This is a genomic window from Gottfriedia acidiceleris, from assembly GCF_036421055.1.
GTDB classification, from domain to species: Bacteria; Bacillota; Bacilli; order Bacillales; family Bacillaceae_G; genus Gottfriedia; species Gottfriedia acidiceleris_C.
The window spans coordinates 1-42,936 of sequence record NZ_JAZGQS010000021.1; the positions used below are offsets into that span (position 1 = coordinate 1).

Genomic DNA, 42,936 nt, shown 5'->3' on the forward strand with positions numbered 1-42,936 from the left:
TGATCTTATTCCGCAGTAGCTCAGTGGTAGAGCACTCGGCTGTTAACCGAGTGGTCGTAGGTTCGAACCCTACCTGCGGAGCCATTTTTAACTTAATGCTTCCATAGCTCAGCAGGCAGAGTACTTCCATGGTAAGGAAGAGGTCACCGGTTCGAGCCCGGTTGGAAGCTTAGGAAAAGTTGTACTGGCCCGTTGGTCAAGCGGTTAAGACACCGCCCTTTCACGGCGGTAACACGGGTTCGAGTCCCGTACGGGTCACCATTTATATTACGGAGGATTAGCTCAGCTGGGAGAGCACCTGCCTTACAAGCAGGGGGTCGGCGGTTCGAGCCCGTCATCCTCCACCATCTAATTTAATAAATACCGGAGGGGTAGCGAAGTGGCTAAACGCGGCGGACTGTAAATCCGCTCCCTGTGGGTTCGGCGGTTCGAATCCGTCCCCCTCCACCATTTATTGTTGGGCTATAGCCAAGCGGTAAGGCAACGGATTTTGATTCCGTCATGCCCTGGTTCGAATCCAGGTAGCCCAGCCATTTTTTTATTTTATCGTAATTTATTACGAGCCATTAGCTCAGTAGGTAGAGCATCTGACTTTTAATCAGAGGGTCGAAGGTTCGAATCCTTCATGGCTCACTCTTTTTTTTTATGTGCGGAAGTAGTTCAGTGGTAGAATACAACCTTGCCAAGGTTGGGGTCGCGGGTTCGAGCCCCGTCTTCCGCTCCATTCGCATATATTTAAATAGTGGGGCCTTAGCTCAGCTGGGAGAGCGCCTGCCTTGCACGCAGGAGGTCAGCGGTTCGATCCCGCTAGGCTCCACCAATATACATAAAGTTAAACCTTAGTCATACGACTAAGGTTTTTTGTTATATATAATCATATGATACAGTAATTCAAAAGCTAAAAATGCATATGTATACAAAAAAATGTCGAGTTGACCCATTTGTTTCTAAAGATTTAAACTATTAATATAATTAATAACTTTAACAGTCAAAAAATTATATTTTTTCAAAATCAAGTAAGCGTTTTCTTTAATGAATTCAGTAGATGGGGGAAGTAAAAATGTTAAAAGATATTTCAATTATTGGAGTACCATTAGATTTAGGACAAACTAGACGTGGAGTAGATATGGGGCCAAGTGCAATTAGATATGCACAATTAAACGAACGTATTGAAAGAATGTCTTATCAAGTAGAAGACTTAGGCGATATTTTAGTAGAACGTACACCAGTTAAAGAAGATAATTCAGAACATAATTTAAAGAACTTAAAATCTGTAAAAGAAACGTGTGAAAAGCTTGCTGCTGAAGTAGATGAAGTTATTAAAAGAAACAGAATGCCACTAGTACTTGGCGGTGATCATAGTATTGCAATCGGTACATTAGCAGGTGTAGCAAAACATTATAATAATCTAGGATTGATTTGGTTTGATGCACATGGAGATTTAAATACTGCTGAAACATCTCCTTCAGGTAATATTCATGGTATGTCATTAGCTGTTTCTTTAGGCCATGGCCACGAATTATTAACAAAAATAGGTGGTTACTTCCCTAAAGTAAAACCAGAGAACGTGATCATTATTGGCGCACGTGATCTTGATGAAGGCGAAAGAGCAATCATTAAAGAATTAGGAATTAAAGTTTATACAATGCATGAAATTGATAAATTAGGAATGACAAAAGTAATGGAAGAAAGCATTGACCACTTAAAAGGATGTGACGGTGTACACTTATCATTAGACCTTGATGGTCTAGATCCAATTCACGTTCCTGGAGTTGGTACACCTGTTCCTGGTGGAATCACATATAGAGAAGGTCACTTAGCAATGGAAATGTTATCTGATGCTGATATCATTACTTCAATTGAATTCGTAGAAGTTAATCCAATCTTAGATGAAAGAAATAGAACAGCAATCGTAGCAGTTGCATTAATAGGCTCATTATTAGGTGAGAAGTTACTATAATTATTTCAACAACACAAAGCTAGCATTCGCTAGCTTTTTTGTTTTTATCAAAAACCTCCATGAAACTGACCTTTAAAAACTTTCAAAAATATTATTTAATTGTTGGTCATTCTCCCAATATAAAGGGCCAGCATATATAATTCTGTAATTTTGTTTAATATTACTAAAATAGTCGTTAAAGTATTGTTAATATAATTAATAACTCACAAATTTTGTGTATTGCAAAAATATGGTATAATACACAAGATACAGTTTTATTCTATAGAATTTGGAGGGTAAAAGATGCCTTCTTTACATATAAATTTTTTACAGTATTTACAGAATGGATTAGATATCCTAATCGTTTGGTTTGTTATTTATAGATTAATTATCATTATTCAAGGGACAAAGGCTGTCCAACTCTTAAAGGGTGTTACGATCATTATTGTTGTAAAAGTATTAAGCAGCCTATTTGGTTTGCATACTTTACAATTTTTGATGGATCAAGCATTAACGTGGGGATTTTTGGCTGTTATTATTATCTTTCAACCAGAATTAAGGAGAGCACTAGAACAGCTTGGACGTGGCCGTTTCTTCTCTAGAACGACAGGTAGTGGGATTAATGACCGAAATGATATAGTTGAGAATATTGCAAAAGCCACTGAATACATGGCTAAACGAAGAATAGGTGCACTTATTTCATTTGAGAGACAAACAGGTATGGGTGACTATATTGAGTCCGGTATTCGAATGAATGCTAATTTATCATCAGAATTATTGATTAATATCTTTATACCAAATACACCACTACATGACGGAGCGGTAATTATACAAGGTGAAAAGATTACAGCTGCAGCCTGTTATTTACCTTTGTCTGAGAGTGCATTTATTTCAAAGGAATTAGGAACGAGACATCGAGCTGCAGTTGGTATCAGTGAAGTTACAGACAGTATTACGATTGTAGTTTCCGAGGAAACAGGTGCAGTTTCAGTAGCAAGGAATGGAAATCTTTACAGAGAATTATCAAAAGACGAGCTTATAAATTTATTAAATACTGAACTAAAATCACCAGAAGAGTCCACTACATCTAAATGGAATTGGAAGGTGAAACGGAATGGATAATTTTATGGATAATCGTTGGATATTAAGAGGAATCGCTTTACTAGTAACATTGTTACTTTTCATGTCTGTCAATCTAGTTCCACAATCAAGTACATCCGGATTAGGAGACATACCGTTTGTTAACAATAAAGAATTAGTGCGAGATGTACCAGTAACACCTATTTACGATCAGCGCAATCTAATTGTAACTGGAATTCCTAAGAATGTTTCAGTGCAATTAGATGGACCTAATAGTATTGTAAAAACTGCTGAAATGAAGAAGGATTTTGAAGTGTATTTGGATCTAACTTCTTATGCTCTAGGTACATATGACGTTCCTTTAAAAATTAGAAATATTTCAGATAAAATAAAAGCAACTATTAAACCAAGGACAGTTAGAGTAACAATTAATGAAAAAATCGAAAAAGCAGTTTCAGTTAAAGTTGTTTACCTAAATGAAAAAAAGATTAAACATGGCTATAAGGCAGAAAATGCAATTGTTAAACCAAGTTTAGTGACAATAGTAGGGTCAAGAGATGAAGTGTCACAAGTAGCATTTGCAAGTGTTGGTGTGGATGTTACTGATGCGAGTCAGACATTTAGTCAGGTGTTACCTGTTAGATTATACAATAAAAAAGGTGTTCAACTTCCGTTCACTACAAGTCCTAGAAAAGTTGAAGTAACTGTCCCTATTGTTTCTGAAAGTGCTAGCTTTCCGATTAAGTTAGTGCAAACAGGAACACTTAAGGATGGTTTAAAACTAAGTAGTCTTGCTAGTGAAGTTAATGCAGTAAGAATTTATGCGTCTAAAGATTGGTTGGACAAGTTTAACGGACCTATAGAAGTGCCAGTTGACGTATCTTCATTTGATCAAAGTGGTACATATGAGGTTAATGTACCTACTCCAAATGGAGCATTTAGAGTTGACTCAAGCACGATTAATGTAGACGTTAATTTTGATGAAGAAACGGAAAAGAAATTTAGTAATATCCCTATTAATTTAGTGGGTGAAAATAATCAATTTGAATATAAGTTTACTAAGCCACCTTTAGGAAAAGTAGTAGTTACTGCCAAGGGATTTAAGGAAGACTTGGATGCGATTAATCCAAGCGATTTAAATATTACAGCTAAAGTTAGTGGACTAGATCCAGGAACTAGAGATGTAGCGCTTACTATTACCGGTCCAAAAGGAGTTATATATAGTTTAGAGTTTGATAAAATAACGATTGAAATTACTGATAAAAAATCTGCTCAAACTGATGAAAATGAGAATTCAGGCGATGTAGGACAGTCATCGAATTAGAAGGAGAGTTAAAATGGGTAAATATTTTGGTACTGATGGTGTACGAGGAGTTGCAAATAAAGAGTTAACTCCTGAATTAGCATATAAGATTGGACGCTGTGGTGGTTATGTATTAACTAAAAACAATGTCAAACCTAAAATTATTGTTGGGCGTGACACACGTGTTTCAGGACATATGCTTGAAGGAGCACTAGTTGCAGGATTATTATCAATTGGTGCTGAAGTTATGAGATTGGGTGTTATTTCTACTCCAGGTGTTGCCTATTTAACTAAAGCGCTTGGCGCACAAGCTGGTGTAATGATTTCAGCTTCTCATAATCCTGTTGCAGATAATGGGATTAAGTTTTTTGGTCCAGACGGTTTTAAATTGTTGGATGAGCAAGAAGATGAAATTGAAGAACTAATGGATGCAGAAGTTGATCGTCTACCAAGACCAACTGGAAATGATTTATGTCAAGTTAGTGATTACTTTGAAGGTGGTCAAAAATACCTACAATTCCTTAAAAATACAATTGATGAAGATTTCTCAGGCCTATTAGTTGCTCTAGATTGTGCACACGGTGCCACTTCTTCATTAGCACCATATTTATTCGCAGACTTAGAAGCAGATATTGTTACAATGGGAACGAATCCTAATGGATTTAATATAAATGATGGTGTAGGTTCTACACATCCTGAAGCTTTAGCAGCTCTTGTAAAGGAAAAAGGTGCTGACATTGGCTTATCATTCGATGGAGATGGAGATCGACTAATTGCTATCGATGAAAATGGTGAAATCGTTGATGGTGACCAAATAATGTATATTTGTGCAAAATATCTAAATGAAAAAGGTCGTCTAAAACAAAACACAATTGTATCAACTGTTATGAGTAACCTAGGCTTTTACAAAGCAGTAGAAACAAATGGGATGAAGAGTGCAGTTACAGGTGTTGGAGACCGTTATGTAATGGAAGAGATGAGAAAGAACGGTTTCAATCTTGGCGGTGAGCAATCTGGTCACATCATCTTTTTAGACCATATTACGACTGGTGATGGTATGTTAAGTGCGATTCAGCTCGTAAGTATTGTTAAAGAAACAGGGAAAACTTTATCACAATTAGCAGGAGAAATGAAAAAGTATCCACAATTACTAATTAATGTTCGTGTTACAGATAAAAATGAAGCACTTAATAACGACCGCATTAAAGCAATTATTTCAGAAGTAGAAGAAGAAATGAACGGCAATGGTCGTATTTTAGTTCGTCCTTCTGGTACTGAGCCACTTATTCGTGTAATGGCTGAGGCTCCTTCTGAGGCAGAATGTAAACAATATGTTGAACGTATTGTTGCAGTTGTAAAAGAAGAAGTTGGAGAATAATATAAATTAAAAAAATATGCATTGATGAGCACTTTTGTGTAAGTCTATGCATATTTTTGTTATATACAGCTATTCTATAACTTTTTTCAACATTTTTTTGTTGACCATTTTTAATTCAGTATAGTATAGTTGTTTTATTGTTTTCCTAACAGGGAAGGAGTATAGAAATAATAAAGTATTAAAAAAGCGCCAGAACTACACTAGACGTGAATGTGTAGTTGACGAGGTGGAGTTTTATCGAAGTTTCGGCGGATGACTCCCGGTTGCTGTATCACAACCGAAATTATTTATGTAAAACACATGGGTGACTGTGTGCACAAACGTAAATAATCTGATACACCGTTTAAAACAAAAAAAATGAACTCGCTAATGAGCGGAATATGAAAGGTAGGTGGATATTGCTTGTAAGTCCTCTACCATTATTAAACATGACGAGGGAATAGAAAATTAAATAGTTAAACGGTTAGGAAAACAGCGTTCCATTCCTATACATTTTGTATGTCTTGTTTTAGGACTTACTAAGCAATAGTTAATTATGTGTGGAATCGTTGGATATATTGGAAATGATAATGCAAAAGAGATTTTATTAAAAGGTTTAGAGAAATTAGAGTATCGTGGATATGATTCTGCTGGGATTTCTCTTTTAACTGACAATGGTGTAGAAGTTTATAAAGAAAAAGGTAGAATTGCAGTATTACGTAAATCAATCCCTACAAAAGCGGACGGAAACGTTGGAATTGGTCATACAAGATGGGCAACACATGGTGCTCCAAGTAAACGTAATGCGCATCCTCACCAAAGCTCTACTGAACGTTTTACACTAGTTCATAACGGCGTTATCGAGAACGATGTACAATTAAAAAACGATTATTTAAATGATATTGATTTTACAAGTGATACAGATACTGAAGTAATTGTTCAGTTAGTAGAACTTCATATTAAAAAAGGTTTATCTGTGCTTGATGCTTTTAGAGAAACACTTAAGCTACTTAAAGGTTCTTATGCAATTGCATTATTAGATAAACAAAACGATGACGTGATTTATGTAGCAAAAAACAAAAGTCCATTACTAGTTGGTGTTGGTGACGAGTTTAATGTAATTGCATCTGATGCGATGGCAATGCTACAAATTACAGATCAATTTATTGAATTAATGGATAAAGAGGTTATTTTAGTTACGAAAGATCGTGTTCAATTAATGGATCTTAACGGAAATATGAAAGAACGTTCTCCATATACTGCAGAAATTGATGCTAGCGATATCGAAAAAGGAACTTATCCTCATTTCATGTTAAAAGAAACAGATGAGCAACCTTTAGTAATCCGTAATATTATCCAAAAGTACCAAGATGAAAATGGCGAGCTTGTAATCGACTCAGAAATCAAAGCGGCTTTAGCAGAAGCTGACAGATTATATATTGTTGCTTGTGGAACTAGTTATCATGCTGGTCTTGTTGGAAAACAATTTATTGAAAAAATGGCGGGAGTACCTGTAGAAGTACATGTTGCAAGTGAATTCTCTTACAATATGCCACTTCTTTCAGAAAAACCACTATTCATTTATATCTCACAAAGCGGTGAAACTGCTGATAGTAGAGCGTGTCTAGTACAAACAAATAAATTAGGTCATAAAGCAATTACACTTACAAACGTACCAGGATCAACATTATCACGTGAAGCTGATTTCACTCTTTCTTTACACGCAGGTCCTGAAATCGCTGTTGCATCAACAAAAGCTTACACTGCACAATTAGCGGTACTTGCAATTGTTGCAAATGCTCTTGCAAAAGAAAAAGGAAAAACAGTTAACTTTAACCTAGTTAAAGAACTTGGAATTGTAGCAAATGCTATGGAATCAATTACAAACCAAAAAGAAGAGTTTGAAAAAATTGCTACAGAATATTTAGCTACAACTCGTAATGCATTCTTCATCGGTCGTAACGTAGATTACTTCGTTTGCTTAGAAGGCGCATTAAAACTAAAAGAAATTTCTTACATCCAAGCAGAAGGATTTGCTGGTGGAGAGTTAAAACACGGTACAATTGCTTTAATCGAAGAAGGGACTCCAATCTTTGCATTAGCAACACAAGAATCAGTAAACTTAAACATTCGTGGAAATGTAAAAGAAGTTGTTGCTCGTGGAGCTAACCCTTGTATCATTTCTATGGAAGGGTTAAATATGGAAGGCGATCGCTTCGTATTACCAAAAGTACAAGAAGAATTATCTCCAATCCTTTCGGTCGTACCATTACAATTAATTTCTTACTATGCTGCTTTACATCGTGGTTGTGATGTTGATAAACCACGTAATCTTGCAAAATCAGTTACTGTTGAATAATCAAATTAGTAATCTAAGAGTTTATTAAAAAACAAGATTTGAAAATAAAAACTGAGCAGGGAGTGTATAATGATGACCAAATTTAGCAATGAAAATAACATTCCTACAAAAGACGATTTTCACGTTAGTGAAGTTGATGAGCGTGTTGTAATAAGAAAACCAATTAAATAACTTTAAATTTAAAATATAGGGGACTAGTGGTGAAAACCATTAGTCTTTTTTTTGTTTGAACATAATAACACAACAAGCTAAACTTCTGAAGTTTTATAAAAAGCAAAAATTTAACAAAACTAAGAATAAAACTAGACCAATTAATCCATCTTAGGGAATAAGGGAAAATACGCAATAAAAAAATTGAGCAGGAGTGAAAAATGATGATAAAAATTTACGATGAAAACTTCATTCCAACAAAAGATGACTTTCATGTAAGTGAAGTTGATGAGCGTGTTGTAATAAGAAAACCAAATCAGTTTGAAATTTATAGAAGAGAGGCTAGTTGAAATCTACATTTTCAGCAGCCTCTTTTTTGTTGCTTCCGAAATCGAAAGATCCTATATGGAAAGACAATGCCTGAATATTTGACCGTTTTTTATCACCTAATAAAACAAGGTCTAGACAAATTGATAGCTTTGTTGGGGTGGTGATTGAAAAATAGATCGTGGAAATTCATAATGGAACTATTCATGTTAATAGTAAATTTGGAAAAGGAAGTATGTTTACTATTCTCCAACTTCTAATATGAATAGTAAAATGTCATAAGCCACAAACAAGAGTAGAATAACCGATCCAAAGAAGTAAAAAATATAAAAGATTAAAATTTAAATGGAGTCGTTCCCTAGTGTTAAAAAGGAACAATTGCCGAAATTAGAAATCCATTTTTCCTAAAAGAGAGGAATGTTGACGTTGAAAATCGCTTTTATTGCACACGATCAAAAGAAAAAAGAATTAGTAAACTTTGCAATGGCATATGAATCTATTTTATCGAAACATGAATTATATTCAACAGGAACAACTGGAACAAAAATAATGGAAAATACAAATTTAAAAATACATCGATTTAATTCTGGACCACTTGGCGGAGATCAGGAAATCGGTGCCTTGATAGCGAAGAATTTAATGGATATTGTTATCTTCTTTCGCGATCCACTTACAGCGCAACCGCATGAACCTGATATTTTGGCGCTAATTCGTTTATGTGATGTTTACTCAATTCCTTTAGCAACAAACATGGGTACTGCAGAAATTTTAATTCATGGTCTAGAGCGAGGGGACTTAAAGTGGAGAAACATTGTACATGATAAACAAATTCGAGAAAGATAAGCAAAAAATCCTAAAAAAATGTAGTCATCATCGAATAATTAACTTTAATGAAGGAAATAGTAATGCTAGTTCAGGTGAAAAGGAGGATTATGATGGATAATAAAGAATTCGGACATACACATGATACAGGTGAAACAGTTATGATTTCGGGCTACTATACTGACGCAGACGGGGAGCATGTTGAATTAGAAGCAGGACAACAGTTCCCTAATTGCCCTAAATCAGGAAAACCAACTAAATGGAGACATGGTCGTTAAAAGTAGGAATTTAGATAATAAAGAAAAAAAGATTGTACATCATGTAATTAATACATAGTACAATCTTTTTTTACTCAAACTGATACGCTGTACATAAGCCCAAGATACATTGTAATCACAAAACAAAGACTAAATGCTATTGGTAGCTTGATTTTTGTCTTTTTCATAAAGCTGATGACTAATAAGACTAGGAAGAACAGTGACATACTCATTAACATCATTCCTTCTACCGTAAAAGTAAAGCCGATTCTAATAGGTAAAGTAATATCAATCCCCATAATCCATTCAATCCATTTAGACGGACCTTCATTTTGCAAAGTTAAATTAATATTATGCGGTGGAGATTTAGTACCCATTATAGCTGTAAAAAAGAACACAATTATGATGGTAATATACTCTGCTTTTAACCAACTACGAATATTACTGGAAGGGCCTCCAGCAGACTTTCTCATTAATACACCATTGAAAAAAGCAAAAAACAAGACTGGAATGATACTAATGTGCTTTAACACTAACATCTGTCCATAAGGAAGTAACCAAGCATTCGTATAATCTTTTAATTTAACGACTTCTAGCATTAGGACTACACCACTAATAAAAATAATGACAACACATATGATGGCTAAAGGCGTAAACCATTTTAAGAATCTACTATAGTTATTAGTGTCCTTAGCTAGCCATGTGACATTAAATAGAATCCCACTCCAAATCGAAACCATTAGAAAATGACTACTTTGAAAGATAAAACCCGTCCAAAAATTCATAGAGGTAATATGACCTGCATAGCCGATACTTAAAATCATCATGAATAACCAAAAGAAATTAAAAAACTTTTTGCCATCACTATAAATATTAATGACAAGCATAATGGCAAACATACTAGAGTAAATCCATGCATTACCTACAGCGGTTTTTATGAAAACAGAGTAAATGGCTGTTTTAAGATGAACATCATCTAAGAAAAAAGTAATAATTCGTAGAGCAGGAAAAAGTGAAAAGAATAATATGCCGACAATAACCAAACAAACAGTACCTTTCGATAGACTGATTGTTGGTTTTTTATCTGCCGGTACAAAATCTAATACAAACTTTCCTGCTACTATCGAATAAAGGATATATGTTATGAACTCAGTGATTGGAACGATATAACTCATTTTCTATTCCAAAGAACAACTCCACCAACCATTAACGCGATTCCAAATAGTCCGATTGCAATTAATGGAATAAGATATTTGGATCTCTCTTTTTTAGGAGTAGCCTCTTTATGTTTTTCTTTAGCTGGCGTTTGATCCTTAACTGCTTTGTCAGTTGTTTTAGTTTCAGTTGTCGTTTTAGTTTCGGCTTGCTTTAATTGCACTTTGAAAGGAATTTGACCTATTATTGGATGACCATCTTCACTTACTACTTTCCACTCAATCTTATAATTACCATTTTCTAAACCATTTGGTAAATCAGCAATTAATTTGTTACCTTTAACTTGCACATCTGTAACAGCTGTAGCAGTGCCAGCTTTATATAATTTAATCGTACCTAATTGCTCAAGAGCCTCTTCAAATTCTAGCGTAATTTGTTTAGTTGGCTCAGTGATTATTTGCCCATTTGATGGATTAGAAGAAACAAGCTTAGTATGCGCACTCGCCATAGTTGGGAATAAAAATAGCAGTAAAATAATAATTGATAAACCTTTTTTCATATAAATCTCCTTCTTATGTAAAAGTTTGTGCTTCATTTAATATAATGTAAAAACTTGCAATTATGAAATATTATTATCTTAATTAAAATAAGCACTCTATTCAATTAGACATTTTAGTTCAAAAATGTGATGTATTTGTGAAGAAGACGTAACTAGTCAGTTTATATTTATGATCCTAAGAAAATTAATTTATTAAAAACAATTCTTAATATTCTATTTACAGAACCTCCAATGTAAATTAATAAATTTTCATTAAAATGAAGAAGTGAAATCTAATGAAATTTTAATTTTTAGGGGGTTTTTTTATGTTCAGAAACAAATTAAAGAAAAAGTTAATTCCAGTGGCAGTGCTTTCAACAATGGCATTTGGTTCATTTATTGGCTCTTTTGCAAATCATACGGTACAAGCTAAGGAAACAGACAAGAATGAAATTAGAAATGTAATCTTTTTAATAGGTGATGGAATGGGTGTATCTTACACGACTGCTTATCGTTATTTAAAAGATAATCCAAATACAAATGTAGTAGAACAAACAGAATTTGACCATTATTTAGTAGGACAACAAATGACATATCCTGAGGATCCAATGCAAAATATTACTGACTCTGCTGCAGCAGCAACAGCTATGTCTGCTGGAGTTAAAACATATAATGCGGCAATTGGTGTAGATAATAATGGGTCACGAGTAAAAACAGTACTAGAGGCTGCAAAGGAAAAGGGAAAAGCAACAGGACTTGTAGCCACTTCAGAAATTACACATGCAACACCAGCGTCTTATGGAGCCCATGATGTAAGTCGTAAAAATATGAATGCAATTGCAGATGATTATTATGATGAACTAATTAAAGGCGGCCATAAAATAGATGTCATGCTTGGTGGCGGATTAAGTAACTTTGTACGAGAAGATCGTGATTTAACAAAGCAATTTAAAAAGGATGGATACTCTTATGTAACGAATAAAAACCAAATGTTAAAGGATAAAAACAATAAAGTATTAGGTTTATTTGCTCCTGGTGGAATGCCAAAGATGATTGATCGTGATGATTCAATACCATCATTAAGTGATATGACAAATACTGCAATTGATAAATTAAGTAGAGATAAAGATGGATTCTTTTTAATGGTAGAAGGTAGTCAAATTGATTGGGCTGGACATGATAATGATATCGTTTCAGCAATGAGTGAAATGGAAGATTTTGAAAAAGCTTTTAAAGCTGCAATTGCATTTGCTAAAAAGGACAAGCATACATTAGTCGTTGCAACAGCAGACCACTCAACAGGTGGATATTCTATTGGGGCAAAAGGTGATTACAATTGGTACGGCGCACCAATTGCTGCAGCTAAACGTACTCCTGATTACATGGCTGAACAAATTAGTAAAGGTGCCGATGTAGAAAAAACATTAAAATCGAATATTAACTTAGAATTGAAGCCTGAAGAAATCCAATCTGTTAAAAAAGCAGCAGAATCAAAAAAGGTGGTAGAGATTGATAATGCAATCGAAGTAATTTTTGATAACCGTTCAGTAACTGGTTGGACTACTGGTGGTCATACAGGTGAAGACGTAAATGTTTATGCATATGGACCTGGCAGTCAATTATTTGCAGGGAAAATTGATAACACTGACCAAGCAAAAAACATCTTTAGAATTTTAAAGAATGGTAAATAAGTAATAAATCAGATCCCGTTAAATGAATTTATTTAACGGGATTTAAGGATGAAAGGGGATTTATATGAAAAAATTGATTCCATTTATTTTACTTTCTTTAATGCTTACAGGATGTAGCTTAGTTCAGGAGGAGAAAACAACTGCTTCAACTGAGAATATTAAAAAGGTCTCTACACTCTCCAAAAGTCGAGCAAAGTCTTTAGACGACTTGTATGTGCCAAATCCACAGGTTTCAGATGATACAAGTTTACTGCTTAAAGGTGAAACACTTAAGGATGAAAAAGGTGAAGTTACTTTAGAAGGCATTGCATCATTAAATAAGTCTTACACAATTGGGCCAATCGAAATGAAAATCAAACAGATTAAGCTGATCAAAAATTTACCGACCTATTCTTTAATGGATTATTTTCATTATTATACAGAAAGCTATGAAAGTTTTCGATTCATTAAAGTAGAAGTAGAAATCATTAATCACTCAAATAAACAATTACATTTTGGTCCAGTTGCCCATTTGATAACAAGTAATAATGAAGTAAAGGAATTTAAAGATGACTTCTATATTGAATATTTAGGTGGGGAAATGAATCCTAATGGTTCAAAGCAAGGTGCAATGGGATTTATAGTTGATCATGCTAATCCTAACTTGAAATGGATTGAACTAACAACTAGTGATGTATTAGATGATCAACATAAAGTAATTGCGAAAGCACAAAAAATTAAAGTGGATTTTAACTAAATCGCTCAAAACCTCAATCCAATTACCAAATTTCCGTAAAGGAGTAGAGCGATGTTGATTTCCATTACAGGATGCTCGCTTTCCATGGGGCGAGATGCTTTCGCTTCCTCGGCCTGTGGGGTCTTTAGCTTTCCCGCATATCCATAGGAGTCGAACAACATCCATTCCAATCAACTTATTCATCAAAAAGCGATAAACCCTAATTTAATAGCCTTTACTTAGCATAATCTAACAGTTGTTTATTAATTAGTTGGTAGGTCTATTAATCTTGAACACTAATTAAACTAATCGGCTATTTTATATTTCTACAATTTGAAAAAACTCCTTTCTGATAAAGGAGTTTTTATTTATAGAGTCACTTCATCCTCAACTGGTGGAAGAAGTACGTCATTTTTATCAGGATACATTGTTTCTATATGGTTTTCTCCCCAAGAGCACAGGAGATCTAATACTTCTTTTAAAGACCATCCGTATTCAGTTAAGGAATATTCCACTTTTGGAGGAACCTGATTATATACTTTTCGGTGAACGATATTGTCTTCCTGTAATTCTTTCAGTTGCTGAGTTAGCATTTTTTGAGTGATGTTTGGCATTAATTTTTTTAATTGAGAAGTTCTTTTTGTGCCTTTTGTCAAATGACAAAGAATCACAACCTTCCATTTTCCACCGATTACATCTAACGAAGCTTCAACTGGAATATTGTATTTTTTCATTTTCTCCTCTCCTTCATTCATTTTTATCATATCCTACGAAACATATTATTAATGATTCAAATATCATAACATTCTCTTCGCAAACTGTGTAGTTTCAAGTTTGGTAAAAAGTTTTTTGTCATTTTTATTCTGTTTTAAGCCTTTATTCGCTCAAATGTTACTAAAAAGTAACTATATCACTTTAAAGTACATACTTCTCTAACTTATTCTTATCGCTCATAATGACAAATAGTTAATTGATTAGCAACCCTTTAATAAAAAATTGACGTTAATCTCTTTACTATTTCATTTCATTTAGGTTTTGAATGACAATGGGACTTTATTCAGGCGCCATGTCCCTTTGTATTCAAACTAATTATAAAAAATAACAATAACAAGGAGGGTTCCTTTATGAGCTCAACTGCTGCTTCGATTAAAATGCAAGAGAAAAAAAGTGGCACTCCTGCGTTAATGGCTCTTGCTATTAGTGCATTTGGGATTGGAACAACCGAATTTGTTCCCGTTGGTTTATTATCAACTCTAGCTGGTGATTTGAAAATTTCAATAACATTAGCAGGATTATTAATTTCTGGATATGCGATGGGTGTTGCATTTGGCGCACCAATTTTAACTGCATTAACAAACAAAATTCGTCGAAAATCGTTACTTATGCTATTAATGGTTATTTTTATCATTGGAAATAGTGTTGCTGCTTTTTCGACTAGTTTTGGATTATTATTAGTTGCTCGAATCATTACTTCTTTTTCACATGGTGTATTCTTTTCAATCGGTTCAACGATTGCGGCCGATGTAGTACCTGAAAATAAACGTGCTAGTGCGATTGCATTTATGTTTACTGGCTTGACTGTTGCGACTGTAACAGGTGTTCCATTAGGCACATTTATTGGTCAGCATTTTGGGTGGAGATCAACTTTTGGAGCTGTAGCATTATTAGGTGTTATTGCAATCATTGCAATCGCAATACTAGTTCCAAAAACAATTAAACAGCCACCGGCATCAAAATTTAGTGATAACCTGAAAGTTTTAAAAAATGGTCCATTACTTTTAGCTTTTGCTATTACAGCATTAGGATATGGAGGTACTTTTGTAGCATTCACATACTTGTCACCGATCCTTGAAAATATTACCGGCTTTGCTCCAAACTCTGTAAGTGTTATCTTACTTGTTTATGGAATTGCAGTAGCACTTGGAAATACAATCGGTGGTAAAGCGGCTAATAAAAAACCTTTAAAAGCTTTAACGTGGATGTTTGCCATTCAAGCGATTGTACTAGTCATTCTATCGTTTACAGCACCTTTTAAACTAGTTGGAATTGTAACGATTTTCTTTTTAGGCTTGCTTGCCTTTATGAATGTACCTGGTCTACAAATATATGTTGTCAAATTAGCAGAGAAGTATGTTCCATCTGCTGTAGATATTGCATCAGCCCTAAATATAGCAGCATTCAACGTAGGGATTGCAATTGGAGCTTTTATCGGAGGTTTAGTTGTAGATACAATCGGCTTGATTCATACACCGTGGATTGGTGGAATCATGGTCTTTGGAGCAGTTCTGTTAAGCATTTGGAGTGCTTCTTTAGAAAAGAAAAAGTAAATTTTGAAAAAATATTAAATAAGGGGAGAAATAAAAAAATGAATAATTTGGTTAAATTAAATAATGGTTTGGAAATGCCAGTAATAGGGTTAGGAGTTTTCCAAGTAGAAGATGGACAAGTCGTAATTGATTCTGTTAAAGCTGCAATACGAAATGGCTACCGAAGTATCGATACTGCAGCGATTTATCATAACGAAGAAGGTGTAGGGCAAGGAATTAGAGAAGCTCTTTTAGAAAATGGTCTTAAACGTGAAGACTTATTTATTACATCAAAGGTATGGAATGCAGATCTAGGCTACCAATCAACGATCGATGCTTTCGAATTAAGCATGAAAAAACTAGGTCTTGAATATTTAGATCTCTATTTAATCCACTGGCCTGTAGCAGGTAAATATGTTGAATCATGGAAAGCACTTGAAACATTATACAAAGACGGTAAAGTAAAAGCAATTGGAATGAGTAACTTCCAAATTCACCACTTGAAAGAAGTCATGGCAAATGCTGAAATAATGCCTATGATCAATCAAGTTGAATTACATCCAATGTTAAGTCAAGTTGAACTAAGAGAATTTTTAAAAGCAAATTCAATTCAAGTAGAAGCATGGGCCCCATTAATGCAAGGACAGCTGTTTGAAAATGAAACATTATTACAAATAGCAAACAAACATAATAAATCAGTTGCTCAAGTAGTGTTACGTTGGCATTTGCAAAACGATGTAGTGATCATACCAAAATCAATCAAAGAACACCGTATACAAGAAAACGCAAATATTTTCGATTTTGAACTAACAGAAGAAGATATGAACCAAATCAACTCGCTAAACCAAAACCACCGTGTAGGTCCAGACCCTGACAATTTTGATTTTTAATTTTAAAAAAAGTAAACGACTGTCAAATTTTTGACAGTCGTTTTTATTTAGAATCGAAGTGGAGTATATGTACATCAAATCTTTTAAAAAAATTAATTAACTCGATCTAAATAATAGAGGCATTCTGCATTAAGAGTCGAATATTCGAATATAACAATTTTATTTATAAAAACTTCCTCACCGTAAGACTTAAGACTTAGTAAGTTTAATCCTTAAGTTCGTTTCAAATTATTTACCTTTTCGTTACGCTAAACATAGTAGCGAAAAACATTGAGAACGGTCAAGTTGTAGTAGAGGAGTTGATTACTTTGAAGAAAGAAAATAAACAATTTAATACCATGAAAGAACTTTCGTTTCACATAGTATTGGCTACACTATCTATCTTAATATTAGTCACTAGTTTACCTACTGTCGTAACAATCTATAAGATATCATTTATTTTTGCAATCATGGGCATTCTGCTACTAGATTTCTTTCTAGTTGTATCGAATCATAAAAAGTTTTTAAAGGTTACAAAAATAGCGCTAATTAGTTTACTACTTTGTATAGCAGTAGTTGGTATTCTTTTTTATGCTAGTCAATTTTTAGTATTCGTAGATACGTACGGAGTTGAGCAAATATTAACCAATCATATTACAACTGCAAAATTATTATTTTTCTTAATCTGTTTATTTCAACCGATATTTCTACCTTTACCAGAAGCACTTACTATTCCTGCGGGTAGTGCTGTAATCGGATCATTTTCAGGAGCGTTAATTGGATTTTTAGGTTCAACTTTAGGTATTGTCATTATGTATTTTTTAGCAAGAATAGGTGGACTTAAATTAGTTTCAAAGTTTGTTAAAGAAAGACAGTTAAAAAAATATCAGGAATATGTTAAAAAAAATGAAACAATTATTTTAACTTTAATGTTTATCATTCCGATTTTACCAGATGAAATTATTTGTGTCGGGGCAGGAATTAGTAAAGTATCTTTCAAAAAGTTTCTATTAATTGCTTCGATTACAAAATTAATTACAGCATCTCTACTATCATACTCAGTCTATTTGGCTAAATTTTTCTCTTTAACAACATCACAAATAGCTTTAACTAGCTCCATTTTAATTGTCAGTATCTTATCTTTATCCTATATGATTAAGAGATCAATTAACCGAAATCATTCAAAAGAAGCTTATATAACTCAAAGTGAATAAAAAAAGGCAATGTAATGGTTTAACATTACATTGCCTTTTTATTTATTAAGAAAGTTTAAAATTGTGTTTGTCGAAATTGAAAATTTCCTGAGAAATAATGTAGAAAACATGACGAATTTACATCAAAACTTTAATACCTTGAACAATATTCCATATAAAGACGATTAAATTAACTATAAGTGCTAATATAAATCCACCAATAAGAGCAAAACCTGCACCGTCACCTATAGTATTAAAAGTGAAAAGGGAAATAATCGCTAAAATAATAATTGTTAAAAATGGGAGTATGTGTGAAAAGAATGCTCGTTTAGAATGCGATTTTAGTTGTTGATCCTTTGCAATGAAATAAACAATTATTGGGAATAAAAAAGGTGCGAAGAATACACTAAAATAACATAATGAGGACAAAATCTTATTTGTTTCCATCTTTTTACCTCGATTTCTTAAAAAATTTTAATTAATCTTAGTATAGTTTAAATTATATATAAAAATCGATTCATTTATTAACAATTTTTTAAAATACATATTTTGAAAAAAGTTTAAGCTGAGAAATGTGTATCCTTTTTTTGTCTTTTTTTAAAAGAAATGTAAATGAAACATCCGACTAAGATTGTAGCTGTAATACAGATTGTAATCCACGGCGAGCCAAGCAAGAAATTTCCGTATAAGGTATAGAGAACTGCAATTGGAATATTACCAGCAAATACAATTGCAATATAGGACAAGTATTTCATATTAGTAGAAGCTGCGATAAAGCATGCGCCATCTGTCGGAGCTAGTGGAGTTGCAACTGTTAAGAATAGGTACCTCTTTCGATTCGAAATAATTTCTTCAAATAGAGATGGATATTTATTCTCCATGAACTGCTGGATTGAATCACTTAAAATACTTCTACTTAATAAGTAAATAATTGTTTCTGTGATGGCCATTGAGATTAATGATAAGAGAATGGTTTCAAACGGGTGAAAAAACAAGCTACCTACTACAATTAATACAGAGCTAGGAATGAATAGAAAGATTCTTGCACAGAAAATAGCGACAAATAATAGCATTGGATTGATGGAAGAATTAGCAATAAAATGTTTTATGTCTTGCAATGATAAATGAAATAATTGATATCGGATAGCGAGTAGTAGCATTAAAATCCAAAAGCCGATTACAGTTAGTGGAACGACTTTTTTCATGATGTATGCTCTCCTTTTAAGTTAGAAAATCTTCTGTTATAGTATTCTATTCCTCAAATACAAGAAAACTGATTCATTTTTTAAAAATTAATAATAAAGGTCATAAACATGTCAAAAAATGAATAAAAATAATTATGCACTAAATATCTCAAATTAAAGAGAATTGAGGTGGAGATATGCTTGATGAAGGCCTATTAGTTATTAGACTTGTTTTAGGTATTATTTTATTAGGTCATGGGGTGCAGAAAGTATTTGGTTGGTTTGGTGGTTACGGTATTAAAGGAACCGGACAATGGTTAGAGTCGATTGGGATCAAACCTGGTGCTTTTTTTGCTTTTATAACAGGAGCGGCAGAAATCGTAGGTGGATTGTTTGTAGCGGCTGGTGTATATACAGAAATAGGCGTATGGTTGATAATAGTAGTGATGGCAGTAGCAGTAATAAAGGTTCATATAAAGAACGGATTCTGGAATAGTTCGAATGGATTTGAGTTTAATCTATTAATTATTGCAGCTGCAGTTGGATTATTGCTCACTGGTCCAGGATCAATGGTTTTATTTTAAGGAATTGATAGTTAATTAGACTGGAGGGAGTCTCATTATTGAGGCTCTTTTTTGTTTCGTAATTATCGATATAACAATTTTTTTCATGAAAAATATCCCTCATTCGTGATACGATAATAGTAGTAATGACATTATGTGGAGGGATCAAGATGGCAGATGCTATTTTTGAACAACTTAGGTTTACAAGGGTTTATACATTGAAGGTTCTTGGTTCTGTTTCAAAAGAATCTGTAAATATAATACCTGCTGGATTCAATAATAATATTCTTTGGAATGCAGGTCATGTGCTAGGGGCATATGAGCAACTACTTTATGCCAACACTGGTGATGCGGGTAAACTTTCAAAGGAATTTATTGATTTTTTCAAGGGTGGAACCAAACCAGTTGACTGGCAAGCGGAGCCACCATCATATGAGGAAATTGTTACTTTATTAGAACAGCAAGTTGAACAAGTTATTTCTACATATGAAGGACGTTTAGATGAAATCATTTCAAAAGAGATGAAACTAGGTAGTTTTGAAATAAAAACAGTCCGCGACATGATTAACTTTAACATTTTCCATGAAGGACTTCATGCCGGACTAATAAATGGATTAAAAAGATCACTTGGCCAGTAGAGATTTTTTGGCTTTTTTTCACACATTAAATCTAGGAGTTTATGCTCCTAGATTTTTTTGTTATAATCATGTTTAACAATTTGTTATTATATAGTTTGAAAATTGTGGTAATTTAAAATAAAATATGGCTCTTTCTAATTGATTTTTGTTTTTTAGTAACATTAATAATCAGATAAAATCGCAATTATTATGATGAAACAGCCAAAAAACGAGGTTATATAAATGAAGAAAGAAAGTAATTTAATTATTTACGATCTAATTTTGTATCTAGTATTTCCACTTGTTTTATATAAAGTTTTACAACACTATTTTAGTGACTATTGGGCAATGCTTTTACCGACAGTTCCAGGGATTTTATATACTTTATTTCGTTTTTGGTATACTAAACAGTTTAATGTAACTGGTATTTTTATTATCTCAACATTAACTGTTAGTACTGCTGTTGATTTAATGGCATTAGGTTCTGCGAAAAACTTAATTTTGTACAATGTGTATTATCATTTTGGAGTTGTAGTTGTATTTTTAATTCTAATGGCTTTGAAAAAGCCATTACCATATTATTTTATGATCGATATTGCCGCAATACAGGGGCAAGACCGTGAAGAAAGTAAGAAATTATATAAACATCCTTCACTATTTAAAGTGTTTCAGTATTTGTTTGTCGCATGGATTATTAAAGATATCCTATTTGCTGTTGCACAATGGTGGATGGTTGACACGTATGGATTAAAAGCATATTACTCACGTACAATTATCTTTACAGTTGGTGGATATGTTTTTGGCATAATTATGGCGATCGGCTATGCAATGGTTACGATGAGAGCTCAAAAATTAAAAGGAGACGACTCAGAGCAACCTTCCGATGAAATTATAATATAGTAAAAGGCATTAATAGAATGAACCCCACAAGTTATAAAATTCTTGTGGGGTTTTTTAATTACTGCTGTCCATTTATCCCTTTAATGAATTTCCTACTCCTTGCAATTCCTGCTCATCTCTTGAACTTCCATTTAAAAGATCAAGTTTTTGTATTCTTTCATTTTCTGGTTCGACATGAATTAATATTTTAGGATCAATTAAAACCTTTTTTATTTCTTCTTCTATTTTGTCACATAGTAAATGGGCTTCTTCAATGCTCATATGTGATGGTAATACTAGATGGAAATCTATATGCTCCTCAGCACCCGAACGTCTCGTGCGTAAATCATGGTATTCGATATATTGGGATTTAAAAGAATATAATACATTTTCGATTTGTTTTAATTCATCAGTAGAAAGCCCAGTATCAAGTAGGGGGGTAAATGACTTACGTCCAAGTTCAATTGATTCCTTCATTATATAAATTGCGATTCCAATTCCGATTAATGCATCGAGAAATTCCCAACCAGTAAGACTTACTAAAATTAAACTTACTGCAACCCCGAGTGATGAATAAACGTCTGTTAATAAATGCAAAGCGTTTGATTGCATTGCAACAGAATGAGTATCATTTCCTACTTTTTGAACGATTTTTCCTACTCTCCAATTGATTAACGCTCCAATTAACATGACAACTACACCGATCATTGGCATTTTAATTGGGGTTGGATGAAGTAGCTTTTCAACAGATTCAATAATAATCCAAATACCAGCTACAAATATTAAGATTGTTTCGACTGTACCTGAAATATTTTCAAACTTACCATGACCATAAGGATGTTCCTTATCAGGCGGCCTGTTTGAAATCCTTACAGAGAAAAAAGCAATGACTGAAGCAACTAAATCCAATAAAGAATGAATTGCTTCAGAGATAATTGCAACGGAACCAGTAAGAATCCCGACAATTAATTTTAATAAAACGATGAATGTGTTACTACATATTGAAAGTACTGCTATTTTGCTTGAACGCAATCTATTCACCCCTGTCCAATTTTTTCTACTTCAGTTAAGAGTTTTGTAATAAGGCAACAAAATAGAAAAACCACTAACAATTTGTTAGTGGTTTGTTTTTTTTAGATGTAATTTATATTTATTGAAATGATTTTTCATTTTTGAATCACCTTTTCTCTCGCATAAAACATATTCTATATTATAAATACTATTTTTGGAAAGCAAAAGCTGTGTGTACAAGTGAATATATATCGACAAATATTTAAAAAATGGTTTGACATCTATTTTTAGACTGTGTTATACATAGACTAATATAAAAAATAACAGTCTATTCGTAGAGGTTGCATTGTATATGAGTATCATTTTAGAGAACTGTGGGTTCTATGACGAAATGAGAAAGGATCCTATGCCGAAGAAATAAATTGCCACACATTTTATTTCTGGGACTACATTTAATAAATGTAGTACTGTCACATGTATTTGTGAAGAGCTATTGAAGAGATGTGATTGGCTTAGTCCTTTTTTAAAAAGCGATAGGCACATGAACATATCCTTCATGTGTCTTTTTTAATACACTAATATATTGATGGAAGCTTCTTAGAATGATCTTACATTTGATTTGAAGGGAGAATACGAATGTATTTACATGGTAATAGTCGAATTAATAATGAAGGACATTTAGAAATCGGAGGTTGTGATACTGTAGATTTAGTAAAAAAATACGGTACGCCTCTATACATTTATGACGAAGCATTAATTGAATCAAAATGTAGGGAATTCCATGAAGCTTTAAGAGAAACGGGAATGAAATATCAGGTTGCTTACGCGAGTAAAGCGTTTCTATGTGTTGAACAAGCCCGTTTAATTGAAAGAGAAGGTCTATGTCTAGATGTTGTTTCTGGTGGAGAGTTATATACAGCTTTGCAAGCAGGATATCCAGCTGAGAAAATTCACTTTCACGGAAACAACAAAACAATTGAAGAAATTGAAGAAGCTTTAAATGCAAAAATCGGTTGTTTTGTAGTCGATAATTTCTTTGAGCTAGAAGTATTACAAGCTTTAGCTGAACAACGTAATGAAGAAGTATCAATCTTATTACGTGTTACGCCAGGGGTTGAAGCACATACACACGAGTATGTAATGACGGGCCAAGAAGACTCTAAATTTGGATTCGATATTATGTCTGGTCAAGCTAATGAAGCAGTGGAAGTTTCTTTAAATTCAACTAACCTAAAATTATTAGGAGTACATTCACATATAGGATCTCAAATTTTCGAACCAGATGGATTTGTTCATGCAATCAATGTATTAATGAGCTTTTTAAATGGACTTAAAAATGATTTAGGTTTTACAGCTGAAATATTAAATGTAGGTGGAGGATTCGGTATTCGCTATACTTCAGAAGATGAGCCTTTAGCTGTTGCTAAACATATAGAAAAAATTACTACTATTATTAAACAACAATGTGAAGAGCTAGACTATAAATTACCAGAATTATGGTTAGAGCCTGGACGCAGTATTGTGGGTGAAGCTGGAACAACACTTTATACGATTGGTTCAACAAAAACTCTTCCTTCAATTCGTAAATATGTATCTGTTGACGGGGGAATGACTGATAATATTCGTCCTGCACTATACGGGTCAAAATATGAAGCGATGCTTGCAAATCGAGCAAACGATGAGAATAAAGAAGTTGTATCAATTGCTGGTAAATGCTGTGAAAGTGGCGATATGCTAATTTGGGATTGTAACTTACCTGTTGTACAAAAAAATGATGTATTAGCTGTATCTTGCACTGGTGCATATGGCTATTCAATGGCTAATAATTATAACCGTATCCGTCGTCCGGCAGTAGTATTTGTTAAAGATGGTGTTTCAAGAGAGGTAGTTCGTCGAGAAACATATGAAGACTTAGTTCGAAATGATCGAATTTACATCGAAAACTCTACAAGATAAATAACGTTTTTGTGTTATTTGTCTCAGTTACTGACACTTCTATATTATATAGAAGTGTTTTATTTCATTTTCTTTAATAAAAGATGATAATTTATCGACATATAAAGACATATTTATCATTTATATTACAATATTGTAACAATTGCGACGCTCTTCGGGAATCTATGGTATAAATATTTACGTAGATTAGCGAGAGGAGAAACGCTGAAATGTTAAGAAAAAAACTAGTAGTGCTGGCGATGGCAAGTACAATAGTATTATCATTAGCGCCAAATGCTTCAGTATTAGCTGATAGCAAAGTTGAAAAAAAGCAAGCTGAAGTAGATAAGTTCCAATCACAATTCAAAAAATTAAGCAACGAGATAGAGAAAATAGATCAACAAATTAAAACGACAAAGCAAAACATAGAAGCAAAAAAAGCAGAAATTTCTGAAACAGAAGAAATTATTAAAGATAAAAAAGCAAGAATTACATACTTACAAGACAGAATTCAAAAACGTAACGATTTATTAGAGGATCGTTTAGTTGCAATGCAAAAGCAACCAAAAGTTAATCTAGTAACAGACGTTCTATTTAATTCAGACTCAATCGTAGATTTCTTTAATCGTGTAAACTCAATTTCAACACTTTTTGAAGCTGACGAAAATATCATTAAAGATCAAAAGTCTGAACAAGCAGAAGTAGTAAAAGAAAAACAACTTGTTGATGAGAAGAAAGATTCATTAGTAAAAGCAAAAGAAGATTTAGTTGCTCAACAAAGTGAACTTTCAAAATCACAAGCTGATAAACAAAAATCATTAAATACTGCTGAAGCTAACTTAAAGTTAGCAGTTAAAGAACTAGAAAATGCAAAAGAAGATGAGAGAGTTCAACGTCTTGAGCAACAATCTCTTGAACTAGCTGCATTATCTAGTGATGATGAAGAAGATGATAGCGTTAGCACTCCAGCTACAAAATCTAGTTCAAATTCTGATTCGAAATCTAGTTCAAATTCAAGTTCTAGTTCAGATACTAAACCTAAATCAGATTCAAATGATGATGGTCCAGCAGCAACTGGAAACTCACTTGTAGATTATGCTTTACAATTCCAAGGTGTACCTTATGTATTTGGTGGAACATCTCCAAGCGGTTTTGATTGCAGTGGTTTCATCTGGTATGTATATTCACATAATGGATATGGCATCTCTCGTGGAAATGTAAAAACATATTGGAGTAATGCTACAAAAATTAGCTCTCCACAACCTGGTGACCTAGTATTCTTACAAAATACTTATATCAATGGTCCTTCACATATGGGTATTTACATTGGTGGAAATAAAATGGTTCATGCTGGAAGTAAAGGTATCAGCGTAATCAGCTTAAGTAATAGCTGGGTTCGTTCTCACTTCTTAGGCTATGGAAAATTCTAATAGTTTATTAACCTCGTATTATAATTAGTATAGTACGAGGTTTTTTATATTGATTTTAGTATGTAGACAACAAAGGACTAAAATGTAATCTTCAGACTAATTGCAAGCGCTTGTCTTTTTAGGTGCGGAGTTACCTTAAACAGTAATGAGAGCACCGCACAGGCAGGCGAAGTAACAAGAAAGAAAGCGTTTGGCGGGCAAATAAAAAGGTATAAGCTATTAGCTTATACCTTTTTGATTTGAAACCTGTTCTTTTAGTAAATCACGTATTTCAATAAGTAGAGCTTCTTCTTTAGTAGGAATAACAGGTTTTGCTTCTTCTACTTCTTTCTTTCTAAATGAAAGTCTATTAATTAATCGAACAAAGAAAAATACTGAGATCGAGATGATAAGGAAGTCGACTACTGTTTGGATAAATGAGCCATATTTAATCCCATAAAATTGCCAACCTGTAAAGTTCTTTCTTATGATAAGTCCAATTATAGGCATCATGATATCAGCAACTAAAGAAGAAACGATCTTACCAAAAGCACCACCAATAATTACCCCGACTGCTAAATCAAGTACATTTCCTTTTAAAGCAAATTTCTTAAATTCTTCTAACATCTTATTTTCCTCCTGTGTAATTATCGTATAAGTTTACATACAAATCTCAATTCTTTCAAGGTAGCTTTTGGTCTTTTTAAGCAAAATTATTTATATCGTCTGTTAGATATGGTAAATATAATTAATGACAATTTTTAGGAGGAGTAATGGTATGGGCACAGAATTGGCTACATTTGCTGGTGGATGTTTTTGGTGTATGGTAAAACCGTTTGATCAACAGGACGGAATTTTAAAAGTTGTTTCAGGCTATACAGGTGGGGAAAAAGAAAACCCAACATATGAAGAAGTATGCACTCATTTAACAGGTCATTATGAAGCTGTTCAAATTACATTTGATCCGGAAGTCTATCCGTATGAAAAATTATTGGACTTATTTTGGCAACAAATTGACCCGACAGATGTAGGTGGGCAATTTAATGATCGAGGTAGTTCATATAAAACTGCAATCTTTTATCATAATGAAAATCAAAAAGAGCTAGCCCTCGCTTCGAAAGATAAATTAGAGAAAAGTGGCATTTTCAAGAAACCAATTGTGACTGAAATTTTATCTGCTAAACCATTTTATGAGGCAGAAGAATATCATCAGCATTATTATAAAAAACACCCAGTTCGTTACCAGCTTTATTTCAAAGGATCTGGTCGTCAAAAATTTTTAAAGGAACACTGGAAAACAGGTCAAGAGGAGCTAAAGAAAAGGCTAACGCCAATTCAGTATGCTGTTACTCAGGAAGATGCAACTGAACCACCATTTAGAAATGAGTACTGGGATCATAAAGAAAAAGGAATTTATGTTGATATCGTATCAGGGCTTCCTTTATTTAGTTCATTAGACAAATTTGATTCAGGTTGTGGATGGCCAAGTTTTACCAAACCAATTCTAAAAGGTGAAATTGAAGAAAAGAAGGATTATAGCCATGGGATGTTGCGTATTGAAGTCAGAAGTTCTGAAGCTGACTCGCATCTAGGGCATGTATTTGATGATGGACCTGGACCTGAGGGCCTTCGCTACTGCATTAATTCTGCGGCATTAAGATTTGTTCCATATGATAAAATGGATGAAGAGGGATATGGTAATTATAAGAGTATCTTTCTTAAATAGACTCTAAGGATATATAACTAAGAACCGAGATGTCTTTTCATCTCGGTTTTGTTTATTTAGAATGGGATATTGATCCAACCTATTCGTTAGTTTCGGAAATTTGTCCTAAATATTTTCTAAAAATTTTCTGAAAATATTTACAATTATGAAATAAGTATGTTAATATAAAAGTGTCACAAATTTGTCACAAATTAGGTATTGCAATTCACAAAAAAGATGAAAACAGGAGGTTAATCATTATGAAGCGAACTGATTATGAAATCGTTGAAACATATACTCAATATTCTGGTATTGCCTTTTTTATTGGTCTTATTCTTTTTTTACTATATTTTACTGGAAGCGGTTTCTTACATACGAGCGTAAGCTTAACGGTGAGCATAGTATTGATGGGCTCTTGTTCAACCTTATTTCTATTAGGTACTTTTTTAGGATTGATGTTCTCAGTTTCTTCAAAAGAACAAGTTTAAAAGTTAAAAAAGAATGGGTGTTCAAATGGCGATAAGTCAATTTGAACGCCCTTTTGTTTTGTATAACATATTTTATCGGATGCGTGTATAAAGTAATTTGAAATTTATAATTCTTCCGATACGATTAAATATGGAAGTTATGATGCACTAGGAGGTGCCGTTTAAGGATGAATTTTTTTAAAAAGTTAAAAGGTATGGATCGTAATGTGTGGATTCGGGTCATTGGAGAAACGATTACGAGTAGTGCAATGATGATGCTTATGCCATTTTTTGCTCTATACCTAGAAGGAAAAGTTGATTCAATGCTAAAGGTAGGATTTATTATGTCAATTTCACCTATAGCATCATTATTTGGTTCGATGGCTGGTGGTAGACTCGCGGATTTATATGGTCGAAAACGTATGATGGTTTTTTCGACGCTTGGCACATCTCTTATCTTACTATCCTTTGCTTTAGCAAAAGGCTATACAGCATTTTTAATTTTATCAATTTTACTAGGTATTAGTAACTCGTTCTTTAGTCCAGCAGCTTCTGCTATGGTAGCTGATGTTACTGAACAAGAAAAAAGAACTGAAGCATATGGATTATTAAGGGTTGGAAGTAATGTAGGTACGGTGATCGGTCCATTATTAGGAAGTTCAGTTGTTTACTTTTCCAAAGACAGTTTATTTTATATTGCAGCTATCACTTTAGGACTTTATAGTATTGCACAATTAATTCTATTAAAAGAAACACTTCCTGCAGAAAAGAATGTTAAAGAAAAAAATGAAGTAACGAAAATACCTTTTAAAAAGGTCATGAAAATCATTAGATCTGATAAATTATTAATTTTTTACGTAGCAACAGGTGTAATTATTTCAATGGGTTTCTCACAAATTGAGGGAATGCTACCACTTTATTTTAAACAAACCTTTCAATCTCGATTTGGTATGTGGAATCCTTACCCATTTTTAATGTCTCTTAATGGATTGTTAGTTGTTCTTTTGCAATTTCCGATTTCAAGTTATTTATCGCATCGTTCAATTGGTAAAACGATGTTTTATGGCACGATCTTATTTGGCTTAGGAATATTATCAATCGGCCTTGCACCTCCATTATTACTTACAGTTGGATTAGGTAAGTGGATGCTTCTATTTTTCTTGGCAATAATCTTCATATACTACACCTTTGGAGAAATGGTCATGTCGCCAGTTCAAATGACATTTGTGGCGAATATTGCACCTGAAGAATTAAGAGCGACCTATATGGCGGTTGGTAGTATGAAATGGACGATTGGTGGATTTCTTGGACCTCTACTTGGGGGCTTTTTATTTGACTTAAAATTAGGAATATGGCTTTTTATTATTCTTGGATCTGGGGTTGTATTATCAGGGATAATGTATCGCTCACTTGATGAAAAAGTAGCGATTAGAGATAATCAACAGGGTATAGCGCAATAGTTCTCAGTACGCTTGTTTCTATGTTACTTCGTTAATTTGGCAGTTCTTATTACTTGTGTCAAGCTACCTAAAAACGTGCTTGCAATTAGTCTGAAATTCAAGTGTTTGTACCCTTATTTACAAACTGAGTATAGCTTAAGTAGAGCTATGCTTTTTTTAGTTGTCAAGAAATCACAAAACAGATATCATTGCATATGTTGTAAAGAAAAATAGGTTTCTACCCATAAAAGCTTATACACATTTGTATAAAGTGGTACAATAGGGAGAGCAAAAAATAGTAGGGGGAACATCATGAAGATTAAGTTAGGATTATTATATGGCGGTAAATCTGCTGAACACAAAGTATCATTACAAACAGCTTTTGCCGTTATTTCTGCTTTAGATCACACAAAATTTGATGTGTATCCAATTTATATAACAGAACAAGGCGAATGGTTACAAGGGAAACAAATTGAGGGGAAAGTAGAAAGTGTTGCCGCTTTAAAATTCTCAAATGAAGATCAACATGTAAATGAAATCGCTCCTGTCGCGTTAACTTCATCAATTATTCCTGCAGCTTCAAATCAAGATTCAACTGGCCCAGTTGACGTTATTTTCCCATTATTACATGGACCAAATGGTGAAGACGGAACAGTTCAAGGTTTACTTGAGTTATTAAATATTCCTTATGTAGGAAATGGTGTATTAGCTTCAGCGGCTGGTATGGATAAAGTGATTATGAAAAACTTATTTGCTCAGGCTGGAATTCCTCAAGCTAAGTATGTACATTTCTTAAAAACAGAGTGGAAAACTAATGCAGAGTCTTGCTATGAAGTAGTCGAGAAAGAATTAGGCTATCCTGTATTTGTTAAACCTGCAAACTTAGGTTCAAGTGTTGGTATTACAAAAGCTAAAAATCGTGAAGCATTAATGGCTTCATTTGAAGAAGCATTCCAATTTGACCGTAAAATAATTATTGAAGAAAATATTGTTGGACGTGAAATTGAAATTGCTGTATTAGGTAACGATCAAGTTGAATGTTCTGTTGTTGGCGAAATCAAACCATCAGTAGAATTTTATGATTATACTGCAAAATATGAGAGTGGCGATACTGGTCTAATTATCCCAGCTCCTGTCGAAATTGAAACATATGAAAAAATTAAGCATTATGCAGAAGTGGCGTTCAAAGCAATCGATGGTTCAGGCTTAACTCGTGCTGATTTCTTTGTAACTGAAGATGGTGGCGTATTAATGAATGAAGTTAATACAATGCCTGGATTTACTCCGTTCAGTATGTATCCACAATTATGGCAGGCTACTGGATTAACCTATCCAAAATTAATTGAAAAATTAATAGACCTAGCAATTGAACGTTACGAACAAAAACAACAAATTAAATATAATATTTAACAATTGAAAACACTATTCATGGTTGAATAGTGTTTTCATGTGAATAGAAGAAAAATGCTATAGAAGAGGAGTCGGTGACAATGTCAATCGTACGTACTTTATCTCAAATCGTTAACATGATCCCTGGTAGCGAATTAAAGGGTGAAGATTTAACAATCAACGGAGTTTCAACAGACTCTCGTGTAGATTTAAATGGAAAATTATTTATACCGCTGATTGGTGATAAATTTGATGCACACCAATTTTTACCTCAAGCAATTGAAAATGGTGCTAGAGCGGTGCTTTGTTCTAGAAAGTTTTCAAATGTACCAACAAACGCATCTGTAATCTTAGTTGATGATACATTAGAAGCATTACAAAAACTGTCTAAATCATATTTAAGTGAGTGGAATGGTAAAATAGTTGGTATTACAGGAAGTAATGGAAAAACATCAACAAAAGATATTTTAACTAGCATTCTTTCAGCAAAATATAAAGTACATAAAACACAAGGGAACTTTAATAATCATATCGGACTTCCGTTAACAGTTTTAGCGATGGCAGAAGATACAGAGGTTGCTGTCTTAGAAATGGGTATGAGCAATTTTGGAGAAATTGAATTTTTGTCTAAATTAGCTGAACCTGACGCGGCAATCATTACAAATATCGGTGAGTCTCATATGCAGGAATTAGGCTCAAGAGCTGGGATCGCAAAGGCGAAGCTTGAGATTGCAAGCGGACTATCGAAAAATGGATTACTTGTCATTAATGGTGATGAACCATTATTAATCGAAGGTACAAAAGACAAAAACCTAATCTATACAATCGAAACTTTTGGTTTAAGCGAAAGTAATGATGTTTATCCAACATTTATTGAAATGAATGAATCTGGTAGTGAATTTGAAATAAATAAAGCTAAGGATGTCCGTTTCAAATTGGGCGTACTAGGCAAACATAATATTAGTAATACATTGGCAGCTATTGCAGTTGCAAGAAAGTTTTCATTAACATGGGATGAAATTAGTTCTGGAATGCAGAATTTAGAAATGACAAAAATGCGCATGGAACTATTAAAGAATGAAAATGGAATAACAGTTATTAATGATGCCTATAATGCAAGTGTTACATCTATGAAAGCGGCTCTTTTATTTGCTTCGGAGATAAAGGGATATAATCGAAAGTTTGTAGTATTTGGCGACATGTTAGAATTAGGTGATCAAGAAATTGCTTTCCATGAAGAAATTGGAGAAGAAGTTGTAAATTTACATTTCGATTTTCTTTATACTTTTGGACCATTAAGTAAATTTGCGGCAACATCTGCTTTTGAACAAATGGACTCTTCAAGAGTAAAAAGCTTCGAAGATAAAAATAAATTAATTGAAGATTTATTACAACAAGTTCAACCAAATGACCTAGTATTAGTTAAAGCTTCTAGGGGTATGAAATTAGAAGAAGTTGTAAATGCGTTAGTAAATCAGGGGTAAGCATGGTATCAAGAAGGGAAGGTAGGCGAAATAGGGATTAAAAGATATCCTTATTCCATACGTCCTGCTCTTCACTTCTTGCATGTAATAATATCCGAAGTGAAAACTTTATACTCGTAATTTAACAAATGAAAACTGTTCGTAATATAAGGGATGTAGAAGGCTATAAACATGATTTTATGGCGAATTTAACTATGATATAAGGGCAAAATATAGTATGGAAATCAAATTGTTAGAATATAACTTCATTTGCTTTTTAGATAGAATGTCCGTATAATGGGTAGATATTGTTTCCTTTTCATGATACTTCGGACTATTGTTTTCCACTAAAAACGAACCTTCCATATGAACAGTCACGAAACATATAATATTTTTAATTTTTATAGATCAATTGAGATACAAAGGAGATTAACCAAATTGACAACATTTCAAGAATTAGGATTAAGTAGTAAGATCCTGTTTGCGATTGAAAAATTAGGCTTCGAGGAAGCTACTCCAATTCAAGCGCAGACTATTCCATTAGCAAAACAAGGCCATGATGTAATTGGTCAAGCGCAAACTGGTACTGGTAAAACTGCCGCTTTTGGTATTCCATTACTAGAAAAAATTGATGTAGATAGTAACGATGTTCAAGGACTTGTTATCGCACCTACACGTGAGTTAGCTATTCAAGTTGGTGAAGAATTACACAAAATTGGTATGAATAAAGGTGTAAAAATCCTTCCAATATACGGTGGACAAGATATTAATCGTCAAATGCGTTCATTAAAAAAATTCCCACATATTATTGTTGGAACTCCTGGTCGTATTCAAGACCATATTAACCGCCGTACGATTCGCCTAAACAATGTAAACACAGTTGTATTAGATGAAGCGGATGAAATGTTAAATATGGGATTCATTGAAGATATTGAATCGATCCTAAAAGAAGTTCCAGAAAACAAACAAACACTTCTTTTCTCTGCAACTATGCCTGATCCAATTCGTCGTATTGCAGAAACTTTCATGACAAATCCACAAATTGTTAAAGTAAAAGCAAAAGAAGTTACAATGCCGAACATCGAACAACACTTTATTGAAGTTCAAGAAAAGAAAAAGTTTGACGTTTTAACACGTTTATTAGATATTCAAACACCAGAATTAGCGATTATTTTCGGTCGTACAAAACGTCGTGTTGATGAATTATCAGAAGCATTAAACTTACGTGGTTATGCTGCTGAAGGGATTCATGGTGATTTATCACAAGCAAAGCGTGAACAAGTACTTCGTAAATTCAAAAATGGTTCAATTGACGTATTAGTAGCAACAGATGTAGCTGCTCGTGGATTAGATATTTCTGGCGTTACACATGTTTATAACTTTGATATCCCTCAAGATCCTGAAAGCTATGTACACCGTATTGGTCGTACAGGTCGTGCAGGTAAATCAGGTATTGCAATGTTATTCATCACTCCACGTGAATTCGGTCAATTAAAAAATATTGAGCGTACAACGAAAAAACGTATGGAGCGTATGACTGCACCGACGTTAGATGAAGCAATTGAAAGCCAACAACGCATTATTGCTGAAAAATTAGCTTCAACTATGGAAAGTGATAACTTAGCGTTCTACAAACGTATTGCTGAAGAATTACTAGAAGAGCATGATTCAGTAAACGTAGTAGCTGCTGCTTTAAAAATGTTAACAAAAGAACCAAATGAAACACCGATTCGTTTAACTGATGAGCCACCAATGGTTTCAAAACGTGATCGAGGCGGACGTGGTGGAAACGGCGGCGGTGGTTACCGTCGTGGTGAAAACAGACGTGGCGGTGGCGAAGGTCGCCGTGGAGATGGACGTCGCAGTGAAGGTCGTCGTGGAGATCGCGACAACCGCGGTGGAAACTTCCGTAATAAACGTAGTGAAGGTTCTCGCGATGGTAATCGTGGCGGACAACGTAGACACCAAGATAGCAATAAATAAGCTAATATTGAAGGTGCATGGAATAATAATCCATGTACCTTTTTTATTTCAAGCTGTGTGAATTTAGGCAGATTCCATACACTAACTAAAAACGTATGAGAGTTGGAATAAAAATGTTAGTAAGACTTGGATATGTCGCAATGAGTATGAATTTACAAAACGCCTCACCATCAAAGACAATGACGGTTGCTCAGTTTTTAAAACAAAAGGATAAAGATGCGGCGATTCGTAAGCTAGAACAAATTGCTAATACTAATATTAATAACTGTCTAAGACTACTAAAGCACAACAAAGCACATGATATATCTTTTTTTCGCCTTAGCAGTAAATTAATTCCTTTAGCAAACCATGAAGAAGTAGCAGACTGGAATTACATAAAGCCATTAAAGAAAAGTTTACTTGAGCTAGGTAAATTTGCAATTACGAATGAAATGAGGATTGATTTTCATCCGGATCATTTCGTAATTTTAAACTCAACTGATGAAGAGCTATTAAAAACATCGGTAAAAACCTTAAAAATGCATTATCAGCTCTTAAAAGCGATGAAGATTAATACAGAACAACGATGTGTACTCCATATTGGTGGAGGGTATGATGATAAAGAAAAATCACTTGAACAATTAATAGAAAATTTTAGCCTAGTTCCTGCACAAATTCAAAAAATGCTAATGTTTGAAAATGATGATACGACCTTTACGTTTGATGAAACTTTATTTGCTTGTGAAAAATTAGGAGTACCACTTGTATTTGACTATCATCATCATCTAGTTAATCATACAAATGAAGATTGGATAAAAAATTGGAGTTATGCAGTCGATACATGGAAAGCTTCGAGTTTGCCTATGAAAATGCATATATCAAGTCCTAGAGATGAGAAAGACATACGTGCTCATGCTGATTTTGTTGACCCTAACATGTTTATTAGATTTTTAAATGAAATTTATGGCTCGGTTGGGCAAATTGATTGTATGATTGAAGCAAAACAAAAAGATAATGCGCTATTTCAACTAATGGATGATATGAAAGCTCATCCGTCTATTGAAATAATTAATGATTCAAGCTTTTATTTTAAAACGTAGTACTCGAAAGTTAGGGTGAGGAAATTTGATCGTAGGTATTGGATTAGATTTAGTAGAAATTGAACGAATGAAAGAAATTATAAGTTCGCAGCCACGGTTTGCGAAAAGGATTTTAACTGAAGCAGAATATGAAATATACGAAAACTTATCGGAACGAAGAAAACTTGAATTTTTATCAGGAAGATTCGCCGCGAAAGAAGCATGTTCAAAAGCTTTTGGTACAGGAATTGGGAAAGAATTGGGATTTCATGATATTGAAATTTTAAATGATGAAAAAGGTAAGCCTGTTTTAAGCGTTGATTTGCCGTTTATACCGTTTTTATCAATTACGCATACTGAACATTATGCTGCTGCTCAAGTCGTCTTACAGCAAATATAATACCCTTTTAAACAGTCACTCTTTTGAGTGGCTTTTGTTTTTTGTACTCAACGTAATTGCTAAATTTTAAGGATTAATTAATATATGTATCTACACCATTGTCTTAACTTACAGCCCTCTCCCTAATCAGATTGTTTTCTTTAAATTTTTAAATTAGCTTGTCATGCTAGTCTGCATATTTTAGAGCTTGACCTCATATAGTTTCATGAGGATATGAGAAGCAAGGTTGCAACGTGCATGAATAAATCTAGATTTTACTTCTAAGCTACTCGCGCACATTTATTCATAAGCCTTTGCATAAAATTCTCTTTTTTACAATTTAAGAGGAATAAAGGAGCTGGGGAGATGAAGAAAAAGCTTGTAGCGATGCTTTTGACAATCATGTTAGTACTATCATTGGCTGCATGTGGCAAGAAATCGAAAGATGATGTTGTAGGATCACTTAGCAATCAGATGGAAAAAATGAATGGCTATAAGGCTGATGCAACATTAACAATTAATAACGGAAATGATCCTCAAAAGTATGAAGTAGTCATTTGGCATAAAAAGCCTTCTTACTACCGTGTACAACTAAAAAATGCTAAGAGTGATCAAAACCAAATAATTTTAAGAAACAAAGAGGGTGTGTTTGTTTTAACGCCAGCATTAAATAAAAGCTATCGCTTCCAAAGTGATTGGCCATCAAATAGCAGTCAGCCATATTTACCGGAATCATTAGTTAATGACTTAGTACAAGATAAAAATGCAACGTTTAAAACAACAAAGCAAGGATATGTGTTTGAAACAAAAACAAATTACACAAATAGACAATTGCTCCCAACACAAGAAATTACTTTTAATAAAAAAGGTCTGACACCTGAATCAGTTAAACTATTAGATACAGATAAAAATGTTGTGTTGGATGTTAAATTTGATAAAGTACAATACAATGCGAAGTTTGATAATGATGCTTTTGATGTGAAGAAAAATATGACGAGCGCTCGTTTAAGTGTGCCTACATCCACAAATCCAGATAATGATCCTAATTTATTAGTTACTCTTTACCCTAATTATTTAATGAAGGGTGTTGTGTTAGATGATCAACAAGAAGTAAAAACAGACAATGGTGTTCAAGTTATACTTTCATATAAAGGTGATAAAAAATCATTTACTTTAATAGAGGAAAAAGCACGAATTTCAGAGTCTGGAACAACGATGGAAATCACTGGTGAACCAGTAGATTTAGGTAAAACTGTAGGAGCATTATCAGATAAGATGATTACATGGTCATACGGTGGAACAGATTTTACGATTGTTTCTAAAAACTTAACGCAAAGTGAGTTAATTCAAGTTGCCCAATCAGTCGGAGATACAGGCACAAAATAATATTTTTTTCAAACTAAAAAGGGCGTGATGATGCTTTATCACGCCTTTTTAAATTTTAAATAAACTATAATTGAGTAGTATATTGGTTGACATTTATAGTAAAATAAACAAATAATTTTACACATATAAAAAAGAGTAATGGGCAAATCGATAAGGAAGTGTAGATCATGACAGAAAAATCATTTTATCGCGACACTTGGGTAGAAGTAGATTTAGATGCAATAGAGGAAAACATCAAAAATATTGTATCGCTTTACCCTAATCATCAAGAAATATATGTAGCTTTAAAAGCGAATGCATATGGACATGGTTACGTTGAAGTTGCGAAACAAGCATTGAATTCTGGAGCAACAAGATTATTAGTTGCTTTTATTGATGAAGGGATTTTTCTGCGTAATGCGGGTATAGATGCGCCGATATTAGTGTTAGGAGCAACTAGACCAGAGGACATTAACGTTGCTATCAAGAATAAATTAACTTTAACGGCATATAATGTTGATTGGTTAGAAGGTATTTCAAAAAATATAAAAAGCACTGATCGTACAATGATTCATATTAAATTTGATACTGGGATGGGTAGATTAGGCCTAAAAACAAAATCTGAATGGGAGCAAGCTGCATCGATCTTACGAAGAAATCCATCAATTATACTCGAAGGTTTGTTTACACATTTCGCTACTGCTGATGAGCTAAATAGATCCTATTTTAATCAGCAGGTAGACAAATTTTATGAATGTATAGAGTGGGTTAAGAGCAGTGGATTCTCTCCAGATTTAATTCATTGTGCAAATAGTGCAGCAGCTGCATTAGAAACAAACTTATTTAATACTGTACGGGTTGGTATTATCATGTATGGTTTAACGCCATCTTTAGAAATAAAACCAATGTTACCATTTACATTAAAACCAGCACTATCCCTTTATACGAAAATCTCCCATATTAAGCAATTACCAGCTAATAGTGGTGTAAGTTATGGTGCAACGTATTTTACTTCTGATTCTGAATGGATTGCGACGTTACCAATTGGGTATGCAGATGGTTGGCTTAGAGATATGCAAGGATTTTCTGTGTTGGTTGAGGGTGAAAAGGCAGAAATCGTTGGTAGAGTTTGTATGGATCAGTGTATGATCAAGCTTTCTAAACATTATCCAGTTGGTACAAAAGTTACTTTAATAGGAGAAAGTAAGGATGGAGCAGTAACGGCTGAGGAAGTCGCTACACATATGAATACAATCAATTATGAAGTAACTTGCCTAATAAATCATAGAGTACCAAGGGTATATAAAAAGAATGGAAATATTAAGTCCATAAGTAATTATCTAGTATCAGATGAATTGTAATTTGATGTATTAAAGTATGAAACACTGTTATTTGGTTAAGATAAACGAAGATATGTGTCTTTCCAACCACTGAAAATAATGGTATGATGTAGTATAGGGAGATATATGGGTAATAGTTGATTCTGGAGGTGCTGAAACTTGTCCGAACTAAATGCGACAACTGAAATAACAGTACGTTTACCAAAACATGTAGTAAGCGAACTAGATGGATTAGTAAAGCAAGAAAACGGTAATCGAAATGAGTATATTTATCAAGCGACTAAGATGTTTTTAAAAGATCGTAAAAGACGCCAAAGTCGCGAACAAATGCGACGTGGATACATGGAAATGGCTAAAATCAACTTATTAATATCTTCTGAGTCATTCTATGCTGAGTCTGAAGCGGATTCTAAAGTGGAGCGCTTAGTTAGCGGGGGGTAATCACTTGATAGTAAAACGTGGCGACGTATATTTTGCAGACCTTTCCCCTGTAGTTGGCTCAGAACAAGGTGGAGTTCGTCCGGTTCTCATAATACAAAATGATATCGGTAATCGTTTTAGTCCTACCGTTATAGTCGCTGCGATTACAGCACAAATCCAAAAAGCAAAGCTTCCAACACATGTTGAAATCGATGCAAAAAAATATGGATTTGAACGTGATTCGGTTATACTACTAGAACAAATTCGAACGATTGACAAACAACGATTAACCGATAAGATAACACATCTTGATGATGAGATGATGGATCAGGTTGACGAAGCGTTGCAAATCAGTTTAGGACTTGTTGATTTTTAAAGTTGCTTTTATAGCAGCTTTACCTACATAGATTATAATAAATTGTTTTGTAACCCTTTCGTCTTGAAAGGGTTATTTTAGGTCCTTTAAAATCCCCAAAAATTGGAGGCGTTATTTTTGTCACAACAATTGATCAATAAAATTGCATCTGATTTATCGATTACTACGAAACAAGTAGCTACTGTAATTGAACTAAAAGAAGAAGGAAATACGATTCCCTTTATTGCCAGGTATCGAAAAGAAAAAACGGGTTCACTTGATGAGGTGCAAATTCATTCCATTTTAGAAAAATATGAGTATGCTGTAAATCTTCAAACGAGAAAAGATGAAGTAATCCGTTTAATTGAGGAAAAAGGGAAACTGACTGACGAATTACGTAAAAGTATTACTTTAGCTACAAAGCTACAAGAAGTTGAAGACCTATACCGACCATACAAAGAAAAAAGAAGAACTCGCGCTACAGTTGCAAAAGATAAAGGGTTAGAACCTTTTGCAGAATGGTTATTTTCAATGCCAAATGAAGGTTCACTTGCAGAAGAAGCGTTAAAATACATAAATGTTGAACTAGAAGTTAATACAGTTGATGAAGTTATTCAAGGTGGAAAAGATATTATTGCGGAATGGATTGCAGATGATGCTACTTATCGGAAGTGGATTCGTGAAGTTACTTTCAAAAAGGGAACGATTGATAGTACGGTAAAAGACTCCGAAAAAGACGAGAAAAAAGTATATGAAATGTATTACGAGTACTCTGAACCAATTTCAAAGATTGTTCCACATAGAATACTAGCAATGAATCGTGCTGAAAAAGAAGATATTTTAAAGGTTGCCATTCAATCTCCCTATGATGAGATTATTTTATATTTAGAAAAAAGGGCTATTACAAAGGACACTTTTGTACGACCAATCTTAATGGAAGTCGTTGAAGATGCATATAAAAGATTAATTCAGCCTTCGATTGAAAGAGAGATTCGTAAAGAATTATCCGAAAAAGCTGATTCGCACGCGATTAATATTTTCTCAGAAAACTTGCGTTCATTATTACTGCAACCACCATTAAAAGGGAAAATCGTACTAGGAGTAGATCCTGCGTTTCGTACAGGTTGTAAATTAGCAGTAGTAGATGAGACGGGCAAAGTACTCAAAATAGATGTGATTTACCCTCATCCTTTCAAGGGCGAAAGACAAGAGGTTCAAAAAAATAAAAGAGAACAAGCGGTTACAAAAATTAAAGATATTCTTATTAACTATAAAATAGAAATGATTGCAATTGGAAATGGTACGGCGTCGAGAGAAACAGAGTTGTTTATATCTGGAATTTTAAAAGAAATGAAAAGTAATACTTACTATGTAATCGTAAATGAAGCAGGCGCAAGTGTTTATTCAGCTTCTGAGCTAGCAAGAGAAGAGTTCCCCGATTTCCAAGTTGAAGAACGAAGCGCAGTATCAATAGCTAGAAGACTACAAGATCCATTAGCAGAACTAGTAAAAATTGATCCGAAATCTGTTGGGGTAGGATTATATCAACACGATGTGTCCCAAAAGAGCTTGAATGAATCATTATCATTTGTTGTAGAAACTTCAGTTAACCAAGTTGGTGTAAATGTAAATACAGCATCTGTTTCTTTACTTCAATACGTATCGGGCTTGTCCAAAACAGTAGCAAAAAATATTGTTAATTACCGTGATGAAAAAGGAAAAATTACAAACCGAAAAGAACTTAAAACAATTCCAAGATTAGGTGCTAAAACATATGAGCAATGTATTGGATTTTTACGAGTTCTTGAAGGAGATGAGCCTTTAGACCGTACAAGTATTCATCCGGAGAGCTACGTGCAAGTTAAAAAATTATTAAAGCAATTAAATTTCTCAACGAGTCAAATTGGTTCAAATGAATTAAAAGAACAGATAAAAACGATTAATTTAAGAGAAGTATCAGAGCAACTTGATATTGGTGAAATTACGCTAAAAGATATTTTAGCATCGTTAATGCAACCTGAAAGAGATTTACGAGATGAATTAGCAGCACCAATCCTCCGCCAAGATGTTCTTCAAATTGAAGACCTAAAAATAGGGATGGAGCTTGAAGGTACAGTAAGAAACGTAGTCGATTTTGGTGCATTTGTAGATATCGGGCTTAAGAACGATGGCCTTGTTCATATTTCTAGAATGAGTAGCAAATTTATTAAGCATCCACTTGATGTTGTATCGGTTGGTCAAGTAGTAAAGGTTTGGATTGCTGAAGTAGACCAAAAGAAACAAAGAGTAGGGTTATCAATGCTACCAATTGAATCCAAAGAAAAGGTCAGAGCTTAATTTTTTGATAATAAAACCAACATTGATTCAATAATTTAATTTGATAACGGTTTTTTTCATAAAATGCTTTTTGAATTTGAGTTTTAAGCCAACTAGGCATTACCATTATGAAAACCTCCAACTTAAAAATCTTCGCCCATCTTTTTTAGGATGGGCGATGAAATAAATGAGTGAGGGGTAACCTTCCGATACATTGTATAAAAAGGATAACTGTATTGTTCATTTTGATAGTAAAAATTACGCCGTTGTAGAGAGATTTACTAAGAGCAGCCCATTTAGCATAAATTGTACTAATAAGATCTTTTGAAATTCTCATTTGTAAGTTTAATGTATGCGCATACCCAACAATTTGTGAGTTGTTCAGTTATAATAAAGAGGAAAAAAAGGATGGCGATTCATAAATGGATAATGAGGAGATACAAAAACTAGTTGAAGAACTATCAATCACTTATTTTGACCGACCATTTCTCCACCAAGCTTCTTTCAATACTAGATTGAGAACAACCGGTGGTAGGTATTTATTAAAAACAAGTAATATCGAATTAAATAAATTTTACTATGAAGAACACGGAATTGAAGAGTTAAAGGGGATCATATTACACGAGCTATGTCATTATCATCTTCATATTATGAAGAAAGGATATAAGCACGAAGATAGAGATTTTAAAGAGCTATTAAAAAAGGTAGGTGCTCCTAGATATTGTAAACCACTAAATTCAATAAAAAAAAGAACGCATTCTTATAAATATAAATATAGGTGTTCAGGGTGTGGTCAAGCATACTTAAGAAAAAGAAAAGTGGACATAAGCCGCTATGTATGTGGATTATGCAAAAGTCGGTTAAAACTATTATAAATAGTGTTGACATCTAATATGTAATTAGTTTATATTAATACTTGTCATCACGTTTTAGAACTTGATGAAAAGATTAGTATTTTTCCGCAGTAGCTCAGTGGTAGAGCACTCGGCTGTTAACCGAGTGGTCGTAGGTTCGAACCCTACCTGCGGAGCCATTATTATAGAGAAGTACCCAAGTGGCTCAAGGGGCGCCCCTGCTAAGGGTGTAGATCGTTTACGCGGTGCGAGGGTTCGAATCCCTTCTTCTCTGCCATATTTTTTTTTTTGGCCCGTTGGTCAAGCGGTTAAGACACCGCCCTTTCACGGCGGTAACACGGGTTCGAGTCCCGTACGGGTCACCATTTTATCCTGGAGGATTAGCTCAGCTGGGAGAGCACCTGCCTTACAAGCAGGGGGTCGGCGGTTCGAGCCCGTCATCCTCCACCATTAACTTCATATGGTCCCGTGGTGTAGCGGTTAACATGCCTGCCTGTCACGCAGGAGATCGCCGGTTCGATCCCGGTCGGGACCGCCACTATTTACTACAAATTGTAGTATTTTTTTCTTTATTTGGAGAAAAATAGTATGGGTGGATTGTTGGAGTTGGATCTTAAATGTTGAATTATTTTTTATCTTGAGGAGCTTGATTCGAGGGGTTAATACATATCAACATAAAAAAAATCCTGCGGTGCAGGTTCATGTAGTTAATTCGAGTTTTGTATAAAGAAGTGTATTGAAATG

Annotated in this window: 40 protein-coding genes, 14 tRNA genes and 1 riboswitch; of the genes, 46 read left to right on the forward strand and 8 right to left on the reverse strand. The window is 33.8% G+C overall.

Annotated features, from left to right (window positions below; translation table 11 throughout):
• Positions 1-9: 9 nt before the first annotated feature.
• From RAH41_RS21045 to RAH41_RS21125, 17 genes are all read left to right on the forward strand, one after another.
• Positions 10-84 (forward strand) — tRNA-Asn (locus RAH41_RS21045).
• Between the two features lie 13 nt (positions 85-97).
• A tRNA-Thr gene (locus RAH41_RS21050) sits at positions 98-170 on the forward strand.
• Between the two features lie 16 nt (positions 171-186).
• Positions 187-261: transfer RNA gene (locus RAH41_RS21055), tRNA-Glu, on the forward strand.
• Between the two features lie 10 nt (positions 262-271).
• A tRNA-Val gene (locus RAH41_RS21060) sits at positions 272-347 on the forward strand.
• A gap of 18 nt (positions 348-365) precedes the next feature.
• Positions 366-450 (forward strand) — tRNA-Tyr (locus RAH41_RS21065).
• A gap of 8 nt (positions 451-458) precedes the next feature.
• A tRNA-Gln gene (locus tag RAH41_RS21070) sits at positions 459-533 on the forward strand.
• 27 nt (positions 534-560) lie between these two features.
• Positions 561-633 (forward strand) — tRNA-Lys (locus RAH41_RS21075).
• A 16-nt stretch (positions 634-649) separates the two neighbouring features.
• Positions 650-724 (forward strand) — tRNA-Gly (locus RAH41_RS21080).
• A gap of 20 nt (positions 725-744) precedes the next feature.
• A tRNA-Ala gene (locus RAH41_RS21085) sits at positions 745-820 on the forward strand.
• 240 nt (positions 821-1,060) lie between these two features.
• The gene (gene rocF, locus RAH41_RS21090) at positions 1,061-1,960 is read left to right on the forward strand and encodes an arginase (protein ID WP_331225249.1); all 900 of its coding nucleotides are present in this window, start codon (positions 1,061-1,063) and stop codon (positions 1,958-1,960) included.
• A 282-nt stretch (positions 1,961-2,242) separates the two neighbouring features.
• Positions 2,243-3,061, forward strand: coding sequence for a diadenylate cyclase CdaA (cdaA, locus tag RAH41_RS21095; protein WP_097978505.1), 819 nt, complete (start codon positions 2,243-2,245; stop codon positions 3,059-3,061).
• On the forward strand, positions 3,054-4,343 hold the full coding sequence (locus RAH41_RS21100) for a YbbR-like domain-containing protein (RefSeq protein ID WP_331225251.1): 1,290 nt from the start codon (positions 3,054-3,056) through the stop codon (positions 4,341-4,343). Before cdaA ends, RAH41_RS21100 begins: the two co-directional genes overlap by 8 nt.
• 13 nt (positions 4,344-4,356) lie before the next feature.
• Positions 4,357-5,700, forward strand: coding sequence for a phosphoglucosamine mutase (gene glmM, locus RAH41_RS21105; RefSeq protein ID WP_331225253.1), 1,344 nt, complete (start codon positions 4,357-4,359; stop codon positions 5,698-5,700).
• Between the two features lie 535 nt (positions 5,701-6,235).
• Entirely contained in the window at positions 6,236-8,038 is a 1,803-nt protein-coding gene (gene glmS / locus RAH41_RS21110) for a glutamine--fructose-6-phosphate transaminase (isomerizing) (RefSeq protein ID WP_331225254.1), read from the forward strand.
• Between the two features lie 371 nt (positions 8,039-8,409).
• On the forward strand, positions 8,410-8,538 hold the full coding sequence (locus RAH41_RS21115) for a hypothetical protein (protein WP_331225255.1): 129 nt from the start codon (positions 8,410-8,412) through the stop codon (positions 8,536-8,538).
• 403 nt (positions 8,539-8,941) lie between these two features.
• Positions 8,942-9,358 (forward strand): methylglyoxal synthase, encoded by a 417-nt coding sequence (gene mgsA / locus RAH41_RS21120; RefSeq protein WP_097978524.1) that lies wholly within the window; start codon positions 8,942-8,944, stop codon positions 9,356-9,358.
• Between the two features lie 92 nt (positions 9,359-9,450).
• Positions 9,451-9,615 (forward strand): hypothetical protein, encoded by a 165-nt coding sequence (locus RAH41_RS21125; protein ID WP_331225256.1) that lies wholly within the window; start codon positions 9,451-9,453, stop codon positions 9,613-9,615.
• A 74-nt stretch (positions 9,616-9,689) separates the two neighbouring features.
• Here the strand turns inward: RAH41_RS21125 and RAH41_RS21130 are convergent, their stop codons facing one another.
• Together RAH41_RS21130 and RAH41_RS21135 are read right to left on the reverse strand one after the other, a co-directional pair.
• Positions 9,690-10,769 carry a copper resistance D family protein gene (locus RAH41_RS21130; protein ID WP_331225257.1) on the reverse strand — a complete coding sequence of 360 codons (1,080 nt, stop codon included), beginning with the start codon at positions 10,767-10,769 and terminating at the stop codon, positions 9,690-9,692.
• Positions 10,766-11,308 carry a copper resistance CopC family protein gene (locus RAH41_RS21135; RefSeq protein WP_331225258.1) on the reverse strand — a complete coding sequence of 181 codons (543 nt, stop codon included), beginning with the start codon at positions 11,306-11,308 and terminating at the stop codon, positions 10,766-10,768. The genes RAH41_RS21130 and RAH41_RS21135 overlap by 4 nt, the downstream gene beginning before the upstream one ends.
• Positions 11,309-11,613: 305 nt before the next feature.
• On the opposite strand from RAH41_RS21135, the gene RAH41_RS21140 reads away from it, so the two are divergent.
• Both RAH41_RS21140 and RAH41_RS21145 read left to right on the forward strand, forming a co-directional pair.
• Positions 11,614-12,978 (forward strand): alkaline phosphatase, encoded by a 1,365-nt coding sequence (locus tag RAH41_RS21140; protein WP_331225259.1) that lies wholly within the window; start codon positions 11,614-11,616, stop codon positions 12,976-12,978.
• A gap of 64 nt (positions 12,979-13,042) precedes the next feature.
• On the forward strand, positions 13,043-13,714 hold the full coding sequence (locus tag RAH41_RS21145) for a DUF4352 domain-containing protein (protein WP_331225260.1): 672 nt from the start codon (positions 13,043-13,045) through the stop codon (positions 13,712-13,714).
• Positions 13,715-14,061: 347 nt separating this feature from the next.
• Here RAH41_RS21145 and RAH41_RS21150 read toward each other — a convergent pair whose 3' ends face one another.
• Positions 14,062-14,427: a helix-turn-helix domain-containing protein gene (locus RAH41_RS21150; RefSeq protein WP_331225261.1), complete on the reverse strand. Its 366-nt coding sequence runs from the start codon at positions 14,425-14,427 to the stop codon at positions 14,062-14,064.
• Between the two features lie 390 nt (positions 14,428-14,817).
• Here RAH41_RS21150 and RAH41_RS21155 point away from each other — a divergent pair, with 390 nt between their 5' ends.
• The 3 genes from RAH41_RS21155 to RAH41_RS21165 all read left to right on the forward strand — a co-directional run bounded on the left by RAH41_RS21155 (position 14,818) and on the right by RAH41_RS21165 (position 18,082).
• Complete coding sequence (locus RAH41_RS21155) at positions 14,818-16,020, forward strand: MFS transporter (RefSeq protein ID WP_331225262.1); 1,203 nt, start codon at positions 14,818-14,820, stop codon at positions 16,018-16,020.
• A gap of 38 nt (positions 16,021-16,058) precedes the next feature.
• Positions 16,059-16,889 carry an aldo/keto reductase gene (locus tag RAH41_RS21160; protein ID WP_331225263.1) on the forward strand — a complete coding sequence of 277 codons (831 nt, stop codon included), beginning with the start codon at positions 16,059-16,061 and terminating at the stop codon, positions 16,887-16,889.
• A gap of 308 nt (positions 16,890-17,197) precedes the next feature.
• Positions 17,198-18,082 carry a VTT domain-containing protein gene (locus RAH41_RS21165; protein ID WP_331225264.1) on the forward strand — a complete coding sequence of 295 codons (885 nt, stop codon included), beginning with the start codon at positions 17,198-17,200 and terminating at the stop codon, positions 18,080-18,082.
• Between the two features lie 117 nt (positions 18,083-18,199).
• On the opposite strand, the gene RAH41_RS21170 is transcribed toward RAH41_RS21165, so the two are convergent.
• Entirely contained in the window at positions 18,200-18,508 is a 309-nt protein-coding gene (locus RAH41_RS21170; protein ID WP_331225265.1) for a DUF4870 domain-containing protein, read from the reverse strand.
• A gap of 113 nt (positions 18,509-18,621) precedes the next feature.
• Positions 18,622-19,266 (reverse strand): TVP38/TMEM64 family protein, encoded by a 645-nt coding sequence (locus RAH41_RS21175; protein ID WP_331225266.1) that lies wholly within the window; start codon positions 19,264-19,266, stop codon positions 18,622-18,624.
• Positions 19,267-19,442: 176 nt separating this feature from the next.
• Here RAH41_RS21175 and RAH41_RS21180 point away from each other — a divergent pair, with 176 nt between their 5' ends.
• The 3 genes from RAH41_RS21180 (at position 19,443) to RAH41_RS21190 (ending at position 21,325) form a co-directional block, all read left to right on the forward strand.
• A complete protein-coding gene (locus RAH41_RS21180; protein ID WP_331225267.1) occupies positions 19,443-19,829 on the forward strand; it encodes a DoxX family protein in 387 nt (128 codons plus the stop codon).
• 149 nt (positions 19,830-19,978) lie between these two features.
• Positions 19,979-20,446 (forward strand): DinB family protein, encoded by a 468-nt coding sequence (locus RAH41_RS21185; RefSeq protein ID WP_331225268.1) that lies wholly within the window; start codon positions 19,979-19,981, stop codon positions 20,444-20,446.
• Between the two features lie 222 nt (positions 20,447-20,668).
• Complete coding sequence (locus RAH41_RS21190) at positions 20,669-21,325, forward strand: VC0807 family protein (protein ID WP_331225269.1); 657 nt, start codon at positions 20,669-20,671, stop codon at positions 21,323-21,325.
• A gap of 72 nt (positions 21,326-21,397) precedes the next feature.
• Here the strand turns inward: RAH41_RS21190 and RAH41_RS21195 are convergent, their stop codons facing one another.
• Positions 21,398-22,336, reverse strand: coding sequence for a cation diffusion facilitator family transporter (locus tag RAH41_RS21195; RefSeq protein WP_331225270.1), 939 nt, complete (start codon positions 22,334-22,336; stop codon positions 21,398-21,400).
• Positions 22,337-22,642: 306 nt separating this feature from the next.
• Positions 22,643-22,816: riboswitch (Lysine riboswitch) on the forward strand.
• 135 nt (positions 22,817-22,951) lie between these two features.
• Here RAH41_RS21195 and lysA point away from each other — a divergent pair.
• Together lysA and RAH41_RS21205 are read left to right on the forward strand one after the other, a co-directional pair.
• Positions 22,952-24,271 (forward strand): diaminopimelate decarboxylase, encoded by a 1,320-nt coding sequence (lysA, locus tag RAH41_RS21200; protein ID WP_331225271.1) that lies wholly within the window; start codon positions 22,952-22,954, stop codon positions 24,269-24,271.
• 209 nt (positions 24,272-24,480) lie between these two features.
• Complete coding sequence (locus RAH41_RS21205) at positions 24,481-25,680, forward strand: NlpC/P60 family protein (RefSeq protein WP_331225272.1); 1,200 nt, start codon at positions 24,481-24,483, stop codon at positions 25,678-25,680.
• A gap of 219 nt (positions 25,681-25,899) precedes the next feature.
• Here RAH41_RS21205 and mscL read toward each other — a convergent pair whose 3' ends face one another.
• Entirely contained in the window at positions 25,900-26,286 is a 387-nt protein-coding gene (gene mscL / locus RAH41_RS21210; protein ID WP_331225273.1) for a large conductance mechanosensitive channel protein MscL, read from the reverse strand.
• Positions 26,287-26,437: 151 nt separating this feature from the next.
• Here mscL and msrA point away from each other — a divergent pair, with 151 nt between their 5' ends.
• From msrA to RAH41_RS21275, 13 genes are all read left to right on the forward strand, one after another.
• A complete protein-coding gene (msrA, locus tag RAH41_RS21215; RefSeq protein WP_331225274.1) occupies positions 26,438-27,385 on the forward strand; it encodes a peptide-methionine (S)-S-oxide reductase MsrA in 948 nt (315 codons plus the stop codon).
• A 239-nt stretch (positions 27,386-27,624) separates the two neighbouring features.
• Positions 27,625-27,852: a hypothetical protein gene (locus RAH41_RS21220; RefSeq protein WP_331225275.1), complete on the forward strand. Its 228-nt coding sequence runs from the start codon at positions 27,625-27,627 to the stop codon at positions 27,850-27,852.
• A gap of 167 nt (positions 27,853-28,019) precedes the next feature.
• Positions 28,020-29,291 (forward strand): MFS transporter, encoded by a 1,272-nt coding sequence (locus RAH41_RS21225; RefSeq protein ID WP_331225276.1) that lies wholly within the window; start codon positions 28,020-28,022, stop codon positions 29,289-29,291.
• A 288-nt stretch (positions 29,292-29,579) separates the two neighbouring features.
• Complete coding sequence (locus RAH41_RS21230) at positions 29,580-30,680, forward strand: D-alanine--D-alanine ligase (protein WP_331225285.1); 1,101 nt, start codon at positions 29,580-29,582, stop codon at positions 30,678-30,680.
• 80 nt (positions 30,681-30,760) lie between these two features.
• Positions 30,761-32,143, forward strand: coding sequence for a UDP-N-acetylmuramoyl-tripeptide--D-alanyl-D-alanine ligase (locus RAH41_RS21235; protein WP_331225277.1), 1,383 nt, complete (start codon positions 30,761-30,763; stop codon positions 32,141-32,143).
• A gap of 417 nt (positions 32,144-32,560) precedes the next feature.
• The gene (locus RAH41_RS21240) at positions 32,561-34,105 is read left to right on the forward strand and encodes a DEAD/DEAH box helicase (protein ID WP_331225278.1); all 1,545 of its coding nucleotides are present in this window, start codon (positions 32,561-32,563) and stop codon (positions 34,103-34,105) included.
• A gap of 113 nt (positions 34,106-34,218) precedes the next feature.
• Positions 34,219-35,184: a UV DNA damage repair endonuclease UvsE gene (uvsE, locus tag RAH41_RS21245; RefSeq protein ID WP_331225279.1), complete on the forward strand. Its 966-nt coding sequence runs from the start codon at positions 34,219-34,221 to the stop codon at positions 35,182-35,184.
• A 25-nt stretch (positions 35,185-35,209) separates the two neighbouring features.
• On the forward strand, positions 35,210-35,563 hold the full coding sequence (acpS, locus tag RAH41_RS21250) for a holo-ACP synthase (RefSeq protein WP_331225280.1): 354 nt from the start codon (positions 35,210-35,212) through the stop codon (positions 35,561-35,563).
• 345 nt (positions 35,564-35,908) lie between these two features.
• Positions 35,909-36,928, forward strand: coding sequence for an outer membrane lipoprotein carrier protein LolA (locus tag RAH41_RS21255; protein WP_331225281.1), 1,020 nt, complete (start codon positions 35,909-35,911; stop codon positions 36,926-36,928).
• Positions 36,929-37,095: 167 nt separating this feature from the next.
• Positions 37,096-38,268, forward strand: coding sequence for an alanine racemase (gene alr / locus RAH41_RS21260; protein WP_331225282.1), 1,173 nt, complete (start codon positions 37,096-37,098; stop codon positions 38,266-38,268).
• A 138-nt stretch (positions 38,269-38,406) separates the two neighbouring features.
• On the forward strand, positions 38,407-38,688 hold the full coding sequence (locus tag RAH41_RS21265; protein WP_069033898.1) for a CopG family ribbon-helix-helix protein: 282 nt from the start codon (positions 38,407-38,409) through the stop codon (positions 38,686-38,688).
• 4 nt (positions 38,689-38,692) lie between these two features.
• Positions 38,693-39,043, forward strand: a complete 351-nt coding sequence (ndoA, locus tag RAH41_RS21270) for a type II toxin-antitoxin system endoribonuclease NdoA (RefSeq protein WP_056476047.1) — start codon at positions 38,693-38,695, stop codon at positions 39,041-39,043.
• A gap of 117 nt (positions 39,044-39,160) precedes the next feature.
• The gene (locus RAH41_RS21275) at positions 39,161-41,359 is read left to right on the forward strand and encodes a Tex family protein (RefSeq protein WP_331225283.1); all 2,199 of its coding nucleotides are present in this window, start codon (positions 39,161-39,163) and stop codon (positions 41,357-41,359) included.
• On the opposite strand, the gene cmpA is transcribed toward RAH41_RS21275, so the two are convergent.
• Positions 41,349-41,459, reverse strand: coding sequence for a cortex morphogenetic protein CmpA (cmpA, locus tag RAH41_RS21280; protein WP_088044329.1), 111 nt, complete (start codon positions 41,457-41,459; stop codon positions 41,349-41,351). The two genes, RAH41_RS21275 and cmpA, sit on opposite strands and share 11 nt — an antisense overlap.
• Before the next feature lie 301 nt (positions 41,460-41,760).
• On the opposite strand from cmpA, the gene RAH41_RS21285 reads away from it, so the two are divergent.
• The 6 genes from RAH41_RS21285 (at position 41,761) to RAH41_RS21310 (ending at position 42,730) form a co-directional block, all read left to right on the forward strand.
• The gene (locus RAH41_RS21285) at positions 41,761-42,213 is read left to right on the forward strand and encodes a SprT family protein (RefSeq protein WP_331225284.1); all 453 of its coding nucleotides are present in this window, start codon (positions 41,761-41,763) and stop codon (positions 42,211-42,213) included.
• An 83-nt stretch (positions 42,214-42,296) separates the two neighbouring features.
• Positions 42,297-42,371, forward strand: a tRNA-Asn gene (locus tag RAH41_RS21290).
• Between the two features lie 7 nt (positions 42,372-42,378).
• A tRNA-Ser gene (locus tag RAH41_RS21295) sits at positions 42,379-42,469 on the forward strand.
• 13 nt (positions 42,470-42,482) lie between these two features.
• Positions 42,483-42,557, forward strand: a tRNA-Glu gene (locus RAH41_RS21300).
• A gap of 9 nt (positions 42,558-42,566) precedes the next feature.
• Positions 42,567-42,642 (forward strand) — tRNA-Val (locus tag RAH41_RS21305).
• 12 nt (positions 42,643-42,654) lie between these two features.
• A tRNA-Asp gene (locus RAH41_RS21310) sits at positions 42,655-42,730 on the forward strand.
• Positions 42,731-42,936: the final 206 nt, after the last annotated feature.

Coding starts and splice junctions, on each gene's coding strand:
- RAH41_RS21140 (WP_331225259.1), top strand. CDS start 11,614: ATGTTCAGAAACAAATTAAAGAAAAAGTTAATTCCAGTGGCAGTGCTT.
- cdaA (WP_097978505.1), top strand. CDS start 2,243: ATGCCTTCTTTACATATAAATTTTTTACAGTATTTACAGAATGGATTA.
- RAH41_RS21150 (WP_331225261.1), bottom strand. CDS start 14,427: ATGAAAAAATACAATATTCCAGTTGAAGCTTCGTTAGATGTAATCGGT.
- RAH41_RS21205 (WP_331225272.1), top strand. CDS start 24,481: ATGTTAAGAAAAAAACTAGTAGTGCTGGCGATGGCAAGTACAATAGTA.
- RAH41_RS21180 (WP_331225267.1), top strand. CDS start 19,443: ATGCTTGATGAAGGCCTATTAGTTATTAGACTTGTTTTAGGTATTATT.
- RAH41_RS21225 (WP_331225276.1), top strand. CDS start 28,020: ATGAATTTTTTTAAAAAGTTAAAAGGTATGGATCGTAATGTGTGGATT.
- RAH41_RS21160 (WP_331225263.1), top strand. CDS start 16,059: ATGAATAATTTGGTTAAATTAAATAATGGTTTGGAAATGCCAGTAATA.
- RAH41_RS21145 (WP_331225260.1), top strand. CDS start 13,043: ATGAAAAAATTGATTCCATTTATTTTACTTTCTTTAATGCTTACAGGA.
- RAH41_RS21155 (WP_331225262.1), top strand. CDS start 14,818: ATGAGCTCAACTGCTGCTTCGATTAAAATGCAAGAGAAAAAAAGTGGC.
- RAH41_RS21220 (WP_331225275.1), top strand. CDS start 27,625: ATGAAGCGAACTGATTATGAAATCGTTGAAACATATACTCAATATTCT.
- RAH41_RS21125 (WP_331225256.1), top strand. CDS start 9,451: ATGGATAATAAAGAATTCGGACATACACATGATACAGGTGAAACAGTT.
- msrA (WP_331225274.1), top strand. CDS start 26,438: ATGGGCACAGAATTGGCTACATTTGCTGGTGGATGTTTTTGGTGTATG.
- RAH41_RS21185 (WP_331225268.1), top strand. CDS start 19,979: ATGGCAGATGCTATTTTTGAACAACTTAGGTTTACAAGGGTTTATACA.
- RAH41_RS21285 (WP_331225284.1), top strand. CDS start 41,761: ATGGATAATGAGGAGATACAAAAACTAGTTGAAGAACTATCAATCACT.
- RAH41_RS21115 (WP_331225255.1), top strand. CDS start 8,410: ATGATGATAAAAATTTACGATGAAAACTTCATTCCAACAAAAGATGAC.
- alr (WP_331225282.1), top strand. CDS start 37,096: ATGACAGAAAAATCATTTTATCGCGACACTTGGGTAGAAGTAGATTTA.
- RAH41_RS21175 (WP_331225266.1), bottom strand. CDS start 19,266: ATGAAAAAAGTCGTTCCACTAACTGTAATCGGCTTTTGGATTTTAATG.
- mscL (WP_331225273.1), bottom strand. CDS start 26,286: ATGTTAGAAGAATTTAAGAAATTTGCTTTAAAAGGAAATGTACTTGAT.
- RAH41_RS21100 (WP_331225251.1), top strand. CDS start 3,054: ATGGATAATTTTATGGATAATCGTTGGATATTAAGAGGAATCGCTTTA.
- RAH41_RS21135 (WP_331225258.1), bottom strand. CDS start 11,308: ATGAAAAAAGGTTTATCAATTATTATTTTACTGCTATTTTTATTCCCA.
- glmM (WP_331225253.1), top strand. CDS start 4,357: ATGGGTAAATATTTTGGTACTGATGGTGTACGAGGAGTTGCAAATAAA.
- RAH41_RS21130 (WP_331225257.1), bottom strand. CDS start 10,769: ATGAGTTATATCGTTCCAATCACTGAGTTCATAACATATATCCTTTAT.
- RAH41_RS21255 (WP_331225281.1), top strand. CDS start 35,909: ATGAAGAAAAAGCTTGTAGCGATGCTTTTGACAATCATGTTAGTACTA.
- rocF (WP_331225249.1), top strand. CDS start 1,061: ATGTTAAAAGATATTTCAATTATTGGAGTACCATTAGATTTAGGACAA.
- RAH41_RS21235 (WP_331225277.1), top strand. CDS start 30,761: ATGTCAATCGTACGTACTTTATCTCAAATCGTTAACATGATCCCTGGT.
- RAH41_RS21170 (WP_331225265.1), bottom strand. CDS start 18,508: ATGGAAACAAATAAGATTTTGTCCTCATTATGTTATTTTAGTGTATTC.
- glmS (WP_331225254.1), top strand. CDS start 6,236: ATGTGTGGAATCGTTGGATATATTGGAAATGATAATGCAAAAGAGATT.
- cmpA (WP_088044329.1), bottom strand. CDS start 41,459: ATGCCTAGTTGGCTTAAAACTCAAATTCAAAAAGCATTTTATGAAAAA.
- lysA (WP_331225271.1), top strand. CDS start 22,952: ATGTATTTACATGGTAATAGTCGAATTAATAATGAAGGACATTTAGAA.
- RAH41_RS21190 (WP_331225269.1), top strand. CDS start 20,669: ATGAAGAAAGAAAGTAATTTAATTATTTACGATCTAATTTTGTATCTA.
- uvsE (WP_331225279.1), top strand. CDS start 34,219: ATGTTAGTAAGACTTGGATATGTCGCAATGAGTATGAATTTACAAAAC.